At 43.2% G+C, this 57,671-nt stretch carries 50 protein-coding genes, 1 other RNA gene and 2 pseudogenes (2 of these 53 only partly in view); 17 read left to right on the forward strand and 36 right to left on the reverse strand.

The genetic code is table 11. From position 1 onward, the window contains the following. The 5 genes from ACYX4W_RS12055 to ACYX4W_RS12075 all read right to left on the reverse strand — a co-directional run. On the reverse strand, positions 1-270 hold the 5' end (the start) of the coding sequence (locus ACYX4W_RS12055; RefSeq protein ID WP_476073355.1) for a hypothetical protein. 783 nt of this gene lie to the left of the window's left edge; 270 of the gene's 1,053 nt are visible here — the first part of the coding sequence; it begins with the start codon at positions 268-270; its stop codon lies beyond the left edge, outside the window. Positions 271-458: 188 nt separating this feature from the next. Then, on the reverse strand, positions 459-2,654 hold the full coding sequence (locus tag ACYX4W_RS12060; protein ID WP_476073356.1) for a TonB-dependent siderophore receptor: 2,196 nt from the start codon (positions 2,652-2,654) through the stop codon (positions 459-461). Next, the gene (locus tag ACYX4W_RS12065; protein WP_476073357.1) at positions 2,651-3,967 is read right to left on the reverse strand and encodes a DUF3526 domain-containing protein; all 1,317 of its coding nucleotides are present in this window, start codon (positions 3,965-3,967) and stop codon (positions 2,651-2,653) included. The genes ACYX4W_RS12060 and ACYX4W_RS12065 overlap by 4 nt, the downstream gene beginning before the upstream one ends. Next, positions 3,964-5,406, reverse strand: coding sequence for an ABC transporter permease (locus tag ACYX4W_RS12070; RefSeq protein ID WP_476073358.1), 1,443 nt, complete (start codon positions 5,404-5,406; stop codon positions 3,964-3,966). Before ACYX4W_RS12070 ends, ACYX4W_RS12065 begins: the two co-directional genes overlap by 4 nt. Next, positions 5,403-6,125, reverse strand: coding sequence for an ABC transporter ATP-binding protein (locus ACYX4W_RS12075; RefSeq protein WP_269916491.1), 723 nt, complete (start codon positions 6,123-6,125; stop codon positions 5,403-5,405). Before ACYX4W_RS12075 ends, ACYX4W_RS12070 begins: the two co-directional genes overlap by 4 nt. A gap of 315 nt (positions 6,126-6,440) precedes the next feature. On the opposite strand from ACYX4W_RS12075, the gene ACYX4W_RS12080 reads away from it, so the two are divergent. Beyond that, positions 6,441-7,043 (forward strand): thiamine biosynthesis protein ThiC, encoded by a 603-nt coding sequence (locus ACYX4W_RS12080; protein WP_476073359.1) that lies wholly within the window; start codon positions 6,441-6,443, stop codon positions 7,041-7,043. Positions 7,044-7,178: 135 nt separating this feature from the next. On the opposite strand, the gene ACYX4W_RS12085 is transcribed toward ACYX4W_RS12080, so the two are convergent. Together ACYX4W_RS12085 and ACYX4W_RS12090 are read right to left on the reverse strand one after the other, a co-directional pair. Then, positions 7,179-7,937, reverse strand: a complete 759-nt coding sequence (locus ACYX4W_RS12085) for a DUF2034 domain-containing protein (protein WP_476073360.1) — start codon at positions 7,935-7,937, stop codon at positions 7,179-7,181. 389 nt (positions 7,938-8,326) lie between these two features. Continuing rightward, positions 8,327-9,019, reverse strand: a complete 693-nt coding sequence (locus ACYX4W_RS12090) for a YbjQ family protein (protein WP_476073361.1) — start codon at positions 9,017-9,019, stop codon at positions 8,327-8,329. Between the two features lie 1,304 nt (positions 9,020-10,323). Between ACYX4W_RS12090 and ACYX4W_RS12095 the strand changes: the two genes are divergently transcribed. After that, positions 10,324-10,887 carry a hypothetical protein gene (locus ACYX4W_RS12095; RefSeq protein WP_476073362.1) on the forward strand — a complete coding sequence of 188 codons (564 nt, stop codon included), beginning with the start codon at positions 10,324-10,326 and terminating at the stop codon, positions 10,885-10,887. 537 nt (positions 10,888-11,424) lie between these two features. On the opposite strand, the gene ACYX4W_RS12100 is transcribed toward ACYX4W_RS12095, so the two are convergent. The 6 genes and pseudogenes from ACYX4W_RS12100 to ssrA form a co-directional block, all read right to left on the reverse strand. Further along, complete coding sequence (locus ACYX4W_RS12100; protein WP_476073363.1) at positions 11,425-11,733, reverse strand: recombinase family protein; 309 nt, start codon at positions 11,731-11,733, stop codon at positions 11,425-11,427. 157 nt (positions 11,734-11,890) lie between these two features. Beyond that, complete coding sequence (locus tag ACYX4W_RS12105; protein WP_476073364.1) at positions 11,891-13,231, reverse strand: hypothetical protein; 1,341 nt, start codon at positions 13,229-13,231, stop codon at positions 11,891-11,893. 1,037 nt (positions 13,232-14,268) lie between these two features. Beyond that, on the reverse strand, positions 14,269-14,964 hold the full coding sequence (locus tag ACYX4W_RS12110; RefSeq protein ID WP_476073365.1) for a tyrosine-type recombinase/integrase: 696 nt from the start codon (positions 14,962-14,964) through the stop codon (positions 14,269-14,271). Beyond that, positions 14,965-15,158, reverse strand: a pseudogene (locus ACYX4W_RS12115) (phage integrase central domain-containing protein); the annotation flags it as partial. It lies immediately after the preceding gene. Between the two features lie 6 nt (positions 15,159-15,164). Then, positions 15,165-15,548: an integrase arm-type DNA-binding domain-containing protein gene (locus tag ACYX4W_RS12120; protein ID WP_476073366.1), complete on the reverse strand. Its 384-nt coding sequence runs from the start codon at positions 15,546-15,548 to the stop codon at positions 15,165-15,167. A gap of 123 nt (positions 15,549-15,671) precedes the next feature. Continuing rightward, positions 15,672-16,031: a transfer-messenger RNA gene (gene ssrA / locus ACYX4W_RS12125) on the reverse strand. Between the two features lie 394 nt (positions 16,032-16,425). On the opposite strand from ssrA, the gene ACYX4W_RS12130 reads away from it, so the two are divergent. After that, positions 16,426-17,649 (forward strand): NADH:flavin oxidoreductase/NADH oxidase family protein, encoded by a 1,224-nt coding sequence (locus ACYX4W_RS12130; protein WP_476073367.1) that lies wholly within the window; start codon positions 16,426-16,428, stop codon positions 17,647-17,649. Positions 17,650-17,747: 98 nt separating this feature from the next. Here the strand turns inward: ACYX4W_RS12130 and smpB are convergent, their stop codons facing one another. Continuing rightward, entirely contained in the window at positions 17,748-18,227 is a 480-nt protein-coding gene (gene smpB / locus ACYX4W_RS12135) for an SsrA-binding protein SmpB (RefSeq protein WP_179983283.1), read from the reverse strand. Positions 18,228-18,372: 145 nt separating this feature from the next. On the opposite strand from smpB, the gene ACYX4W_RS12140 reads away from it, so the two are divergent. Together ACYX4W_RS12140 and ACYX4W_RS12145 are read left to right on the forward strand one after the other, a co-directional pair. After that, complete coding sequence (locus tag ACYX4W_RS12140; RefSeq protein WP_476073369.1) at positions 18,373-18,804, forward strand: type II toxin-antitoxin system RatA family toxin; 432 nt, start codon at positions 18,373-18,375, stop codon at positions 18,802-18,804. Continuing rightward, on the forward strand, positions 18,801-19,148 hold the full coding sequence (locus tag ACYX4W_RS12145) for an RnfH family protein (RefSeq protein WP_179983285.1): 348 nt from the start codon (positions 18,801-18,803) through the stop codon (positions 19,146-19,148). Before ACYX4W_RS12140 ends, ACYX4W_RS12145 begins: the two co-directional genes overlap by 4 nt. Before the next feature lie 85 nt (positions 19,149-19,233). Here the strand turns inward: ACYX4W_RS12145 and ACYX4W_RS12150 are convergent, their stop codons facing one another. Next, complete coding sequence (locus ACYX4W_RS12150; protein ID WP_012518305.1) at positions 19,234-19,710, reverse strand: MarR family winged helix-turn-helix transcriptional regulator; 477 nt, start codon at positions 19,708-19,710, stop codon at positions 19,234-19,236. Between the two features lie 30 nt (positions 19,711-19,740). Then, entirely contained in the window at positions 19,741-21,711 is a 1,971-nt protein-coding gene (locus ACYX4W_RS12155) for a BCCT family transporter (RefSeq protein WP_476073370.1), read from the reverse strand. 322 nt (positions 21,712-22,033) lie between these two features. Between ACYX4W_RS12155 and ACYX4W_RS12160 the strand changes: the two genes are divergently transcribed. Then, a complete protein-coding gene (locus ACYX4W_RS12160; RefSeq protein ID WP_476073371.1) occupies positions 22,034-24,736 on the forward strand; it encodes a TonB-dependent receptor in 2,703 nt (900 codons plus the stop codon). A 176-nt stretch (positions 24,737-24,912) separates the two neighbouring features. Continuing rightward, positions 24,913-26,901, forward strand: a complete 1,989-nt coding sequence (locus ACYX4W_RS12165) for a tetratricopeptide repeat-containing sulfotransferase family protein (RefSeq protein ID WP_476073372.1) — start codon at positions 24,913-24,915, stop codon at positions 26,899-26,901. 80 nt (positions 26,902-26,981) lie between these two features. Here the strand turns inward: ACYX4W_RS12165 and ACYX4W_RS12170 are convergent, their stop codons facing one another. Next, positions 26,982-27,446, reverse strand: a complete 465-nt coding sequence (locus ACYX4W_RS12170) for a hypothetical protein (RefSeq protein WP_474807083.1) — start codon at positions 27,444-27,446, stop codon at positions 26,982-26,984. Between the two features lie 439 nt (positions 27,447-27,885). Between ACYX4W_RS12170 and ACYX4W_RS12175 the strand changes: the two genes are divergently transcribed. After that, positions 27,886-28,074, forward strand: coding sequence for a hypothetical protein (locus tag ACYX4W_RS12175; protein WP_474807081.1), 189 nt, complete (start codon positions 27,886-27,888; stop codon positions 28,072-28,074). A 216-nt stretch (positions 28,075-28,290) separates the two neighbouring features. On the opposite strand, the gene ppsR is transcribed toward ACYX4W_RS12175, so the two are convergent. Then, positions 28,291-29,103, reverse strand: coding sequence for a posphoenolpyruvate synthetase regulatory kinase/phosphorylase PpsR (gene ppsR, locus ACYX4W_RS12180; protein WP_049586695.1), 813 nt, complete (start codon positions 29,101-29,103; stop codon positions 28,291-28,293). A 271-nt stretch (positions 29,104-29,374) separates the two neighbouring features. On the opposite strand from ppsR, the gene ppsA reads away from it, so the two are divergent. Continuing rightward, complete coding sequence (gene ppsA, locus ACYX4W_RS12185) at positions 29,375-31,747, forward strand: phosphoenolpyruvate synthase (RefSeq protein WP_476073373.1); 2,373 nt, start codon at positions 29,375-29,377, stop codon at positions 31,745-31,747. A gap of 293 nt (positions 31,748-32,040) precedes the next feature. After that, positions 32,041-32,190, forward strand: a complete 150-nt coding sequence (locus ACYX4W_RS12190) for a hypothetical protein (protein WP_474856211.1) — start codon at positions 32,041-32,043, stop codon at positions 32,188-32,190. Positions 32,191-32,393: 203 nt separating this feature from the next. Here the strand turns inward: ACYX4W_RS12190 and ACYX4W_RS12195 are convergent, their stop codons facing one another. From ACYX4W_RS12195 to ACYX4W_RS12205, 3 genes are all read right to left on the reverse strand, one after another. Further along, positions 32,394-34,655: a molybdopterin cofactor-binding domain-containing protein gene (locus ACYX4W_RS12195; RefSeq protein ID WP_476073374.1), complete on the reverse strand. Its 2,262-nt coding sequence runs from the start codon at positions 34,653-34,655 to the stop codon at positions 32,394-32,396. Beyond that, a complete protein-coding gene (locus tag ACYX4W_RS12200) occupies positions 34,652-35,158 on the reverse strand; it encodes a (2Fe-2S)-binding protein (RefSeq protein WP_474807073.1) in 507 nt (168 codons plus the stop codon). Before ACYX4W_RS12200 ends, ACYX4W_RS12195 begins: the two co-directional genes overlap by 4 nt. 355 nt (positions 35,159-35,513) lie before the next feature. Continuing rightward, entirely contained in the window at positions 35,514-35,729 is a 216-nt protein-coding gene (locus ACYX4W_RS12205; protein WP_179983293.1) for a PGPGW domain-containing protein, read from the reverse strand. A gap of 415 nt (positions 35,730-36,144) precedes the next feature. Between ACYX4W_RS12205 and ACYX4W_RS12210 the strand changes: the two genes are divergently transcribed. Then, positions 36,145-36,561 (forward strand): DUF4826 family protein, encoded by a 417-nt coding sequence (locus tag ACYX4W_RS12210; RefSeq protein WP_476073375.1) that lies wholly within the window; start codon positions 36,145-36,147, stop codon positions 36,559-36,561. Between the two features lie 57 nt (positions 36,562-36,618). Here ACYX4W_RS12210 and ACYX4W_RS12215 read toward each other — a convergent pair whose 3' ends face one another. The 7 genes from ACYX4W_RS12215 to ACYX4W_RS12245 form a co-directional block, all read right to left on the reverse strand. Beyond that, positions 36,619-37,077 carry a GNAT family N-acetyltransferase gene (locus ACYX4W_RS12215; protein WP_474831835.1) on the reverse strand — a complete coding sequence of 153 codons (459 nt, stop codon included), beginning with the start codon at positions 37,075-37,077 and terminating at the stop codon, positions 36,619-36,621. A gap of 9 nt (positions 37,078-37,086) precedes the next feature. Further along, positions 37,087-38,253 carry a cupin domain-containing protein gene (locus ACYX4W_RS12220; protein WP_476073376.1) on the reverse strand — a complete coding sequence of 389 codons (1,167 nt, stop codon included), beginning with the start codon at positions 38,251-38,253 and terminating at the stop codon, positions 37,087-37,089. A 336-nt stretch (positions 38,254-38,589) separates the two neighbouring features. Next, positions 38,590-39,432 carry an adenylate/guanylate cyclase domain-containing protein gene (locus ACYX4W_RS12225; RefSeq protein WP_476073377.1) on the reverse strand — a complete coding sequence of 281 codons (843 nt, stop codon included), beginning with the start codon at positions 39,430-39,432 and terminating at the stop codon, positions 38,590-38,592. A gap of 104 nt (positions 39,433-39,536) precedes the next feature. After that, entirely contained in the window at positions 39,537-40,904 is a 1,368-nt protein-coding gene (purB, locus tag ACYX4W_RS12230) for an adenylosuccinate lyase (protein ID WP_476073378.1), read from the reverse strand. 13 nt (positions 40,905-40,917) lie between these two features. Beyond that, positions 40,918-41,544, reverse strand: coding sequence for a high frequency lysogenization protein HflD (gene hflD / locus ACYX4W_RS12235; RefSeq protein WP_334058349.1), 627 nt, complete (start codon positions 41,542-41,544; stop codon positions 40,918-40,920). Continuing rightward, positions 41,544-42,671: a tRNA 2-thiouridine(34) synthase MnmA gene (mnmA, locus tag ACYX4W_RS12240; RefSeq protein WP_474807061.1), complete on the reverse strand. Its 1,128-nt coding sequence runs from the start codon at positions 42,669-42,671 to the stop codon at positions 41,544-41,546. Before mnmA ends, hflD begins: the two co-directional genes overlap by 1 nt. Positions 42,672-43,095: 424 nt before the next feature. Further along, complete coding sequence (locus tag ACYX4W_RS12245) at positions 43,096-43,638, reverse strand: rRNA large subunit pseudouridine synthase E (RefSeq protein ID WP_474831826.1); 543 nt, start codon at positions 43,636-43,638, stop codon at positions 43,096-43,098. 514 nt (positions 43,639-44,152) lie between these two features. Between ACYX4W_RS12245 and ACYX4W_RS12250 the strand changes: the two are divergent. Continuing rightward, positions 44,153-46,373: pseudogene (locus ACYX4W_RS12250) on the forward strand (NADP-dependent isocitrate dehydrogenase). 397 nt (positions 46,374-46,770) lie between these two features. On the opposite strand, the gene cspD reads toward ACYX4W_RS12250, so the two are convergent. Then, positions 46,771-46,989, reverse strand: a complete 219-nt coding sequence (gene cspD, locus ACYX4W_RS12255; protein WP_014949330.1) for a cold shock domain-containing protein CspD — start codon at positions 46,987-46,989, stop codon at positions 46,771-46,773. A 245-nt stretch (positions 46,990-47,234) separates the two neighbouring features. On the opposite strand from cspD, the gene clpS reads away from it, so the two are divergent. Further along, positions 47,235-47,555: an ATP-dependent Clp protease adapter ClpS gene (clpS, locus tag ACYX4W_RS12260; RefSeq protein ID WP_118495106.1), complete on the forward strand. Its 321-nt coding sequence runs from the start codon at positions 47,235-47,237 to the stop codon at positions 47,553-47,555. A gap of 24 nt (positions 47,556-47,579) precedes the next feature. Continuing rightward, positions 47,580-49,856: an ATP-dependent Clp protease ATP-binding subunit ClpA gene (gene clpA / locus ACYX4W_RS12265; RefSeq protein ID WP_474807054.1), complete on the forward strand. Its 2,277-nt coding sequence runs from the start codon at positions 47,580-47,582 to the stop codon at positions 49,854-49,856. 163 nt (positions 49,857-50,019) lie between these two features. Here clpA and infA read toward each other — a convergent pair whose 3' ends face one another. The 4 genes from infA to trxB form a co-directional block, all read right to left on the reverse strand. Continuing rightward, positions 50,020-50,238, reverse strand: a complete 219-nt coding sequence (gene infA / locus ACYX4W_RS12270; protein WP_008844395.1) for a translation initiation factor IF-1 — start codon at positions 50,236-50,238, stop codon at positions 50,020-50,022. Between the two features lie 75 nt (positions 50,239-50,313). Then, on the reverse strand, positions 50,314-51,036 hold the full coding sequence (locus tag ACYX4W_RS12275) for an arginyltransferase (protein ID WP_476054218.1): 723 nt from the start codon (positions 51,034-51,036) through the stop codon (positions 50,314-50,316). Continuing rightward, the gene (gene aat / locus ACYX4W_RS12280; protein WP_476054217.1) at positions 51,033-51,779 is read right to left on the reverse strand and encodes a leucyl/phenylalanyl-tRNA--protein transferase; all 747 of its coding nucleotides are present in this window, start codon (positions 51,777-51,779) and stop codon (positions 51,033-51,035) included. The genes ACYX4W_RS12275 and aat overlap by 4 nt, the downstream gene beginning before the upstream one ends. 51 nt (positions 51,780-51,830) lie before the next feature. Further along, positions 51,831-52,796 (reverse strand): thioredoxin-disulfide reductase, encoded by a 966-nt coding sequence (gene trxB / locus ACYX4W_RS12285; RefSeq protein WP_118495102.1) that lies wholly within the window; start codon positions 52,794-52,796, stop codon positions 51,831-51,833. A 580-nt stretch (positions 52,797-53,376) separates the two neighbouring features. Here trxB and yfbV point away from each other — a divergent pair. Continuing rightward, on the forward strand, positions 53,377-53,826 hold the full coding sequence (gene yfbV, locus ACYX4W_RS12290; RefSeq protein WP_269916513.1) for a terminus macrodomain insulation protein YfbV: 450 nt from the start codon (positions 53,377-53,379) through the stop codon (positions 53,824-53,826). A gap of 141 nt (positions 53,827-53,967) precedes the next feature. Here yfbV and ACYX4W_RS12295 read toward each other — a convergent pair whose 3' ends face one another. The 3 genes from ACYX4W_RS12295 to ACYX4W_RS12305 form a co-directional block, all read right to left on the reverse strand. Next, positions 53,968-54,459, reverse strand: a complete 492-nt coding sequence (locus ACYX4W_RS12295) for a SprT family zinc-dependent metalloprotease (protein ID WP_476075471.1) — start codon at positions 54,457-54,459, stop codon at positions 53,968-53,970. Between the two features lie 50 nt (positions 54,460-54,509). Further along, positions 54,510-56,375 (reverse strand): signal peptide peptidase SppA, encoded by a 1,866-nt coding sequence (gene sppA / locus ACYX4W_RS12300; protein ID WP_474856223.1) that lies wholly within the window; start codon positions 56,373-56,375, stop codon positions 54,510-54,512. Between the two features lie 195 nt (positions 56,376-56,570). After that, positions 56,571-56,756, reverse strand: coding sequence for a hypothetical protein (locus ACYX4W_RS12305; RefSeq protein WP_474807046.1), 186 nt, complete (start codon positions 56,754-56,756; stop codon positions 56,571-56,573). 44 nt (positions 56,757-56,800) lie between these two features. On the opposite strand from ACYX4W_RS12305, the gene ACYX4W_RS12310 reads away from it, so the two are divergent. Further along, positions 56,801-57,412: an HvfX family Cu-binding RiPP maturation protein gene (locus tag ACYX4W_RS12310; RefSeq protein ID WP_476054213.1), complete on the forward strand. Its 612-nt coding sequence runs from the start codon at positions 56,801-56,803 to the stop codon at positions 57,410-57,412. 197 nt (positions 57,413-57,609) lie between these two features. Next, positions 57,610-57,671, forward strand: the start of a protein-coding gene (locus ACYX4W_RS12315; RefSeq protein ID WP_476054212.1) for an NAD(P)H nitroreductase. Its footprint extends 490 nt past the window's final position; only the first 62 of its 552 coding nucleotides appear in the window; it begins with the start codon at positions 57,610-57,612; the stop codon falls past the right edge of the window.

Here is a 57,671-nt window from a genome sequence, read left to right on the forward strand (position 1 = left end):
TTCATCAGTTCGCGCTTCTTCACCGGGTACAAAAAGTACTTCGTCTCGAGATACATCACTGTCGTCAATCATGTATCCATCAAATTCGGCGGCTTTATATTGCAAAGACACCGACCATTTGCGGGGGGAGGTATCGATATCTGTTTCAGTTATATCTACATTAAGTAAATCTTGAAAGCTCATTTCTGCAAATTCTGAAGGTGTACTCTGCGCCATGGCGAAGCCAGAAAAGGCCAGGAAAATAGATGATGAAAGGATGGTATATTTCATTTGAAAGCCGCGAGAATAACTATATGTGAATTATAGTGTATTTCGAGAAAACTTTTAATGACAATAAGTTAGTCTTTTGTAGTGTATGTATAGAAAAAATATACTTTTAATTCATTGGTTTTAAAAAAAAGCACTGCGTAAAAGCAGTGCCTTAAATAGCTTCAATGATAGCTAAGCGCCGTAGGCGCTTAGAAACGATAGGCAGCCGTTAGTCTAAAACGCTGCGGTGCACCGGGCTCAACCCACACATCAGCGAAAGAGTTCGTGTAAAACTCTTTATCAAACAGGTTATCTACTGCCACTTTAACCGATAGGTTTTCAACTGGCTCTATTTCAGCAAACGCACGTACCGTAGTATAGCTAGGTAGGTAGAAGTCCGTGGCGGTTTGCCCCAAGCGTTCATCAACGTATAACAGCCCAGAACCTATGCGCACTGGCATATCAGCCAAAGAAAAACCTTTACTCAGTTGAATACTAAGCTGGTTTTCTGGAACGTTAATGAGCGGGTCGCCAGACTCAATGGCTGCAACAAAGTTAGCATCTGCTGCATCATTTGTACTTTCTGCATCAACAAATGTGTAGGAAACCCATAGCGAAATATCATTTTCAAATTCAGCGTTAATATCTAGCTCGATCCCACGGCTTCGCGCTTCGCCTGCTGGAGTTAAGAAAAAGCCGTCTGATGCTTCTTCGCTGTCATCAAACACTAGGATATTGCTTTGTTCAATATTAAATAGTGAAAGCGTGATGTCGCCGCGCACACTGTCGAACATAGACGTTAAATCGGTTTTAAGGCCAATTTCAGCAGATTCTGATTCGTTCGGCTCGAAAGGATTACCCGCAAAGTCTGAACCTGTTAACTGACGGAAGCCTTCGCCGTAGGTGGCATACACGCTGGTACTGTCGTTAAACACATAAACGGCACCCACTTGCGGCGAGAAACGGGTATCATCTTGCGAGGTTGTGCTTACCGGACTTGCTAAGCGATTATCAATTTCCTGCTCGAACTTATCAAAACGGCCACCTAAACGAATTTGAAGTTTGTCGGTTAGGTTTATCTGATCTTGAAAATAAACGCCCCAGGCTTTTTGAACTTCAAAGCGGTCTAGATTGTCAGACAGCTCAACATCGGGAAGGGGTGTGTAATCAGGGTTAAATATATCGACCACAAGGTACTGATCTAAATCTAAATCGTTGATGTCAGTATCACTTGAGAAAAACGGCGGGCGATAGCGCAGAATTACCTGATCGTTTTCAAATTTGTCGTAGTCAGCACCAATAATTACGCGATGGGTAAGTGAGCCAGTTTCAAATTCACCCGCAATTTCGCCACGTAAAACAAGATAATCTGTCTCGAAATTACGATAGCGTTTAAAGCGCGATAACAAGGCTTGATCTGGGTCGATAAATAGCGTTTGACGGCCGCCAAAGTTATTCTCAAGCGCATTACCTTCAAACGTAGTATCGCGCAGCCCAGCACCTAACAGTAAGTTCCAGTCATCAGCAAGCTTGTGCGAAATCTCAATTTGATGGCCAACAACTTCGGTATCAATAGTGTCGCCATTCGGATCGCCAGTAAAGGTTTCAATGGGCTGATGGCCCAACTCGCCGTCAATAGCGACTACACCGCGATCAAACGGAATCTTTTGTTCGGTGTACTCTAACTCATAGGTTACTGTAGTATCTGCCGACGCTTCCCAGGTTACCGAAGGGTAAAACCCAAAACGTTCGGTTTCTACTGTATCGCGAAAACTTTCCGCGTCTTCATAAAAACCAACGAGTCGTACGCCAACATTTTCCGACGCGCCTGTAACGGTTTGTACGTCAGCTTCAACACGCATTTGCTCCCAGCTTCCGTAAGTGGCTTTAACTTCACCACCTTCACGAAACTGAGGACGTTTAGTTACCAGGTTAATTGCGCCACCCGGTTCACCACGGCCAAACAGGGCCGCTTTCGGGCCTTTCAGTACTTCTACGTGATCGATGCCTGATAGGTCACGAGGGCCGCCGAAACCGCGACCTGCATTAAAACCGTTTACCAAAAAACCACTAGGTAAGTTTTCGTCACCTGAAAAGCCACGAATGGCAAAGCTATTCCACAGGCCTCCAAAATTATTTTGGCGTGCTACAGATGCCGACAGGTCTAGTGCGTCATTCAAATTAATAGCACCGGCATCACTAAGTAAGCCTAAGTCTATATCTTGTGCTGCAGCAGGTACTTCTTTATATTCAAAAGCCCCTTGATACGCGCGATGCATACCGTGTACGGTAATTTTCTCAACATCAGCTTCATTTTGGCTGTCATCGCTTTGTGCTAAAGCCGATGTGCTGAGCAGCGCCGATATAGTGGCTGCAAGTGATGTTTTCACCCAACAAGTTTTCATTCTTCTTTTCCTGTGCGGTTTTTGTGTGAGGTTTTAGTGTTTGGTGTGAATTGTGGTAGAGCTTCAAAGCTTTCCTGAGAAAATTCAGGGTCTTTAAAAAGGTGGTAATAATAGAATTCTCGCAGCGCATTATGAAAAGCACGTACGTCGTTTTCGTAGCCCACCATAGCTTCAACGTTAGTATCAGCAGCGCTTGATAATAAACGTTGGGTAAGCAAAGACGGCGAAAGCAAGGCTACGTAACTGGCGATATTGTCTTTTTGAAGTGTGGCTGCTTGATAGTCTTCCGACAATTCGCTGGCCGTTTGGTCGCCCACTTGTTGAAATGCGTAGTACCATTTCCAATTAAATGAGCTGTCTCTTTCAGGGTCAAATGTTGTGTAGTCGGTCCACTGCGGGTGAGTAGCAATGAATGGAGTCCAAGTGTCTTCAATAGGCTTATCCCATGCGCTATTTACCGCTTCGCGTTGGGTAAGCACAATATCGCCGCCTTCAGGTGTTTCAACCATCGCATTAATTACCGTGTGTGCGGTCACGGGCACAATAACGGTGGTTACAAGCCAAACGCCTAGCATAATAGAGGCAAGATGCGTTGCACTGAAATTTGCAAAACGTTTTGCGGCGCCAATCGCAAGAACAATGGCACTCCATAACGCAATATTACCTATTACTATTGCGCAAACGGTTAATATAGAAGCCAAAGATGCACCATTAATTAACCCGAACACAACAAACGGAACAAGAGTAACAAGCGCTAAAGGAACCAATGTGACGATTACTCGTGCCGTCCATATAGCATGTGAATTACGCGCAGTTACGTTGAGTAAATCAAAACGACGAGCTTCACGTTCTTTCGCTTTTAAATCGTAAAGTAGCAATATGATAAATAGCGGCAGCAAAACACTGGTCACAAAGGCAAAATCGAAACGCCCTAAAAACGCAAGCTCTGGGTTATCTGTATCGCTCTCATAAATTTGCCCTTCTAATGCCAGCATGCGTATGCGATGCTTCCAAGGAAATACGTCTCTTTCGCCTACGGCTGCAAAAGCCAGCGGGGAAGGGGGGGCATAAGTCAGGTGAAAAGCGTAATAAGCAACCATGCCATAGTTAGACTGGTGAGTGATAACGGCTTCACGCTCTACTTGGTCTTTTTCTAATAAACGTTCAATAGTGGCTTGTTGCTCCTGCATCTCTGCATAACCCGACCACAAAGACACCGTGCTTAAAAGAAAAACGACTAATAACGTAAGCTTTAATTGGCGGTGACCAAACACAAAATTAGCTTCACGTTTAAGATCGGTAAAACGCATCATGGGTTTAACCTCCTAACAGCCGCTTTTAAAAGCAAGGCGGTAATGCTTACCCAAACAAACAGTTGTAAAAAGTAAATAAGCGCGTATGAAATGCGTGTACTTGCTGCTTCTGGCTTAAAATTAAACTCCGAAAGCAACGCCCAATTGTCTGCGCCGACAACCGCTTTATCAGCCGCTTCTTCGCTTGCGTTGCGGTTCATGTCGAGTTTGTAATCCAGCTTTTCAACATGCACTTTATTAAGCCCTTGAACGAAATCAAGACGCAGAGCCTCAGCTTCACGTAAAAAACGATGATGGGTTTCAAGGCTGGTGCCTGCTAACAGTGTTGAGATAGAGCGAACGGCGACGGTAGGGGATAGCCAGCCAAACTGACGTGCAATATGTGCTTGCTCTAACTCTTCTGCCATTCTGCTTTCGGCAAATTCATTAAGCACTTTTGCCTGTCTGCCTTCTGAGTACTGAGCAACAACACCGCGGAAGTTAACGGGAAGGTCGTCAACAGAATCGACATTGTATTTCGCTAACAAATCTTCTTTTAGCTTTTTGAATGCAGGGTCGTTAACGTCATGACCATCGCCTAAACTACGAAGCTTTTCTTCTACTTTGAAGTCCGCTTCAAGCTTGCCCATCGAGGGGGCGGCGTTTGTCGCTACGCTGCTTCCAAGACGAGGAAGTAACACACATGCGGCCATCCAAATAACAATAAGCATGGTGAAGCTAACGCTACTTTTATCAAATAACGCTGAACACGCAGTTACAACGGTAGCCCATAGCAAGAAGTAAACGGCGTAACTTAAACAAAATAACAGTACTACAAGCGCGCTTTCGCTTGAAAAAGCCACGTACAAGCAGGCCAGAAGCATAGGGAGTAAAAACAAACCGCTAGCTGCAATTAACGCTAATAGCTTACCTAACATTAGCTGCCAGCGAGTCGTTCCTTGTGACAACAACAAGGTAAGTGTTCCCGTTTCGCGCTCTCGCGAAACGCTACCGTAACCAATAAGGATAATAAACAGTGGAGCAAGCACTAGCGCCAGAAAGCTTGGGGTTAAGCTGCTAAAACGGGTAAGTCCGGCTGATTGTCGTTGCTCTGCAAACATGGCGCTATTTTGGCGATGCCCTTCTAAGAAAATAGCGTTACCCGTGTAGGTGTCTACCCCAGGTTCGATTACGCTTAATGGAGTAGGGGCACGAAAGACATAGTGACCATAATGCACCATGCGGTGAGGGTGCTTATCAGGCTGTGCTTTAAAACGCTCTTCCGCTTCAGTTTGAAGGTGCTCTCTAGCGTGCGCGGCCTCTTCAATGTGAAATGCATTCACAACCAATGCCGCAAGGGTCAGTATGGCCCCTAGCAAGAGTACCGTAGCAGCGACTTTCGTGCGCAGCCAATATCGCCACTGATCTGCACAAATGGTTTTAACTACATTAAATATCATGCTTTGCGCCCTGCAAATGCTGCGTGTACCGCTTCAGTATCAATAGGCGTATCGCCAACACGCTCGAAAGAGCCGGTTAGCTTACCGTTACTTAAAAGCACAATACGGTGAGCTACCTGGCAAGCACCATACACGTCGTGAGTTACCATAAAAATGGTAGCGCCGTTGGCCGCTAACTCAGAAACCAACGCATTAAATTCGTCAATAGCGGCAGGGTCTAAGCCTGACGTGGGCTCATCTAAAAACAGCACTGGTGCATTGCGCAGTAAAGCAAGGGCAATTGCGGTTTTCTGGCGCATACCTTTTGAGTAGTTTGATAACGCCTTATTCCATGAATCTTCTTGAAGAGCCACTTTGCGAAGTGCCGCAAAAATGTCTTCGTCTGATTTTTCTACACCAGCTACAGAAAGAAAGTAACGGATATTTTCTAAGCCAGAAAGGTGACCATAAAGCGTTACAGATTCAGGTAAGTAAGCGACTGACTTTTGAACATCGTTAGGATGAGTAGTGGCGTTGTGACCTAACACAGTAGCGCTACCACTGCTTGCCTTCATCAAACCTAAAAAGGTTTTAAGCGTAGTAGATTTACCGGCACCGTTTCCGCCTAAAAGCGCGAAAACTTCGCCCTTACCAACGTTGAAGTTTAGATTATCTAAAAGCGTGCGGTTTTCAACGCGCACGGTAAGCGCATCTGCGCATATTACTGAATTTGTTTGCATTGTATAACGTGCTGTTACAGAAATTTGCGAGCAATGTTATATTATAACTAATTGGATGGGAATACGTTTTACTCTTAAGTGAGAGTGGAATGACCAATCTAAAGGAAAAAGCAGTGCTTAACTAGAAAAGTGTTGAAGATTTAAATGAAAAAGACATGCCGATTGGTAGTGAGCTATCTCTATAGATTAAGTTTCCTCTCTTTATAGATGATTTTCAATTTTTACCAAATTTAGTGAAATTATTAATTAGCTATACCTGTCTTATAGCAACATCAGTAAATGCTACTTACATATCTAAAAGAAAAGAGAGACATAATGGAATTTACTCATAAGCGCACTATTCAAATAACCGCATCACTATTACTGCTATTAGCAATAACACAGGCTGTTTTTACAGCGCTTTACAGCAGTGGAATTAGCTTTTCACGGCAGTATGCCTGGGGATTTGAAGCCGTAATCTTTACCGTGCTAGCTGCTTTTGCTAGTACCGCTATGGTGCAAGCAAAAAACGCGCAGCTAGGCTGGTCGGCAATTACTTTAAGCGCCGTTCTGAATATAGTACAGGTAAGTATTGGCCTAACGTTATTTTCAACCTTCGGCCAAGTTGCTGGTGCAGTAGAAGGCGCTAAACCTTTAATTGGCGGCGTAGTGTCTTTGTCTTTCATGATTTACTACGCGGCTAAATTATTATTAGGACTAGCAGCCGTCGTTTTCGGGCTATCTTTTGTGGCAAAAGGCGGTAAAGCGATCGGTGGCCTTACTGCTATAGCAGGCGGAGTCGCTATGTTTGCCAATACCATACTAATCATATTTGGTCGTGATGGCTTTCTACCATCAGGTGTAGCTGGCGCTTCAGGTATGATTGCAACGTTATTATTGGCTATCTGCTTAATCAGCCTAAACCGCAAAGCAGACTAGGGCTTAGTAACTTTCGAATAAGATACTTTATCCAGTAAAACGTCGGAGTATGTTAGTGGTCGGTGTGGTCGCGGGCAGCGATATACTGTTTAGCGCACCGAGCTTGCCGCTAACAACTTCGCCCGTATAGATAAATTATTCGGTGTAACGACATTTGGGGAAGCTAGAGCAACCTAAAAAGCGGTTGCCGGCGTTAGTCCCGCGTTTTGCCTGACGCTCTACAAGCTCGCTTCCGCATCTTGGGCAGACTGCTGGTTTAGCAGTCTCTAACGTAGTTTGAGATTGCACATTTTGAATGAGGGAAAGTAGCTCATCTGCGCCCAATAGAGTAATAGGTTTGCTTAACGCGAAATCGATTGCTTGTTGTGTGAATTTACCAGAACAAATAATGAAAACACGGCTAGCATTGCTTGCAGTGAGCACACCAAACATCTCACGTACCACACTCACACCAACTTTTTGCGCTTTCCATTGTTTGCATTGAACAAGTGTTATCTCATCACCTTTTCTTAATACCAAATCAATGCCACCGTCTGCACCGTAACCTCCCTCTGTAACTCTGTATCCTTGGCGACGATAGGCTTCAGCCACAAGCTCTTCAAAGTTACGCCAATGCAGATCGCGTATAGTATCTAGACTACGTTGCGTATCTAATTGTTTAACTTTGCGGTGTGAATTGAAGTATGCAAACGGTGCAACTAGTAAAATCATTGCGGCAATGAACGGCGCGGGGATTACAAACGCGTTAAACATCATGGCTATCATTGGGTTATCGGTTTGTACATTTGGTAATCCATACACCATGATTACGTAAGCGCTTGCTGAAAGTATTACCGACACCCACCAAGGTAATTCAACAAGTAAATCGATAAAATTAGTTTTGTTTCTTGGCATATATTACTTCCTTGTTCTACAACACTCATCATACACGGCCAATTAAAAACCTTCGGTATTATTGTCTAACGTTAAGTATGTAAGAGAGATAGCCAACTTTGCGTATTCAGCTTAGAAATCAAAGAAGCTAGGGGAGGCTATTGAACGTTAAAATACGCTAAGTTATTGATTTTACGTTGTTGTGGACATAAAAAAAGACGTCATAGGACGTCTTAATTTATTGAATTGGTGGAGCTGGCGGGAAGTGCCACCTAGTTCAGAGGTTAATAATTAACCTAGAATTTACAGTTACTTATAGTTAAGTGCAAATCTTTTTCGGTAGATATCGTGACACTTAATCGTGATACCTGTTTATTGGCGAGGGTTCGCGAATCAACCTTTTTAATCTATCATTTATCAATCTCTATTGCGGTTCCACTCGCCACGAGGAACATCATAGGACTACCTGCGCCAGCTACCTCGCTGTAGTCTAAATCTACAGCTACAACGGCGTCTGCGCCTAGATTATGCGCCTCACGTCTCAATTCGGTTAAGGCCATGGCCCGAGCCTCTTTGAGAGCGTTTTGCGTAGACGATTGTCTGGTCTCGCCGATACTGCTTATCTCGGCTACTAATGAAGATAAAATCGTAGAGCGGTAGACGTATTCGGCAGTTACGATTCCCAATCTTTTACGAACAGCAAATGGTGAAATCGACTCGGTGGTTAGAATTATGTGGTTATATCCATTTCTTCTAAATTCGGCCTCTTGCTCTCTTTTCTTTTCAGCTTCTTCTGCTTTGGCTCTCTCTGCCGTCCTAAGAGCCGAAATCGCTTTTGAATCTTCTAAGCTTTGGCTATCCATTTTCGCTTCTGCGATGGACATTGCATCTTTTTGGGCTCTGTAAAACGTTTCCTTTTCGTTATCTGATTCGAAAACAGCGATGTTTTTACCATCTACGGACACATTTAACGAACCTTGGGTCTCTGTAAAACTTAACCTTTCAACGGAGAACGCATGCTCTTTCGTACACAAGTCTTTTCCAATAAAGAAAAACTCTGTTCCATTCCTAGATGTGAAAATGACTGAAAAGTTTAAAGGCACTGACGTCTTGCACCTATTTAACTTATGAACTTCAAAAAGTCGGTTGGCCTCGTTTTTTGAAATTTCGAGAGTTGTTAAATATCTTCCTTCATGCCACAGAGTTAGCGCTTTATTTTCGTATGCAGCGAATAAGGAGTTGATGTCATAGTCAATTTTGTTAAATGAGTCGGTCACAGTGTATGGGTTGAAAGTCTTTATATACCACCTGCTTGGATGTACCTTTTTAGGATTGGTCTTTCCGAACATAAAATTCCCTTTTTAACATTATTAAATTTTTTATCACTCACCATTCTATAATGGCGTTATATGCTGATCTAGCCTCAAATGTGCAAAATGTTATCTGATTGGCAACGCTCAAATCGTGATATCAGTAGTCTTTAAAATTGCTTTTTCAAATATGAGTCAGGCGTTCGCCATTCAACTATTCGTGAATCCATCAGTCAAAAATGGACAATGCTAACTTCTACCTTCAAGCAAATACGACATCCATTGAAATTTGCTCTTTACGAAGTCTGGAATTAGGGAAGAAGTTCTCAATGTCAATGCTATAATACATAAAGTTCAATTAATACAATTGCTTACGCGTTGTAATTGTGTCACCTTCAAAGTTCTTATGATTGGAGGTGAAAATGAGCTTTTATGTTTATTGCTTTGAATACAATGATTATGGGTTAGTCAAAATAGGAGTTACCAAATTTCCTATACGACGACAGGAAGCGTTTTATTCGTTAGTGCGTAACCCATCTCCTCATTCACTTTTACTAAAGATAGACTCGAAGACCTTCGCATATTCGCTAGAAGCGGAACTTAAACGGAAGCTTTCTCCTAATATTTCACCAGAAGAGCTGTCAAATAGGACACTAGGGCGAATCACTCAACAATCGTGTGTGTCAGAGTGGTATGAAGAGAATACTCTGAGTGCAATTCACGCGCATTTCTATAAATCAGCTCTTGACGGAGTGGCTTCAATTGTTAGTTTCGGGGGGATTGTCTGCCAGGAACTGATCTCTATACGGAGAGAGCTTTACATTCTAAAACATTTGTCAGCAGATGTCGGAAGTATTCTAATGAGCTTTACGTTGAGGGAAGATTACACAAAGCAATGGAGTGAAGGTGACTTCACTCGCTTCCTAGAAAGAATAGAGAGAATGGTTAGTAAATATAAAAACATATAGACTGCTTGAAGATTGCAAGTTTGTAAGAGTTAACGAAGACGTTGCTTAACTTAGACTTTTTATTCGTTACATGCTTATAACATGTAGCCTAAGGTTACAAAACGTAAAGTTTAATTAGAGTGATTGAATATGGAAAATTTAATGGCTGTTTGGAGTTGGTTGACGTCAGTGCTAACGACGGAGTTTTTTGCGGCTCTTGCTGCAGCTTTAAGCTTTTTTGTCGCATGGAGACAGCACGTTTGGAACAAAAAGCATCACCTTGCATCCATCAAGCCTTTTATATGCGATTTTCTAGAAAGAGACCATGAGAAACTATCGCTTTCATTCTCCCTTATGAATAAAGGACTCGGGCCTGCGAAGTTAGTTAGTTACGAATTTAAGTGGGATGAAAAAAAGGTAAGTGCTGATGAGGTCGCTAAGTTCATGACCAAAAGCTTTACTGGCGACTTTAAACTATACCTAGCTGAAATGTCGAATGTAAGCGCATTTTCTGCTGGTGAGAGTAGGGTTGTAATGTCCGTGACCAAGAAAAATGGTGCTTCAATAGATGATTTAGATAAGGAAGCATTCTCAATTTTTAATAAAGAGATTATAAAACGACTACGGCTTGTAATTCTATATCAATCTATTCAAGGGAAAGAGGTTTTTGAATACCGGACTACTCCTTTGACAAGTTTATTAAATGAGACTTGATTCATCAGAGATACTCGACCGAATTAATAAGTAACCAACACGTTAATACCACAAAAACAATGACGAGATGATTGATGACATTATCAGTTGACATAAAAGCTGAGGGCATGGCTATTGACTCTCTAGGTTATTATAGAGCTTCATACTTTTGTTCATCCAAGGGCTCTGGTATCTCGGGGAGCGCTTCGTTAATGAACGCTATGTTTGCCATAGAGCTAGCTTTGAAGTCTATACATGTAAAGCACGAGTCGAAGGCGTGGGGGCATAAAATTAAACCACTCCTTGACAGTTTGCCTTCCGATCACAAAGTATCAATTGCGAATGAACTTCGAAGCCGTTGGGAGGATTTTGATATCCAATTGGAAAATTGCAATAACGCGTTCGTTGTATGGCGTTATAAGTATGAATCCAAGGGACCAATAACGATTAACCACTTTTTTGTCTTGGAATTGGCCGAGCTTTGCTGTCGAGCTGTAATTGAAGAATTTACGATATCATGCTCTCCTGACATACCAAGCGCTATTAGACGATGTGCGCCTAAGGTGAATATTTGAGGTGCGAGTTTTTCGTTTCAAGGCTTTGATAGCGCTTTACAATGTTCCTAACTGTCTGTGCAGAGTATTGGTTTTGTCTTTCGGTTTTTATTCCTATTTCGTTGAGCCTGCTGGCCATCTCTCTGTAACTTAGTTTGGCTTGAACCATCGGGCTCAGAATTGGTGCTAGGCTTAATGCACGCTTGTCAGCATCAATAATTTTTCTTTTGTTTCGAGCGTTAGTCTTATCCCGCAACCCTCCGAGTATTGCGCCTTGCTCTTTCTTCTCTCGGAGAGCAGCTTTTGTTCTCATACTAATAAAGTCTCTCTCTTGCTCGACTAAATCTGACAGTCATTTCTGTGCCAAAAGCTGCCATTCATGATCTATATGGTTAAGGACTGCTTCGGTAAGTGGAGCGGACGTCAAGGAATTGGATTTAGGTCCACTCCAATGTAAGGTTATAATATGTCTACTTAACTATTGGCGATTCAGTTAAATCGCAGTGCCAACCTCCAGGAAAAGACGCTCTACCACAATATTCTCTCATCTCATCAACAGTTATTACATTGGGTCGTTGTTCAACCAATATGAAAGCTCGCTTTCCAATCACATTGCAACTCTCAGGAGTAGGGGCATCTTTGCCAAATCTATTCTTCTCAAAATACTTTATTAAATCATTCTTTACTTTTTCATTATTAACCATGACTAAAGAGTATTGGAGAGCCATGCGCGAAAGATTAAAAGGATTAAATTCGTTATCCTTTATATACAATAAAGATTCAAAAGCTGTAATATTTGGTAAAGTATCAGATTCATCCACATTAAATACAATTAAGCTATTCCAAATGGCGTAGTCATTTATATCTGATACTAATTTTCCATCTAAAATTTTATTTGTTTTTTGAAAAACCAGAGCTGAATTGGTTATTGATACTGCCAAGGGTTCTTTATTTATTAGATCGAAACTATCAGGCTCGTATAGCCCATCTATTTTGATTTCCGTATGTTGTTCACAAAAATCATAATTGAGCTCTTGAAGAATTTTAGCTGCACCATAAACAGATGCTCCTTCGCGTCTAGTTAGAAGAAGCTTTGATATGTCTATAATGTCTTCTTCAATAATTTTCCCTTTGGAATACATTGATATTTGGTTTGGCGCAGCAGAATATTTCAATGATGTGAAACTTGGAGCAGTTGTCAAATTCTTAATTTCACCTTGAACTCCATCTTTGAAATAAAACAAATCACTAGTAAGATCAGCAAATTTATTATCTGAGTTTGTAGCCATCATCTGATAAATTTTTTCTGGAAGATCCAAATTTTTTACAAAATTCTCCCGTTCCATTATTTCATTTTGCTTTACTAGCAAGAGAGTCCCCAGCAGGCCAATAATTGATGCGAATATTGAGTATGTAAGGTTTGTAAATAGCTTGATTATTAATGCTGACGATATATAGTTTGTGGCGATTTTCATAGTGATTCTTAAATCACTTATAGCTTGGGTGCTCTGGACTTTATCTGGTAGAAAACTTGTTAAAGCGCTTAATGCTTGATTACTAAAATCAGCTAAGGAGTATTTTTTTTCTCCGATAACAGCATTGAATAACTTTCCTCTGCTTAAATACAATAAGCCAGATAGAAGTAGAAAAAACACTAAACCAAAAGCTAATCCCTTAAATTCATTGATGAGAAAATCAACAGCATAGTCAGGTCCAAAATAAACTAGTCCTCCACCTAGCATAAGTCCTGCTGTCAAGCCAAATAGGATATAAAATAAAGCAGGTGGATTTTGAAGTAACTTAGTAATCATTAGGAATTTTCACCGAATTTTAGAAAGTTTGTATACAAAACTAGTAGGCGACTCCGTACGTATCTCGGTCGTTGGCTTATAAAGATTTTAATGACACCATTGAGCGACTATCGGCAATGCAAAGCGTATGATTTAAGTGGTTCTGATATTAGAAGCTTTATGCCCTCCAATCAATCGCATGAAAAGCATGTCTGGCTGTTCTTACCAGGGGGGCATTATTCGTTTGATACTAAAATTTCGTCGCAAAGAGTAATGATCTGTGCGATATTTTCAAACGGTAACGAGTGCACTGCTATACGTTCAAGTCTACCTTTCTTATCGCCATTAGCGATTATTTTTTTTGCTTCCAAGAAAAAATATGTTGAGTTTAACGCTGTGATGGGGAACAAATTCGTCCCCTCCTCGCGACTCTTAAAAACATCATTAGGTAGCCGCAACTGAACCTCAACATTGCAATCTTTCCCCGCATTAATATCTTTTACCTGATTCTCGGCAATTGCGGCTGAGATAGAATATATGCAAAAGGTGAGAAGCCCAAGCGGCAATATATGTATGACTTACTTGTCCGGTTCAGCCTCGGAGGGTATTGCTTTTTCTAATCCTAATGTCATTAAATAAAAAATCACAAAAACACTAAACAAATAACAAACGATCCTATTATTACAATTCTAGTATTAAAATATTTATACCATTTAAAAAGGTTAATCGAGCCTATAATAAGATCGTCTATATCTGCGTAATCTAAGAAACTCAAACCAAATCCTTTGAGCACATAATATTGATTGGCGAAGCCGCTTACAGATAAGTCAATAGTAACTAGGGCTGTCCATGCTAATATAGTATTTAGTGAAAAATCACCAAATTTTTTCCGAGCCATTTAATCCTCCTGATTTCGTGTCCATGGTATACCTTAGTGCAATATACTTGATGTTGCTATGGCAAGCTTCAATGTCTGCAAATGGCACAAAATCAAAGATCATAGTCAGCAGTCTGAGTGTCTGCTCTTTGTCTAAAGGGGCCTAACACAGCCAATTAGCTTATATAACTTTCAGGTGCACGGCACTAGATACTGAAAAACTCCCAATTGCCGCTTCTTGGATGTGCCCACTCCACCAAGTCATCATCGGTCTTCGGCGCTCAAGATAATCAGTTCTGTTATAAGCACTCCGTACTTGGTTATCGTCTACGTGCGCAAGTGCTGCTTCAATTAAATCGCGGTCAAAACCTTGTTCATTTAGCGTAGTGCTCGCTAATGAACGCAGGCCATGGCTAACTAAACGACCAGCGAAGCCCATACGTTTAAGAGCCATGTTTGCTGTTTGGCTATTACATGGCTTTTTCGGGTCACGGTCAGAAGGGAATATAAACTCGCGATGGCCACTGATTGGTTTCATAACTTCAAGAAGTGCCATCATCTGGTCAGTAAGTGGAATACGCTGATCTCTGCGTTTTTTCATACATTCCGACGGAATTGTCCAAACCTTACTTTCCATATCAATCTCTTTCCACATAGCACCAGATGCTTCGCTCGGCCTTGTCATAGTGTGCAGTTGCCACTCAATAAGACAGCGTGTGGTTCGCTTGATACTAGCGTTAGCAATTGCACTCATAAGTTCGGGTAGTTCTGCTGGCTTAAGTGCAGCCATGTTTTCCTTTTTCGGCTTTTTAAACGCTGCTTTAATTCCTTCAAGTGGGTTAGCTTGAATAAATCCACAGTTTGTAGCGAAGTTCATTATTTCATTTAGGCGCTGTGATAAGCGTTTTACTGTTTCTAAACTTCCTTTAGCCTCAATTGGCTTAAGTAAATCGATAATTTGTGGGCAGTAATAGCACTTACCGGAACTTTCGATATTGAAGGGAATATGTGTAGCTCTAAAGAGCGCCAGATATCAACCGCGTAGTCAGGTGTAATATCGTCCTTTTTAATTTCAAATCATTCTTTAGCAACGTTGCTGAGAGTATGCTGGTGGACAGACTTATATTCCTGCTGCTGACGTTTTCGCTCTTCTTGCGGGTCGATGCCTTGGGCAAGTAACTCGGTTGCTTCAAGCGTCGCTTTACGAGCATTAGCTAGTGATAGGTCAGGGTACTTACCTAGACTGAGATTAGCTCTTTTACGGCTGGTAGGTCTGTAGTAGTTAAATATCCAATTTTTAGAACCATTTGGCTTAATACGAATTCGCAGGCCATCACCATCAAACAGGTTATATTCTTTTTCGCTTGGCTTTGCAGATTTGATTTCTTTATCAGATAGCCGTGTAGTAACTTTTGCCATAATGGGTACACCAATTTCATCTAGTTTGCGTAGTGTACCCAATGGTGTACCTAAAGATCAAAGAAGCTAGAGGAAGCTATTGAACGTTAAAATACATTAAGTTATTGATTTTACGTTGTTGCAGGCATAAAAAAAGACGTCATAGGACGTCTTAATTTATTGAATTGGTGGAGCTGGCGGGATTTGAACCCGCGTCCAGAAAATGTCTACCTTTGGTACTACATGCTTAGTTTGTCATTTATTTAACTGCTTGGAACTCCGACAAACAGGATTTCCTTGCAGCTGGCCTAATACTATTTCGCGGTTCACCCTTAGACAAGGTTCCCTCGCTATCCTACTTGGATGACCTTCCGAATCCCCGCTAGCAGGAAGAGACTAGGGTGGAAGGGCCTATACCGGTTATTAAGCGGCTAGTGCGTAAGTTTCGTCGTTTGCGACTATTTAAATGCGGCTTTTTTAAGAGGCCAACCGCTCCTCTGCATGCACCTCCGGCTTCCTAGATCCTGTCGAATCCTAATCAGCCCCGAGTGTGATTTTCAATAATAGCACAAATGTTACGTCATTAAATGCTTTCTTTTAGAAAACGCTTTAAATTTTAAGGGTTTGGCTATAAAACAACCAAAAATAACACTTATGTTTTCAAAAGCTTACTATGCGAGCTTAGAAAACAAAATTACCTTCGTAACAGCGAGTCTATTATCGACTTATCACTAATGTGTGGTTAGATACTCTGAATTTCAAGGGCCCGTGTGAACAAAAGGGTAAGAAAGCTTAAAGAGAGCTTTATGTTTTAATTAAAAGAACAATCTGCTTAATAATTTTTTAGCGAATTTTTAAGGAATAAGTACCCATGTAAGGATGCATTTAGCGGCAAGAACCATTAAAGTACGTCAGCATAATTAAAAGGCTTGTAGTGTAAATGTCTTCAGATTCCATATTGTATTCTCCTTATACCCTGCCGTGTGGCGTAACAGCGCGAAACCGTCTTGTTAAAGCTGCAATGGAAGAAAATATGTCGAGCATGGGAAACATTCCCGGTGAGTCTTTATATTCACTTTATCGATATTGGGCCCATGGTAATTTAGGCATGGTAATTACGGGTAATGTTATGGTTGATAAAGCAGCTATGACAGGGCCAGGTGGTGTTGCACTAGAAAAAGATACCGATATTGCACCGTTTCAAAAGTGGGCGAAGATCATTAAGTCGAATGGCGCATTAGCCATCATGCAAATTAATCACCCTGGTCGCCAAGTATTTAAAGCCATGCAGGGCAAAGCTATAGCGCCTTCTGCTGTGCCGCTGGATATGGGCAAACACTCTAAGCTATTTGCTCAGCCCCGAGAAATGACCTGCCAAGACATCCATGATGTATGCAAGCGCTTTGTCGAAACGGCTAAGCAAGCTGAAAAAGCTGGTTTTGATGGCGTTGAAATACACGCAGCTCACGGCTACTTGCTTACACAATTTTTATCTCCGCTTACTAATCAGCGTCAAGATGAGTGGGGCGGTTCTATTATTAACCGCGCGCGTCTGTTGATAAACATAGTCAGCCAAGTTAGAGCGGTTTGCGCTAAAAGCTTTATTGTTATGGTAAAGCTTAACTCTGCTGATTTTCAAAAGAATGGGTTTTCTTTTGACGATGCTTGTGAAGTGGTAAACCGCTTAGAAGCCTTGGGTGTAGATGTGGTCGAACTATCCGGCGGTAGTTATGAAGCGCCTGCCATGCAGGGCCAAACCCGGGACGATACCACCCTTGCCAGAGAGGCATACTTTCTAGAATTCGCACAGGCTTTAGTGAGTAAAACCCATATTCCACTTATGACCACGGGCGGTATTAAACGGGCCGAAGTGGCAGAAGAGGTGATAGAGCAGGGCTGCGCGATGGTAGGCTTAGCCAGTGCACTAGCCATTACGCCCGACCTAGCCAAAAAGTGGCAGCAAGAATGGACTTATTCCGGCATTATTCCACACTGCACTTGGAAAGATAAATCGCTAGCAAGTCTTGCGAACATGGCGATGGTGCGACGACAGCTTAGGCGATTGGGAAATAACCTAACCACGCTAAGAAACCCGTCACCGCTTTGGAGTCTTATTCTTGATATGCTGCATCGAAAGAAGATGACCAAACGAGATGTAGGCTAACGCCACTACCGTTTAGGTAAGGTTTTTTTAAAAGGCTGCTTTAGAAAAATCAGCCAAAATCACGTTTATTTTATAGCATCACATATGAAAACACAGCGTTAAACGCTGTGTTTCATCATTCTTTCTTTTTGGCGTTGCCAGTCTTTATCTTTCAAAGTGTCGCGCTTGTCGTGAGCGTGCTTACCTTTAGCTAAGTGAATTTCTAGTTTCACCCAACACTTTTTCCAATACATAGACGTTGCAACAATCGAGTAGCCCTGGCGGTCACGGGCGCCCATTAAGCGATCTATCTCACGCTTTTTAAGCAAGAGTTTGCGCGCGCGTTCAGGCGCAGCAATTACGTGGGTAGATGCCTGATTTAGCGGACTAATTCTACAGCCTACCAAATAGGCTTCGGCATTTTGGATAATGATGTACGCGTCGGTAATGTTTACTTTACCGGCACGAATACTTTTAATTTCCCACCCTTGAAGCTCAAGTCCGGCTTCGAACTTGTCTTCTAGGAAATAGTCATGACGCGCCTTTTTGTTCTGCGCGATATTTCCTGAGGTGTTTTTGTTGGCTTTATTCTTTTTCATGCTGGCTATTATACTGATTGTTCAAAGGAATGTCTTTAGTTGTCATTGTTATCTTATATTGGGGCATTTGGCTCAAAACCGAATACAAGCGATACAAAATTTCTGTGATACAATGCTGCCAAGAGTTTTAATTGTAGTGGGATCAATGCCAAGTATTCATAGAAGCGCGCTTGTAGCTCATAGCGCAGAAGCCATGTTTAACTTAGTCAACGATGTAGCTTCCTACCCTGAGTTTTTGCCAGGCTGTACCGATAGTAAAATCCTCGACACTTCAACGCAAAGCATGAAAGCATCTTTGCTTGTTGCAAAAGCCGGTATCAAACAGTGGTTTACAACACATAATGTTCTAGAGCCAGGCAGAAGTATTCAAATGCAGCTAGTAGACGGGCCGTTTCGTTCGTTAACTGGCGGCTGGACATTTTCAGCGCTTTCTGAAGAAGCGTGTAAAATAGAGCTTAACCTTGAATTTGAATTCAGTAATAAGCTGGCAGAGATGGCATTCGGAAAAGTGTTCAACAGTTTAGCTACTAGTATGGTTACAGCTTTCACAGACCGAGCGCGGAGTGTGTACGCATGAGTAATAAGCTCATCAATATTGAGGTTGCCTACGCACTGCCCACCAAGCAAACTATCATTGATGTTGCTATTCATGAAAATGCGACGGTAGAAGAGGCGATTAATGCATCTAACGTGCTCGAGCAGTTTCCCGAAATCGACTTAAAAGCCACAAAAGTGGGTATATGGAGCCGGGTTGTTAAACTGCGAGATACGCTTAATGACGGCGATCGAATTGAAATTTATCGCCCGCTGATAGCTGATCCTAAAGAGATTCGAAAACGTCGTGCTGAAAAGGCCAAAGAAGAAGGTAGGGCAGACAAAATTACCGGTGGAAAAGTAAACCCGCTGAAAGCGAAGTCCTAGTTTCGCACCATGCAATATACGTTTATTACAGATACAAAAATGGCCTTCATATTGAAGGCCATTTTTTTAGAAAAGATAGAAGCTATTAGCTTTTTTCTGAAATGCTGCCTAGCTCCAAGAAAGGTGAGGCATCAATATCTTCGGCATCCATCATACTAGCAATACGCTGAACGGTAGCTACCATTTGGCTTTGCTCCCATTCTTTTAACTGAGAAAAACGCTCGACAAAGTGTTCCTGAAGCGGGCGCGGGGCGTCTACCACCGCTTCTTTTCCGCGCTCGGTCAAAAACACGCCCACTTTACGCTTGTCCTGCGTACTTCTAATGCGCGTAGCTAAGTCTCTAGATTCTAGTCTGTCTAAAATATTGGTTATAGTTGCAGGGCTTAAATTAATATTCTCCGCAATTTCACGCACCATAATGCCAGGGCGCTCTTCAATATTTTGCATTACTAACAGTTGCGGGCCTGTCAAACCCACGTGTTTACTTAGCTGCTTGCTGCGTAGGTCTACAGCGCGAATAACGCGCCGTAGTGCCACTAATAGTTCTTCTTCTTTTCGCATATTACTTCCAACAAATGCGTAACCAGTTGGTTACTTAAGCAAATGAATAAAATGTTGGTGCTTATGGTAGTGATCGATTACGTCATTAATGACTGAGATTTTCGACCAACCCATAATGTCATAGTTCTGACCACCTTCACTCAGGTGAACCTCGGCGCGATAGTACGTTGCCTTTTTGTTTTCGTCCAGTGTTGCTGTATCGCTTGGACCAAATTCAGGCTGTTCTGTCGGCACTAGGTATACCGCATAGATAAATTCTGGGTCGTTACCCATATCAACGGTCAGAATAAGTGCTTCGGCAGTATCTTCAATTTTTATATCAAACTGCTGAGACTTAAACTCTTCACCAACTTCTGTTAGTGCAGGCATCACCACCTTATTTGCATATCGGCGAACCGCATTTTCATCAGGGAAAGTAACGATGTTTTCTAATCGGTCTTTCCAGTTTTTATCTGAATCGTTATGTAAAGGCGTACCAGCCATTACCTGTAGACTTTCTCGTTTGTAAGACTCAATCCTCAGTGCTTTTAGCAAACCGGAAATAGCGATGAGCAGCACAATAGCAAATGGCAGGGCAACTGCAATTGTCATTGTTTGGAGTGCGCCTAGTCCGCCAGCATAAAGAAGTATTGAACTGACTATACCTACTCCAAGCGCCCAGTACACGCGTTGCCACAACGGCGTATCGTTTTCACCGTGGGAGCAAAGCATATCAACTACCATTGCGCCAGAATCACACGAGGTTACAAAGAATATAATTACCATAAGCACGGCAATAAAACTAAGAACTGACGCAAATGGAAACTGCTCTAAGAATACAAATAACGCAACGGAGGTATCGTCGTTAACCATTTGTGCCAGTACGTCTTTTCCTTGCACTAATACTTGGTCGATAGCACCGTTACCGAATACGGTCATCCAAAATAGCGTGAACGCAGAAGGGATAAGTAGAACGCCCATAACGAATTCGCGAATAGTTCGGCCGAACGAGATACGCGCTATAAATAGACCTACGAAAGGCGCCCATGCTAACCACCAGCCCCAATAGAAGATAGTCCAGCCACCAATCCAGTCGGTTTTCTCATAGGTGTACAAGTTAAAGGTGTTTCGTACTATGTCAGACAAGTATGCGCCTGTGTTTTGCATGAAGGCCTGTAGCAAAAATACCGTTGGACCTAACGACAATACAATTAGCAGTAAAATGATAGCCAGAACCATGTTGGTTTCTGAAAGGCGACGAATACCTTTATCTAGACCAGTAGTTACCGAAATAACCGCCAGACCAACTACGCCAGCCATAATGGCAATTTGAACACCAGTATTAGAGGGCAAACCAAACAGATAGTTAAAGCCCGCGTTAACTTGCGAAGCGCCAAAGCCAAGCGACGTAGAAATACCAAATACCGTTGAGGTTACTGCAAATATATCTACCACATGACCAGGCCAGCCATAGATACGGTCGCCGATAAGTGGGTAAAGTGCAGAGCGAAGGGTTAAGGGTAAGTTTTGGCGGTAGGCAAAATAACCGAGTATGAGTGCTACCACCGCGTAAATAGCCCACGCGTGTATACCCCAATGGAAGAAGGTCGTTTTCATCGCTTCGCGCACGGCATCTATACTTTCTGCCTGTGCCGTGGGCGGAGACATAAAGTGCATTAATGGTTCAGCTACACCGAAAAACATTAACCCAATGCCCATACCTGCAGCAAACAGCATACTTAGCCAAGTACCAAAACTAAACTCTGGTGTGGCGTGGTCAGGCCCTAACTTAATTTCGCCATAGCGAGACATGCCCAAATACACCACTGCTAGAACAATGATAGTAACGGTTAGAACGTAAAACCAACTGCCATTTGAAACAATTACACTTTGTAATTTTTGGAAGACAGAGTCTGCAAGTTCGGGCGTGCCCGCAGCGAAGATTAGTAAGCAGATGATTAACGCAGAAGACGTTATAAACACCGGCTTATTGAGTGGAGATTTTTTTTCGTTCTCAATCACGCAGTAATTTCCTTTCACCTTTTATTTCAACCTAGGTTATTACGGCGAAATATACAGCATGGAGCACTTTTAATAAATATCAGATGAAATAATTCGATTTATATGTATTTTAAAATTTTACTCATTGCCTCGTACTCATTGGCTTCTAAATAACCTTCCAATATTAGACTTTCTGCTATTATTTACTACGTTATGGTTAAATATTAATCGTTAGTGTAGAAATTAATTATAGTTGTTGTATTGTAATATATGATCTTTTTGATATGTGTATGAAGTAAACACAGTCCGAAGAATAAAAACCAATTGAAGGAAACACACACAAATGCGAAAAACTCAGCTTAGCTGTGCCATCATCGCTGCATTGGCATCTACCTCTTTGGCTGCGCAAGAATCAGACGCGCCTGCTAAACTCGAAACCATTGAAGTTACCGCCACCAAAAGAAGTGAATCAATACAAGACGTTCCTGTTGCGGTGACTGCACTTAACGGCAAGGCACTGGAAAATCTTGGGATAGACAATTTCCAAGATTATGTTGAATTCTTACCTAACGTGGTATTTCAGGGCACAGGTCCGGGACAGAATGAAATCTACATTCGTGGTGCTGCAACAACCCAATCTAATATTATGCTGTCCTCGGTACAGGCGCTTCAGCCGTCCGTTGCCTTCTATCTTGATGAAATGCCAGTATCAATGGCTGGGCGTAATTTAGATGTTTACGCTACAGACGTTCAACGTGTAGAGGTACTTCCTGGGCCGCAAGGCACGCTGTTCGGCGCTAGTTCTCAGGCGGGTACTATTCGTTTAATCACCAATAAACCAGAGCATACGAGTTTCGCTGCAGGTTTCGATACCAACATCGGTTTTACTAAAGACGGTGAAATGAGCAACTCGGTACAAGCGTATTTCAATATGCCGCTTACCGACGACCTAGCTGTTCGTGTTGCCGCGTACAACGACAAACAAGGCGGTTGGATAGACAACGTCATGAATGTGCCGGGCGAGGGTGGCTACATTGGCAGTGCTGTGGTTATTGACCGCATCTCAGGTGGCCCATTAGCAGATCCGGTGGGCATGGACGCAAACAGAATTACCAACCCCAATATCAATTCTAATACCGAAGCGGCCGTTGTTTCTCCACAAAACGATGCCCTTGTCGAAGAAGACTTCAATGATGCGATGTACACAGGTGCACGTTTTGGATTGTCTTATCATTTTAATGACGACTGGGACTTGCTTGTACAGCACACCCAGCAGACATTAGACACAGAAGGTGTATTTGCCTACGACCCTACGCTTGAAGGTGAAAGCTCTGCGCTGCGTTTCCAGCAAGAAGAGAACAAAGACGAATTCGGTTTAACTACGTGGACGCTTGAAGGGCGTTTAGAAAAACTAAACGTGGTATATACCGGTGGTTATTTAGACCGCGAAATTGATACGCTAGCGGACTATACAGGCTATACAAACGGTGGCTTATTCTCTGCGTATTACGTGTGTAACCACTACGATACGCCTGATAACACCGCAGACGAACGCTGCTTAGACCCCACCAAATATTATAAAGAAGACACATCTTCTACCCGTATTACTCACGAGATTCGTTTCAATACCACCATGGATACGCCATGGCGCGTGACTGCTGGATTGTTCTATGACGAACAAGAAGTTGCAACTGTTGGGCAGTTCAAGATTGCCAACACAGAAATGACGACATTCGGGTTTGATAACCTTCAACGCACCCTAGTAGGAAATGAAGGCATTAATAGTGATGGTGGCCCTTTCCCTTCTGAAGTGAGCTTTATCAACGATATCACGCATACCATTGAACAAATCGCTGTATTTGGTCAGCTGGAGTATGATATTACCGATACGATTACAGCAAGTATTGGCGCACGTTGGTATGAAATCGATGATATCTACGTGGGCTCAACGTCAACCGTTGACGTAACGCGACGTATTCGTGCATTCGGTACACAAGACCCAGACGAGCTTGCGGCCGTTGGACTAGACCCTGATGCAGTAGCAGCGGCTATTCAAAGCGGGCAGTTAGAGGTAGACCTGTTAGACGACAACGGCGTGCTAACCGTTGACGACACTATTTTTAAGTTCTCGCTAGACTGGAAGGTTAACGAAGACGTATTACTATTCGCTAACTACTCAGAAGGCTTCCGACCTCCGGTTACTAACCGTGTTGGTGGTGGCCTGGCAACGAATCAGTCTGGTAAATTTGAAAACTTCCGTATTCCAGTATACTCAACAACGGATACGCTAGATAACTACGAATTGGGTCTTAAAGGTGACTTCTTTGATGGTCAATTCCGAGTAAACGCTACGGCCTATTATTCTGAAATTGAAGAACTGCAAACGTCGCGCTTCGACCCCACTAACATCTCGTTCTTGGTATTCACCGACAACGTGGGCGATGCAGAGATCAAAGGTATTGATGCTGACATGACGTGGCTTGCTACTGATGACCTTATTATTAATGCTGCTTTCAGCGTATTAGATACCGAATTAACTCGCGTAAACTCAGAACTTGAAGGTATAGCGGCTGGTGTTGGCTCAGAGCTTCCATACTCAGCGAAATTCTCTGGAAACATTAATGCGCGTTATTTCTTCGAGCTTGAGGGTGATAAGCGTGGGTATGTGAACGGCTCTGTAAGTTATACCGGCGATCGCTTAGCAGGTATGGTGATGGATGCCTATGTAATGGAAGATGCAACGTCGCTTATTTACGGCACAGGTTCAGGTCTTAAGATTGAACAAGAAGCTGACGTATTTGAAGGGGTCACTTATACCGATTCAAATGGTGAAACATTCCGTGGTGGCCGCTACGTACAGGAGTCGTATATCCTGACGAACCTTGCTGTTGGTGTAACAAACGACGTATGGAAAGCCGAACTTTACATTGATAACGTGTTTGATGAGCGTGCAATTTTGAATATTGATACGCAACAATTCACGCCTAAGGTAGTAACAAATAGGCCGCGTACTATTGGCCTTCGTTTCTCATACGATTACTATTAAGGTTAAGTTAGTAAGGCTAAATTGGCGATTTACGATTAGCACACAACGGTGCCGGGGCAACACGCCTTCATAAGTTTTAACTAAATGAAGGTGTGTTCGCCCCCAACTTTGAAACGGCTAGCTCTATGAGTTCGCCGTTTTTTGTTTTTACGCTAATTTAAAAACAGGCGTTTTTAATGACACAAGAAGAACAAAAAGAAATACAGCAGTTAAAGCAAGGGCTTATGCAATCACAGCATCAGGCCGTCATTTCTGGATGCAACGATATACTTCGACGGGCTAAAGACCCGTTGGGGGTAAGCCAAAACACCCTCAAAGAGGTGCTATATTTAAAAGCGGTAGCATACCGTCTATTGGCTGATGTAAGCAGCGCCATCGAAACGTTAAATGAACTCATTGCATACTTCCCAAATTACGCCCGGGCTTACCAAGAACAGGGCTACTGTTACTTGGCTTCTGATCGCAAAAAGGCTGCGCATAGTTTTTATCAGGCTACACGATTTAATCCGGCGTTATTAACGGCGTGGCTTCAGCTTGAAAAAGTGTATAAAGCAGATGATCAAACACAAGCACTAGCGCTTTGTCAGCAGCAAATTGCATTTCTGACATCTTTGCCCAAGCCGTTATTAGGTGCGACAGATCTAATGCACGAAGGGCAATTGCACAAAGCTGAACAAGTATGTCGACAATTTCTAGCTAGTCATGAGCATCACCCTGAAGCAATGATGTTACTTGCGGAAATTGGGATTCAATTGAAAGTATATAGCGACGCTGAATTTCTATTAGAAAGCTGCGTAACGCTATACCCAGAAAATGATAGAGCTGCCGCTGCCTACCAGAACTTATTGTCTAAACTGGGTAAATTTCCTGATGCCGCGGCTGTTGCGAACAAGCGACTCAGACAATCACCAGACAACTTCACTGTAAAAGTAGGCTTGGCACACGCGCTGGTTGGTGTTGGTGAGTTAGAAGATGCAATTTACCTTTATAAAGAGTTACTAAAAGATAGCGAGGATAGGCCTGCAGTTTGGGTAGCACTTGGGCATGCCCTGAAAGCTAAAGGTGATATTGACGACGCAATACAGGCGTATGAGAAAGCCATTGTATTTGAAAAGGACTTTGGCGATGCATACTGGAGCTTAGCGAACACAAAAACCTATCGGTTTAGTGATGACCTGCTTAGGCAAATGGTCGCGCTGGTAGATGCTGATGCGACAAAATTGGATGATGAAATTCATATTTGCTTTGCATTAGGAAAGGGATTTGAAGACAAAGCGAATGCCTCCCGCGCGTTTGAGTACTACGCGCGAGGCAATAGTCTTAAAAAGCGTACGCTACAGTTTGATATTGCTAAAACTGAGAAGGCATTACAGGCTCAGCAGCAGGCTTTTACGAGGGAGAGCTTTAACAAAGCGTTAGGCTGCCAAGCGTGCGATCCTATTTTTATTGTTGGCCTTCCACGCGCTGGTTCAACACTACTTGAGCAAATATTAGCGTCACACTCTCAAGTTGACGGTACCATGGAGTTACACGATATATTAGGGATAGCGTCGTCACTTAGTCATCAGACTACACCTTACCCATTAAATGTATCAGCATTAGATGAAGAAACACTGTCAAAACTAGGTGAGCAATATATTCAGCAGACGAAAGCGTACAGACAGAGCGCGGCATTCTTCATTGATAAAATGCCCAATAACTTCATTCACATAGGCTTAATTAAAAGAATACTGCCTAACGCCAAAATTATTGATGCACGCAGAAACCCAATGGACTGCTGTTTTAGTGGCTTCAAACAGTTATTCGGTGAGGGGCAGGAGTTTAGCTATTCGCTTGACGATATTGGCCGTTACTATAATGCTTATGAACAGCTTATGGATCATTGGCATAGTGTATTGCCTGGCGACATTCTTACTGTACAGCACGAAGATGTTCTGGATGATTTGGAAGGGCAGGTTAAACGCATTCTAGGTTTTTGTGGGTTAGACTTTGAAGAAGCATGCTTAGCATTTCACCAAACCAAACGTGTGATTAAGACGCCAAGCTCTGAACAGGTTCGCCAACCTATATACAAAACGGGGATGGGGCAGTGGAAGCCTTTCGAAAACTATTTAGCTGAGCTTAAACAAGCGCTAGGTAGAGACACGTCGAAAACAGATAATTAATGGATAGCCAAAAATAAAAAGTCATGGCTGCCTTTAAGCCATGACTTTTTATGAATTAGTTAAAGCGTATCAACCACCTTTTAAGGCTGATAAGGTAGAGAAGATTGATGAAGGATAATGCGAATTTTTCCGTCTTCACATTGTTTGAAAACAAAGCTCTTGTTTACGAAGATATGGCTGTCGTCTTCGCCGATAAAGTGTACGTTACACTGAACAATGGCAAGTTCACCATTCAAAATAAAGTCTTCTTTGCTGTACCAAACCTTCACCCATGGCTTCAATTTAAAGCCATTATCGTTTGGATAGTCGCTATTACCGCCTACGAAATAAGATAACGCGCCTTCTTTAGTTGGGCGAAATGTTTGCGAGCCGAAAGTAAGCGTAGGTTTAAAGAGTACTTTTCCATTATCGTAGTCGTAGTTATCTGACAGCACTTGTGAAGCGAATGCTTTTACATCGCCACCTTCAGCGTGCACTTTACCTACCGCTACTACATTGTCGCACCAAGTTTGTAGTGCGCTATGAACCATTTCTTCTGTGAACATGTTATTTCTCCTAAGACGATGTGTGATGTTATATTGTATCATTTGATATTGTTTACAATATCGATAAATTGATGAATTGTAACTGTTTATCCGTGATAGTCATTTTCTATCAGTAAGCGCTTAGACCTGCCGACTGCATAACTTTAACTTTTCCAATAAGACAAGCTGTTATCTGTTAGACATTAAAAAATGGTAATCATTCCTAATCTAATCTTCTGTCTTCACCGTTACAACGTTATCTGATGTCGAGTTTTTAAGCTCGTACATCTTAAATGCTTAGACTTATTGTGGAAGGTTTGGTCATGAATGACGTTACACAGCTAATATTGATGTATTTCATTATATTGCTGCTACCGCAGGGCCGAGGGAGTCTTTAATTCAACAGCCGTTGCTACCGTTTTAAAGTTTTTATCTATATGTAGAGGAGTTGATAAGAGGCATGAAAGCAAAAGAAAAAAGTTCACGAGAAAAAACGACGTTGTCTTCAGATGAAGAAAACCAATCTGATAGTAAAGCGGACGTTTCACATCAGGATGCAGAAGCTGCGAGCCCTTATGCATCATCTGTTGCAGGTGAAGAAGACCCAGGTGTAGCTCTTGAAGAATGGGTAGAAAGCAACAAAAAATGACGCTTCAATAGTAAATGATAAAAGGCCACGCAATACCTCAAAGACAGGGGGCGCTTTTGCCTGGTTAGCCTCCACTAGACCAGAATCTAGGTCATGTGGTGCCCTGTTGCTTTACAAAAGTTAAAGGCACCGCCGCGACATAAAAGAGCGCTCTATAAAACACAGCGGGTAAATACCGCAGCTTCGTACAAAGTTACTGATAATTTAAAAGCCCGCTTAGTATTTACGACGTTTGAGCCCCGTCTCTGCCAGTATTTTTGCTGAGATCTCTTCAATTGAATACTTAGTGCTATTCAAAAACGGGATCTTTTCCTTTCTATATAAGTTCTCTACTTCACGAAGCTCCATTCGACATTGTGGCAGCGATGCATATTTGCTGTTTGCACGGCGCTCTGAACGTATTTGATGGAGTCTATCCGCTGCAATCGTTAACCCGAAAAGCTTATGTTTAAATCTACGTAAAGCAGGAGGGAGCTTTAGCATGTCGCCCATATCTTCCTCTGTGAAAGGGTAGTTGGCTGCTTTTATTCCGTATTGAAGCGCTAAATAAAGGCTTGTGGGGGTTTTACCCGAACGGGATACCCCGGTAAGTATGATATCGGCTTCGTCGTAGTCTTTTAGGTTAGAACCATCGTCATTAGCCAACGCGTAGTTCACGGCTTCAATTCTAATGTCGTAGGTGGTTTCGTGGATACTATGTGTACGATGTTTTTCTGGTTTTGAAGGAACACCCAATACTTTTTCTAGTGGCGCGACAAATTGATCGAGAAAATTATAGTTAATGCCTACGGATTTAGAGATTATCTTGCGAATATCTACATTCACAATTGTATAAAAAACGAGCGGCCTTTCTCCGGTGTCTTGAAAACTTTCAGAAATTTGCTGCAAAACTTTGTGAGCTTGTTCCTCAGTTTCAACGAAAGGAATAGTGTTGTGATTGAAAGAAACGGGAAACAGAGAAAGCAGGGCGTGGCCAAAGACCTCTGCGGTGATGGCTGTACCATCTGAAATATAAAAAGCTGTGCGCACAACATATCCTTAACATTGGTGTAATTTTATTACAAAAGTAATAAAGGGTTTACTTTCTGAATTTCCCCATTCTAAGATGATTTCGTCGAAAAGCTACACGGTTCTTGTGAATGACGGCAAATTTCAAAGGTTTGCTGTCAAACGTAATGGACAGCGTTAACAGTGGTTTTCGCCACGTATCGACAACAATTTGATGAGTTTCAGGTGATAAAAAGCACAAACCTGAAATTAACCTCATACCCTACACATAAAAAAGCTGGAGGCTTGGGCTGTGCAAGAATACGTACTTTGGTATCAAGAACTGGGCATGCATGATGTGGGTCGCGTAGGCGGCAAAAATGCATCATTAGGCGAGATGATCTCAAACCTGGCGAACGCCGGTGTGCAGGTGCCGGGTGGTTTTGCTACCACCGCCGAAGCATTTAATGAGTTTCTAGAGCAAAGCGGCCTAGAAGCGCGTATCCACGAAGTCTTAGACTCGCTAGACGTAGACGATGTGAATGCACTTACCGAAGCGGGTAAAAACATTCGTCAGTGGATCATCGACACGCCATTTCAAGGCAAATTAGAAGAAGAAATCAAAACTGCCTTTGTCACGCTTCAAGGTGATGCAGGTGAAGAAGCATCATTTGCAGTGCGTTCTTCGGCTACCGCAGAAGATATGCCTGACGCGTCATTCGCAGGGCAGCAAGAAACTTTCCTAAACGTTAAAGGTTATGAAGCCGTGCTGGTGGCTATCAAGCACGTATTCGCATCACTGTTTAACGACCGCGCTATTTCTTATCGTGTTCACCAGGGCTACGACCATAAAGGTGTAGCGCTATCTGCTGGTATTCAGCGCATGGTGCGCAGTGACATCGCTTCATCGGGCGTTATGTTTACTATCGATACAGAGTCTGGTTTTGAGGACGTTGTATTCATCACCAGTTCATTCGGTTTAGGCGAAATGGTGGTACAGGGTGCGGTTAACCCTGATGAATTCTATGTTCACAAACCAACGCTAGACAAAAGCTTACCTGCAATCGTTCGTCGTAACCTAGGCAGCAAGCTTACTAAGATGGTGTATTCAGATGATGAAGCTCACGGTAAACAGGTATCTATTGTTGATATTGATGCTGCCGACAGCAAAACTTTCTCATTAACCGACGATGAAGTCATGGAGCTTGCTAAGCAGGCACAAATTATTGAACAGCACTACAAGCGCCCAATGGACATTGAGTGGGCCAAAGACGGCGCAGACGGCAAACTTTACATTGTTCAGGCTCGCCCAGAAACAGTGCGCAGCCGTGAAGACTCACAAAGTATTGAGCGCTTCCAACTAAAAGGCCAAAGCAACATCGTTGTTGAAGGCCGTGCAATTGGTCACAAAATCGGTGCTGGTGTAGCGAAAGTGCTTGATTCAATTGAAGAGATGGACAAAATCCAGGCGGGTGATGTTCTGGTAACTGATATGACAGACCCTGACTGGGAACCTATCATGAAGAAGGCGTCTGCGATTGTTACTAATCGTGGTGGCCGTACCTGTCACGCGGCAATCATTGCCCGTGAGTTAGGTATTCCAGCGGTAGTAGGTTGTGGTAACGCGACTGAAAGCATCAAAAATGGCGACAAGATTACTGTGTCTTGCGCTGAAGGTGACACCGGCTTCATTTATGGCGACGAACTAGAGTTCGACGTTGTGACCTCACGCATTGACGCTATGCCAGAGTTACCGCTTAAAGTGATGATGAACGTGGGTAACCCAGACCGTGCATTCGACTTTGCTCGCTTGCCAAACGCGGGTGTTGGTCTTGCTCGCCTTGAGTTCATTATTAACCGTATGATTGGTGTGCACCCTAAAGCGCTGCTTAATTTCGACAGCCAGCCAGAAGAGTTGAAAGAAGAAATTAGCGACATGATCGCAGGTTACGAATCACCAACCGAATACTATATCGAGAAATTGGTAGAAGGTATTTCAACCATTGGTGCAGCTTTCTCACCAGAGAAAGTTATCGTTCGTATGTCAGATTTCAAATCGAACGAATACTTCAACTTGGTAGGCGGTTATCAATACGAGCCAGACGAAGAAAACCCAATGTTGGGCTTCCGTGGTGCAAGCCGCTATATTTCTGAAGACTTCCGCGATTGTTTTGCTCTCGAATGTGAAGCGATTAAACGCGTTCGAAACAAGATGGGCTTAACCAACGTAGAAATCATGATCCCGTTTGTTCGTACCCTAGAAGAAGGCCGTCAGGTCATCGAGCTTCTTGAAGAGCAGGGTCTTAAGAAAGGTGAAAATGGCCTTCGCGTTATTATGATGTGTGAACTACCATCAAACGCATTGCTTGCTGATAAGTTCCTGGATATCTTCGACGGTTTCTCAATTGGCTCTAATGACTTAACGCAGCTAACGCTGGGACTAGATCGCGACAGCGGCCTTATTGCACACTTATTTGACGAGCGTGACGAAGCGGTGAAAGCACTGCTTTCAATGGCAATCCAAGCTGCGAAGAAACGCGGTAAATACGTGGGCATTTGTGGTCAAGGCCCATCTGACCACGAAGATTTCGCCGCCTGGTTAGTAGAAGAGGGTATCGATTCGGTATCGCTTAACCCTGATACTGTGGTCGAGACATGGCTATACCTTGCTGAAAAGCATGGCTAAAATACAAGCGCAGAGTTCTATATTTGCAAGGTGACTTGCCAGTGTAGCGCTCAGTAGATAAGAGTTAAAAAGAGACCTTCGGGTCTCTTTTTTTGTTTGGGCAACTGTAACAGTTCGTGTCGGTTTAAGTAAGATTTATGCCAGCTTCACATTCCTCAAAAAAACTATGGTTATTTCCTAAAAGTATGCGCTTTTGAACATTGTTTACATGACTTTATGTAATTTAAAATGTAATATTACAAAGTGACTTTCACTTTGAATCTTTCATTAATAAATAACTTGGTTGAATTCTCATGGCACATAATGACAGCGCGGTTTCAGTAAATAATTCCGAAGAAAATGTTATGCAGGCTGGCTCAGTAGTGGAGCAGTTGGCGCAAGCTCAAAAAGAAATTAACGAACTTAAGATGCAGCTGATGTGGATGGAACGCAACTACGAATAAGTATTGCCTTTCAAATTAGAAGTGGAACTAGCGTTGATTGATTACAAGAATAGCTCTATCATTTGTAATCTTTCAGGATGACTTTCAGTAAAACTTTCAGTTCTGCTTTCAAAAAAAGGGTAATCACATAATTTGGTGATTACCCTTTTTTCTATCAATCTTCACCTTTACCGCAAAAAGCCTTTTGCGGTAAAGGTAAGTTTCTAAGCTTTTAGCTGGTTACCGATAGGCAACTGACGAATACGCTTACCACACGCAGCGAAAATAGCATTACACAAAGCTGGCGCATATACCGGCGTTGCAGGTTCACCCACACCAGCTGGCGGTGCATCACTTTCGATTACTTCTACGTCTACTTCTAGCGGTGAATCGCTCATACGCGGTACACGGTAGTTGTGGAAGTTACTTTGTTGTACGCGACCTTTATCAAAGGTAATACCGTCACTGATAGCGGTCGTAATACCGTAAACCGAGCCACCTTGAGTTTGGTTCTTAACCGTATCGGTGTTAACTACAGTACCTGCGTCAATCGCTACCCATGACTTGATCACGTTGAGATCGCCAGCGTCAGACACTTCAACTTCAACCACTGTAGCTACATAAGTTAAGAAGCTGCGGTGCGCTGCTATGCCAAGGCCGCGGCCTTTAGGCATCTCTCGACCCCAACCAGCCATGTCTGCCACTTTCTCAATAACATTACGTAGCCGGCCTGTATCCAGTGGATAAACAGATTTATCACCCCAATAGTTATTGTATTCGGCTTTTTGCTCGGTAACATCAATAACTCTTTCAGGACCGATAACCTCTAAAAGGTAATCCTTAGCGTCTTTCCCTGCCTTGTGTGCCGCTTCATTGATAAACGACTGAACGGCAAACGCGTGGAAAATATTTGATACAGAACGCATCCATCCAATACGTGCTTTTGCGGGTGCTTCACCGCGCTCTAACTTCATATTTGGCGTTAGAATAGGGTTGTCAGTAAAGCCCAAATCTAGCTCAAAGCTAAACGGTGCGTTTGCACCTTCTTGGAAGGTTGAAGCAATAGGAGAAAACGCAGTTCTGTGAAGGTATGCGTCAATCTTACCATTTTCATCTAACGCCGCTTCGACATGCTGAGCCGACACTGCATGATAGAAACCGTGTTGAATGTCGTCTTCACGTGTCCACTGAACGCGAATTGGTTTGCCCGTTTTCATTGAAAGGTATGCTGCTTCAGCAGAAAAATCAGGCTTAGACTTACGACCAAATGCGCCGCCTAGCATGGTTACGTGAACATTGATTTTTTCTTTGTCCATACCCACCATAGCGCCCACAGTTTCCATATCAGCCTGCGGATTTTGTGTTGCAGCCCATACGTCAACGCGACCTTTATAGTACATGGCTGTCGCGCATGGCGGCTCCATGGGGGCTTGTGCTAAATGGGGAACGTAGTAGTCAGCAATAAGCTTGTCGCTGGCCTTTTCTAAAACGCTTACCGCATCGCCTTTTTCTCTAACAAGAGCTTGTGGAGCATTTACCGTGTTAAGCAACTGTTCTTTAAAGCTTTGTGAATTATAGTCGCCGTTTGCACCATCGTTCCAAGTTACCTCTAGTGCCTTGCGGCCTTGCCACGCCGCCCATGTGTTGTTTGCAATAATTGCAATACCACCTTTAGGCTGGAACTGAGGTGCACCTTTAGGGGCAGGCATTTCTATAACGTCGACGACACCTTTAACCGCTTTCGCTTTATCTGCGTTGAAGCTTTTTACTTTTCCACCCACTACAGGCGGGCGCTCAATAATGGCAACAAGTGCTTTAGGCTCACGAACATCGGCGGCAAAAGTGGCTTTGCCGGTAACGATATCTTGGAGATCAATGTGCGCCATACCGGTATTAATGTAACGCCATTCTTTTCTATCTTTAAGGGTAAGCTTATCTGCTTCTGGCGGCGTAATAGTCAGTGCATCATCAATTAAGTCTTTATAGGCAAGGGTTTTACCTGAAGTGTGGGTTACCACATGTTGCTCGGCAACACAGCTAGTAGGTTCAACACCCCAACGCTTGGCTGCAGCATGTTGCATCATATAGCGTACGCTGGCGCCCATTTCACGCAGGCGCTGCATATTAAAGCGGATACTGCGCGAGCCATCGGTGTTTTGGTCACCGTATTTAGGATCGCCTTTGCCCTGAATAACAATAACCTTATCCCAAGCCGCTTCCATTTCGTCTGCCACAATTTGAGCAATTGCGGTACGAATTTGCTGACCCATTTCACTACGGTGGCAGGTAACTTCAACCATGCCGTCTGGGCGAAGTGCAATAAACAAGTTTGCGCGCTTTGCGTTTTCTGCTGGTTTAGCTAAAACGCCTGCCATAGCGCGAGGAGCACCGCCCATAAAGTAAGTACCAAGAACTAGAGCGCCTGCCGCAGCTGTCGATTTTAAAAAGCTGCGACGATTCATATCGAAATAGGTGTTCTCACTCATGCTTCTTCTCCCGCTTTGCTTGGGTCAAAGTAGCTAACGCCAGCATTACCACTTATTGACTTCGACGCTGACTTAATAGCTTTATGTATGCGAGGGTAGGTGCCGCAACGGCAGATGTTGCCAGACATATTCTGGACAATTTCTTCGTCACTTGGTGTTGGGTTGGTGGATAACAGGCTTGCTGCCTGCATAATTTGTCCGCATTGGCAGAATCCGCACTGCGGAACTTTATGTTCTACCCATGCTTTTTGAACGGGGTGGTCGCCGTTTTCACTTAACCCTTCGATAGTCGTAATCTTTTTGCCTTGAACTGCGGACACAGGCAGCACGCAAGAGCGTTGTGCCATACCGTCAATGTGAACAGTACAAGCGCCACATTGCGCCATACCGCAGCCAAACTTAGGTCCTGTAAGGTTTAATTCGTCACGAAGGTACCACAACACTGGTGTTGATGGATCACCAGAAAATTCGTGTTTGTTACCATTAACGGTAAACGTGATCATGGTCTTGTCTCCATTGGTAAGCGATAAACATGAACTACCCAAGCAGTACTGCGTTATTTGAACACACTACAGAATTCATACTTATACGGTTACATTGCCTGATGATACGAACTATCTAAGATGCTGAGCATGCAGAGATATATGCCACTACTATTATTATTAAAGGCTTCGCAATTGTTATTTTAAATTACGTTAACACGCATTTCATCGTTACGCATTTACATAAGATTAAATGTTAGGTGTCTGCGATAAAATAACGCAGTAATTGCGACAGACATTCTTTTGAAGTAAGAGAAATGTGAGTTGAATGAGCGAAGCGAGTATGCGATTGGGGTAGAAAAAACTTCGGTAAGCGCTATCGAAGCTTTCGCATAAGAAGAAAACGGTCTATTTTGCGTGCGCTCATTGTCATTGTTCGCTGACTATACTTAAGCCAGCCACGTGCTCTCGGCCAGTCGTAACTCAACAGTACTAAACCTGCTACGACAAAAAGGATAGAGCCAGGAAGTAGTGTTAAAACAATTCCGCCGACAAATAAAATTGCTCCCAGAGTAAGTCTTAGTATACGCATTTGCCTGAACTCGCCTTAAAATATTTGATGTCTCTAAGTGTCGCCCAACTTGAACGGTTTGCCAATAATAAAAATGTAAATGTTTGTGCCTGTCTAGTATGGGGGAAAGCCTATTTCAACATTAGAAAATAATATTGAAGGGCTGTTATTAAAAGGCAAACACAAAGTAAGCCTCGTACTATTGTCGAATAAATAATCGTTTAAAAGCCCAAGTCTTGTGATCAAGCCGAATGCGGTGGAAAGCGTGCTGGAAATGCAGTACAAAGGGGCACAGACAGAGTAATAGTTAGCGCTATACCACAGGGTTCTTTAAAAAAGAACAGTGTAAAACCGTAAACTATAGCGCGTCTATTGCTTGGGAATTCATGCAACGAAGTTTTGCGTAACAAAAACAAATATAAGAAAGAGACCAATTATGGCTGAACAACAAGAAAGACAACCTATCAGTGAAGAAGAACACGGGAATTGGGTAAGAGAGCAGTTTCAAAAAGCAAATAAGTTTCTAGCAGAAAACGGTGTATTGTTTGACACTGTTATCACTGAGGATAGCCGTTACTTAATGCCATATTTGGCGGTTTGGAAGATTAAAGCAATGGACGGTAAGCTTTACTGGGTAATTAGTGGCGACTTACCGTCTGATTACACTTCAGTGGACAACGCTAAAAATGCGAAAGAAGTACTGCGTCATTTTTCTATGCATTGGCAACTTAAAGCAGAAAATTTGATTAACGCTAAGAACGCTGATGAAAGCCAAAAAGAATTTGGTGCACTCTTAATCAATAGAGCAGAGAATTTGTTTGCCATGCAAAACACCCCAGAGCTTTGGGCGTAACAAGCAAGGCTTACAACCAGGTTATGTCGCGCTGGGTTGCGCTTGGTAACAAGCGAGCTAGTGAAGCTGGGTAACGTCTGGCAGAGGAAATCGCTCTGCCGGACATTGAAGCCTTTGTCTGGGAACGCCCGCGTCCATAAACACGTTTCCGTCCGGTTTAAACCCAATAGATTGGTGATACGACACGCTTTCCAAATTACAGATAACTTTGATTATGGGAAGGTTATTTTGTTTAGCTGCTGCAACTAAAGCGCCAAACAAAGCGCGGTAAACAGGAAGTGTTCTGTGACAGCGCTTAACGGCAATACGGCCAAGTTCACCTTTTTTCGTCAAGCGCCCCGTGGCAATGGGTTCGTTTTGGTCGTTGACTATCAGCACATGGCACGCCGAGCTATCGTGTTCGTCGAACTCGATAGCTTCCGGTACTTGCCATTCTAAAACAAATACATGTTCCCTAAGTGCTTTAAGTCGATGTTTATCCTTTTCCCAATCGACGTTTTGTATAGTAAACGCCATATTTTCCTGTTAATCCTCGGCCCATTCCCAATAACCATTATTAACAAGTGTAGTTAAGGTTTCTAAAAATGTAAAAGAAGGTGCATCTTGGCAGCATGTTGCGTTCAAAACGGCACCCGATGCTAGCACTTCAAACCATTCTTTGTCACTTTTCGCAAAAGTGAACTGACTTCCGTTTACATAAAGCGCGCGCGGTAAGCCACGTTTGCCATCACAAATTAACGCGCGAATGCCGGGCGCAGGAGCAAAGCTAATGCCTGCTGCGAATTCATTTGAAATTTGCTCTAAGGTGACTTCATCGTCGAGAGGGAATTCCGGAACCCCTTGTTCGCTCATTGCTTCTAGAAGGGAGTACGTGAAATCTTCACTATTAATAGCGTCTATCAGTTGCTGTTTTAGTGCTGCAACATCGCTGGCGTTAACTAACGCGCTGCTTGATTGTATTGCTCTTCCAGCATCGGTAAAGCGGTAATTTCCAGCACCTTTATCCAGCATCATTGCCAAGCTTTCTGCCAATTGCAGGTTGTCCGGCGCGCGATAGCCCACTGAGTAGGTCAGGCTGTCTTCAATCGTAGCGCCATCATGAGGCCAGCCCGGCGGCACATATACCACATCGCCAGCTTCACAAATAACGTCAATAACAGGTTCAAAACCTTCAATTTGTCTTAGTTTCGGGTGTGGGCAAACTTCTTTGTAGTCGGCAGGATTACCTACACGCCAGCGCCTTTTTCCTTTACCTTGTACAAGGAACACATCGTATTGGTCTATGTGAGCCCCAACTCCAGCTCCATTGGTAGCGAAGCTTACCATCAGGTCGTCTAGTCGCCAGTTAGGAACAAAAGAAAAAGGTGCGAGAATTGGCGCAACGTCCGGTACATACTTATCAACGCCTTGAACAAGTAGCGTCCATTTGCCCTTGCATGCTTTTTCGAAGTCAGTAATTGGGCCTTGTTCAACGTGCCAGTTTCCTTGGTCATTACTTATGATTCGAGCGTCGACATCTGATTCTTGTGCGAGCCCTGCCAAGTCGTTTTCATCTATAGGATCTGCAAAGTTTGGAAAAAAATTCTTTATTACCACAGGCTTTTGCTGCCAGTAATGCTTTAAGAAAGTCTCCGCATTAAAACCTGCACCTGTTTGTGCATCAATAAAGTAAGTATTGTCGTTGGTGCTCATCGCATCTCTTTTTTCTAGGCCAATTTAGTGGTGTCCCCCCGCAAAGCTTAGTGAAAGTCATTACACAAAGCGCGGTTTACATATGAATAAAGCACAAGTTAGCGCAAAGCATAGACGAAAGCGTAAAAATAGAACTAAGGCGAGGTGATAGTGTAAAAGCGGCATTATCAATTATTGAAAAAGGGATTGCCACCTTATTGTCTGAAAGCTTAGGGAGAATATTGGTTAGCATTGATGATAAACATAGGCTAGCGCTCAAAGTATGAAAAAGAAAAAAATATATAGAGTAGAGATAAATGCTTGTTGCTCAAATTGTATTTTTACCCTCGTGCCTATCTAGCAGATGTAGGCACTCAATACTGCCGTTTTCACTTTAATCTTCGTGTTGTAAAGCGCTAGTGGGCCCACTTGATTTGTTAAAATCCGAATTGAGCTTTGATTACCGTTATTAGACCCACAGTTATTAGATTCATAATGTTTAACTGAACCTTCGGTTGCTGGAAGGTCACTTTTTACACTACCTGTGTTTAGCGCGTGGTAAGTTTTTTCACATATCGCAATAGTGTTAGGAGCGGTGAACTGTTCTAACATTGCTGCTTTGTTCACGGTTGCTCCCCAGATATCAAAGCCTGACGATACGCGAGAAGAGTAACCTGTCAGTAGAGCACCGGCGGCAATACCTGAACGTAGCTGACAAGACGAAGACATCAATAAAGTGTGGCTACTAACAAGATTGCGAGCCTTTATGGCAAAATCCATCGCACAGTGTGCTACGTCTTGAAGTACCCGAAAAGGTTCATGTTGATAAGCGTTGTGAAGGTAAGGTTTAGCAAAACTAGGTTCACTGCAGAACCCCACGGCAATATATTGATCGCCGTTCGTTTTTAGGGGCACGAGCGCTAAATCGTATGCTGTTTCATCAAACTGGCTAAATAGCGTTTCCACAATACCCGTGCACATAGTGTCACCGTATTGCTTTGCTAAACCTTGATAATTCGACAGGTCACAAAAAATGACAACGGCGCATTGCACTTCGTGTTTTATGCTTACAGCCTTATTATCACCGCTTTGTACATGGTCAGCATTTCGTAAGGGGTTCGGGAAAGGGGGCTTTGAAGTCAGACTGCCTTGCTCACTAGGCGTGACATGCCCGTTATCGTCATTATTGCGTAAGTCCATCTACATGCTCCCAATTAATATCCGTTTAACGGTTAAATAAAAAGTAGGTATAAAAAAACGCGGTACTCTGACCGCGTTTTTAGTGTAGTGGAAAGCGTAGGGGCTTATAACTGATCTACCAGCCTGATCGCGTCACCAATGTAAGTTGCCGGCGATAAGGCTTTCAGCTCAGCCTTAGCCGCATCCGGCATGTCTAAATTGTCGATAAACTCGGCGATAACTTCAGCATTAACTTTCTTGCCACGCGTTAACTCTTTAAGTTTCTCATAAGGCTTTTCAATACCGTAACGACGCATTACCGTTTGGATAGGCTCTGCTAATAGTTCCCAGTTATTGTCTAGCTCGTTAAGCAAGCTTTGCTCGTTAACCTCTAACTTATTAATACCTTTTAGTGTGGCTTGATAAGCGATAACTGCATATCCCACACCTACACCAAGGTTGCGAAGAACCGTTGAGTCAGTTAGGTCGCGTTGCCAGCGAGAGATTGGCAGTTTAGCAGCAAGATGGTCAAATATTGCGTTAGCCAGACCTAAGTTACCTTCTGAGTTTTCAAAATCGATAGGGTTAACTTTATGCGGCATGGTTGAAGAACCGATTTCGCCAGCAACAGTCTTTTGTTTAAAGTGACCAAGTGCAATATAACCCCAAACGTCACGATCGAAATCGATAAGTATGGTGTTAAAACGGGCAATAGCATCAAACATTTCAGCGATATAATCGTGAGGCTCGATTTGCGTAGTGAACGGGTTCCAGGTAAGGCCAAGTGAGGTAACGAACTTTTCTGAAACGCCGTGCCAGTCTACATCTTTATAAGCAGACAAGTGTGCATTGTAGTTGCCCACAGCACCGTTAATTTTTCCAAGCAGTTCAACGCCCGCAATTTGACTGCGCTGACGCTTCAAGCGAATAGCCACGTTTGCCATCTCTTTACCCATAGTAGTAGGAGAGGCTGGCTGACCGTGGGTACGGGCCATCATAGGTACATTCTGATAACGCTTAGCAAGTTCTACTAGCGCTTCGATTAATTTGTCACAGTAAGGAAGAATAACCGTTTCACGGGCTTCACGAAGCATTAGACCGTGTGAAAGGTTGTTAATGTCTTCAGACGTACACGCAAAGTGAATAAACTCGTTAACCGCACAAAGCTCACTGTTGTCTGCTACTTTCTCTTTAAGGAAGTATTCAACAGCTTTTACGTCATGATTTGTAGTGCGCTCAATTTCTTTGATGCGCATCGCATCTTCAACGCTAAATTCCGCTACTATTTTGTCTAGTAGTGCATTTGACGTGTCTGAAAAGGCAGGAACTTCTTCAATTTGTGGGTTAGTAGAAAGCATTTGTAACCAACGTACTTCTACTTCTACACGGTATTTTAACAAGCCGTACTCACTGAAAATACTGCGTAATTCTACGCTTTTGCCAGCATATCGACCATCGACAGGGGAAATTGCAGTTAACTGACTCAGTTCCACCTTAAGCTCCTCACTAGTTTATTAATCGTAGTGCTTTAACAGCACTGTTAAGAATGTGTTTGCGTTTAAATAATATATTTCTTCGTTTGCCGCCCATCTGACGCCACATCACCGCAGCCCTTACGCCCGCAAGTAAAAGGGCACGTACTTTGTGCTGATTAGCAGGTTGGCTCAAATAGTCTGGGTTGCCCGCCACCTGAATACGCGGCGCTAACGGGCTGATAATATCGCTGTAAATACTGGCTAATGAGGAAACAATTTGCGGATTTTGAAAGTCTACGTGGGCAAGCTGGCGCTGAACATGTGAAATGCGTTCACCGAGTTCCTGCATAGCTTTAGGCTTTCTGGCTAGCTTTCTTTCAAGACCTAAGATGCTTGCGATATAGCGGGTTAGCTCTGTGTCTTTTGTTGCTTGTTTGTCAGATAATTGCGCAGCAAGAGTAGTGTAACCGGTTTTTAGATTAGACAGTTGCCCAAACACCTGTTGAGGAGTTTCAGGGTCGGTAACCAGTATGCTTGATAAACTTGCTTCAATGGCTTCGTTTTCAGCAGAGCCTCGTCTGGCTAGCTGCTGCACTAGCGCAGCAGCCTGACATACCCCAGCTAGGGCCAAATTATTTTCTATATCGGTATCTAGCATCAGCGAATGTAACTCTCAATAATACCGCCACCAAGGCAGACCTCTTCACTGTAAAATACCGCCGACTGGCCAGGTGTTACCGCCTTTTGTGGTTCGTCAAACACTACTTCAATGGTGTCGTGTTCAGTTGGCGTAATAGTACAAGGGATATCCGCCTGGCGATAACGCGTCTTAACCACCGCGCGCATAGGCTCATTGAGTGTTTTTCTGTCTACCCAATGTAGCTGCTTGGCAACCAAACCTTTTGAATAAAGGCGAGGGTGATCGGCACCTTGACCAACAATAAGAACATTGCGGGCAACGTCTTTATCTACCACATACCAAGGGTCATCACCGTATTTAGCTAAACCGCCAATATGAAGGCCTTTACGCTGACCTAAAGTGTGATACATCAAACCTTCGTGTTGCCCAATTTCTTCACCTTCTGCGGTTTCGATAACGCCAGGCTGCGCTGGAAGGTAGCGGGCTAGGAAGTCTTTAAACTTACGTTCGCCGATAAAGCAGATCCCTGTTGAATCTTTCTTATCATGGGTAATAAGCCCTTGCTCTTCAGCTATTTTACGCACCAGTGGTTTTTCAATATCACCTACAGGGAAAAGGGTTTTAGCAACGTGTTCTTCACCTAGCGTATACAAGAAGTAACTTTGGTCTTTGTTGTTGTCGAGACCGCGCAACATCTGCCATTTACCGTCTACCTCACGGCGGCGAACATAGTGTCCTGTGGCTATATAGTCTGCACCAAGATCTTCTGCAGCGAACTCAAGAAACGCTTTAAACTTAATTTCTTTGTTGCACATAATATCTGGGTTAGGAGTTCGGCCTGCTTTGTATTCTTCTAAAAAATACTCAAATACGTTATCCCAGTATTCTGCAGCAAAGTTGATGGTGTGCAGCTCAATGCCTAGCTTGTCAGCAACCGCTTGCGCATCTTTTAAATCTTCCGCAGCGGCGCAGTACTCATCGTTATCATCTTCTTCCCAGTTTTTCATAAAAAGACCTTCAACCTGGTATCCCTGCTGTTGAAGCAGGTAGGCTGAAACAGACGAATCGACACCGCCGGACATGCCGACGATCACTTTTTTGCTGGCGTTAGATTCAATATCACTCACTACAGATTGCACACTCATTTGATTAATAAAAAAGAAACCTTATTTGTTAATGGGGTCATGCATTAACATATTTATGAATTTGCCAATACACTAACTCATTGGGTGGGCTATTCCACCAAGCTGCTATCCACCAAGCTACTAAGCAAGCTGCAACATGAGCTTCACCGTAAGCTTTACAGTAAGAAAGCACGAACAAACAGGCCCGTTTTCGAGGTCGCGGATTTTATCAGATTCCGATCGGTAATTCACATCTAATCCTTATCTGATTAAGTAATTAAATATGTACATGGACATGCTTGGTTCTTAACGCATAAATGTTTCCATGCGTAAATAAGCACCACTAGGTACAACTATGCCTATCGGTTGATATATTTCCAGACTCTTGGTGCCACATTAGTGTGGTCGTCAAAGGTGAATTCAAGTATCGGATTTGCTTTTATAATCAAAAGCTCACGTACTTACCATTTTCAATGCCATCTATGGTCCAGCTGCCTACTCGATATCTTATAAGGCGAAGGGTAGGGAAACCTACGTGTGCGGTCATACGCCTGACTTGTCGGTTTCTGCCTTCTGTGATGGTAATTGATACCCAGCTAGTTGGAATAGATTGTCTGAAACGCACAGGTGGGTTTCTTGGCCATACATCGGGCTGCTGCATTGCTTTTACTTTAGCTGGGCGGGTCATGCCGTCTTTTAATTCAACACCATCGCGTAGCGCCTGCATGGCTTTTTCGTCCATGACACCTTCAACCTGCACCCAATAGGTTTTACTGGTCTTAGCTTTAGGGTTTGCCAGTTTGTGTTGAAGCTTACCATCATTAGTCAGTACTAAAAGGCCTTCAGAATCTCGGTCTAGGCGGCCCGCAGCGTAAACATCGGGAATATCAATATAATCTTTTAGCGTCTCTCTACCGTCCGCGTCGGTAAATTGAGAAAGAACTTGAAAGGGCTTGTTAAACAGCACCACTTTGGCGTTTGAAGACATGTTACTTCCGCTTGTTGCTTGTCGAGATTTCGGAGGGGATTTTACTTCAAATCAAATTAACGCGCTTGAGAAAATTCAGCACAAATAGACGTTTCTGCACAGTAGTTTGTCGATAAATTCGGTGATCTTATGTGCTAAGACAATGGTATGACTTGTAACTCAAACTTTCGACCCTATACTAATGGTCGCTCCCATTTTTATAAGAGAGCGCATCTGCATAATTATTAGACAGTTTTAGCAGTGACAAGCGGGCTTGCTTGTACATCAGACCTCGCCGCTTTACGTAACTATTAAGTTATGCGCATGGCAACGAGGGGCTTATTGCTAACATAGGGAATTGAATAATATGCAGGGAAGAAAACAGCAAGTGACCTAATGCTTAATAAAAGCAAAAGGTGGAAAACATCAAATACGTATCGCAATGACTGTGGGCGTAACATGACACATGTTACGGGTTGTTGCGACCTAATGGACTAAAAACGACAGTACCCTGTCGAAAAAATTGAGGTATATAATGACCAAGTCTAAGATCATCTATACGAAGACTGATGAAGCGCCAATGCTGGCGACTTACTCACTTCTTCCAATCATCCAGAAGTTTGCCGCAGCTGCAGATATCGACGTTGAGCTAAGCGATATTTCATTGGCTGCGCGTGTTTTGGCAAATTTCCCTGAGTATCTTTCTGAAGAACAAAAAGTGCCAGACGCGTTAGCTGAACTGGGTGAGATGACCCAAGACCCGAATGCTAACATCATCAAGCTTCCAAACATCAGTGCCTCAATTCCTCAGCTTCGTGCAACGATCAAAGAATTAAATGATAAAGGCTTTAACGTACCAGCGTTCCCTGATTCACCTAAAAATGCTGAAGAAGAAGAGATTCGTGAGCGTTACGGTAAGGTACTAGGTAGTGCGGTTAACCCAGTACTGCGTGAAGGTAACTCTGACCGTCGTGCGCCTACTGCTGTTAAAAATTATGCGCGTAAGCACCCGCATTCAATGGGTGAGTGGTCTCAAGCGTCTCGTTCACACGTAGCGCACATGCGCGGCGGTGATTTCTACTCTGGTGAGAAGTCAGTGACAGTAGAAAAAGACGGTCACGTTAGCATTGAATTTACTGGCAAAGATGGCAGCAAGAAAACACTTAAGCCTCGCGTAGACTTGCTTGCTGGCGAAGTGATCGACGGCATGTTCATGAGCAAAAAAGCGCTTTGCGAGTTCTTCGAAGAGCAAATTGAAGATGCGAAGAACACAGGCGTTCTATTCTCACTACACGTAAAAGCGACCATGATGAAGGTGTCTCACCCAATCGTGTTTGGTCACTGTGTAAAAGTATTCTACAAAGATCTATTCAACAAATGGGGCGACCTGTTTGAAGAGCTTGGTGTTAACCCTAACAACGGTCTTGGTAGCGTTTACGACAAAATTGCGAGCCTACCTGAAAGCCAGCGCTCAGAAATTCAAAAAGACATCAATGCATGTTATGCAGACCGTCCGCCAATTGCGATGGTTAACTCTGACAAAGGTATTTCAAACCTACACGTACCAAGTGACGTAATTGTAGATGCGTCTATGCCTGCAATGATCCGTAACTCTGGTCAAATGTGGGGACCAGATGGAAAGGCGCACGATACTAAAGCGGTTATTCCTGAAAGTACTTACGCCACTATTTACCAAGAAGTTATTAACTTCTGTAAGACACATGGTGCATTCGATCCAACTACAATGGGTACCGTACCTAATGTTGGTCTAATGGCGCAAAAAGCAGAAGAATACGGTTCACACGATAAAACGTTTGAACTAGACGCCGACGGTACTGTGTCAATTGTTGACCAAGACGGTAACGTTCTTATCTCTCACGATGTTGAAGAAGGTGATATCTGGCGTATGTGTCAGGTGAAAGATGCACCTATTCAAGATTGGGTTAAACTAGCGGTAACCCGTTCACGTCAATCTGGTATGCCTGCAGTATTCTGGCTAGATGACGAGCGTGCTCACGATGCGCAACTTATCAAGAAAGTTGAAAAGTACCTTCAAGACCACGATACAAACGGTTTGGACATTCAAATTATGTCTCCTGTACGCGCTATCCGCTACAGCATGGAACGTGCGCTTCGCGGTTTAGACACTATTTCAGTAACTGGTAACGTACTTCGTGACTACCTAACTGACTTATTCCCAATTCTAGAGTTGGGTACAAGCGCTAAGATGCTATCAATTGTTCCATTAATGGCTGGCGGCGGTCTTTATGAGACAGGTGCGGGTGGTAGTGCACCTAAGCACGTACAACAGTTTGTTGAAGAAGGTCACCTGCGTTGGGACTCACTAGGTGAATTCCTTGCATTAGCAGTATCGCTAGAAGACGTCGCAATCAAGCACAGCAATACAAAAGCAAAAGTTATTGCTACAGCGCTTGATAAAGCAACTGAGAAGCTTGCTTAACAATGGTAAGTCGCCACTTCGTAAAGCAGGTCAGCTAGACAACCGCGGTAGCCATGTTTACCTAGGTCTATACTGGGCTGAGGAAGTAGCGAACCAAACTGAAGATGCTGACCTAGCAGCGCAGTTTAAGCCAGTGTATGAAGAGTTATCTGCAAAAATTGATGACATCTTGGCTGAGATTGATGCGACTCAAGGTAGCGCGCAAGAAATTGGTGGTTACTACTACCCAGACGAAGACAAGCTTTTCGCAACAATGTCTCCTAGCCAGACATTAAAAGCGATTCTTGGCGCATAATAGTAGTGTTTAGACGCGGCTGTATGATTGCATCCGCGTAAACGTATCTACAAATAATTAAAAAGCCCGCTTAAATATTTAAGCGGGCTTTTTTTATGCCGCTTACAAATTGGGGCTGGTATTAAAAGTACGCAACTAAAAAACAACAGTCTTAGCAGCCTGTAACTATTAGCTCGCGCAAGCTAAAGAGAAATATTGTTTGTCTTAAAAATTTATAACAAGACAGAAAAGAGAGGTGAAGGCCCTAGGGATAGGAAGTTTGAGAATACTGTATAAGAAGATTTAAAGACGACAAAGCACCTGACGCCAAACCGCGCCCATAACACTTATACATAGCAAAACTTAAAGCAAAAAAATCAAAAGCCCGACACGAGGGTCAGGCTTTTTAAATTCTTTTTTAACGCTCTGGTTCTTCTTTGAAGCCAATGTTCTCAGCGTGAAGACCTTTAGGGCCCTGCTGAACTTCGAACGTTACTTCCTGACCTGCTTTTAGCGAACGATAGCCTTCCATTTGAATCGTAGAGTAATGTGCGAAAATATCTTCACCACCATCCTCAGGCACGATAAATCCAAAACCCTTTGCGTTGTTAAACCATTTAACTTTGCCAACCGCCATACTTCGACTTCCTCTTAATCCTTGAACTCACGAGTATATGTCCCCATTATAGATCCGGAGACACGGTGGAAAGAGTATTCACTATAGCAACTATAAAGTGACTGCTTTAGAGTGACAAACGTGTAATACTCAAAACCACTATACAAAATGTAGATTTTTTAACCATATTATGTCAAGGGCAAATGTGAATAAATTTAGACAAAAGTTTGTACACATATGTGCCGGTATACCACTATTATTAAGTTATGAGTAAAGACAACGCTATTAGTATCGAAAAGGAAAAACAAAAAGACGCGCAGCGACAAAAGCCGCAGCCGCCTCCCATGTATAAAGTGTTGTTGAACAATGACGACTATACACCGATGGATTTTGTCATTGAGGTACTCAAAAAGTTTTTCAATATGGACGATGAGAAAGCCAACCAACTTATGCTGACCGTTCATTATCAAGGAAAAGCCGTGTGTGGCATTTTTACTGCTGAGATAGCAGAGACAAAAGTGATGCAGGTTAATCAGTACGCACGCAAACATCAGCATCCGTTGATGTGCACGATGGAGCAAGCATAAGGTTTTTTGTAGAGGGCGAGCAATATGTTAAATAAAGAATTAGAACAAACGTTAAACGATGCGTTTGTATTTGCCAGAGAGCACCGTCACGAGTTTATGACGGTAGAGCACTTGTTGTTGGCATTGCTTGATAACTCAGCTGCTCGCGATGCGCTCAAAGCGTGTGGTGCCGATATTGAGGCAATCAAAAGCGAACTGTTATCGTTCGTTAAAGACACCACGCCACTCATCTTAGATGACCAATTAAACGAACGAGAAACGCAGCCAACGCTGGGCTTCCAACGCGTATTACAGCGCGCGGTATTTCACGTGCAGTCGTCGGGCAAAGACGAAGTAACCGGCGCCAACGTTCTAGTGGCTATTTTTAGCGAACAAGAATCGCAAGCGGTATACATCCTCAAGAAAGCTGATGTAACTCGTCTAGATGTTGTGAACTTCATCAGTCACGGCGTTAGTAAAGCTGATGACGATGAGCCCGTTAATCCTGAAGCTTCTGAAGAAGGTGAGTCGGGTGAAGAGGGAGGTTCTGCATTAAGCAAATACGCCACTGATCTAAACCGCCACGCTAAAGACGGTAAAATTGACCCGCTCATTGGCCGCGATTCAGAAGTAGAACGCACAATTCAAATTCTGTGTCGTCGCCGTAAAAATAATCCACTGCTTGTAGGTGAAGCCGGTGTAGGTAAAACTGCGATTGCCGAAGGTCTAGCTTATAGGATTGTAAACGACGATGTGCCCGAAGTTATCGCAGAGAGCACAGTGTATTCACTTGATTTGGGCGGTCTTCTTGCCGGTACTAAATATCGCGGTGATTTTGAAAAGCGTTTAAAAGCTATTTTGAAAGAGCTTGGCAAAGATAAACACGCAATCCTATTCATTGATGAAATTCATACCATCATTGGTGCTGGAGCGGCGTCAGGCGGCGTAATGGATGCGTCTAACTTGCTTAAGCCTAAGTTATCTAGCGGTGAACTTCGCTGCATTGGTTCGACGACTTATCAAGAGTACCAAGGTATATTCGAAAAAGATCGCGCCCTTGCTCGTCGCTTCCAAAAAGTAGATGTGACTGAGCCAAGTGTGAGCGATACGACTAAGATACTACTTGGGCTTAAGAGTCGGTATGAAGAGCACCACAATGTGCGCTTTACACAAAAGGCGATTCAGGCGGCCGCTGAACTGTCAGCTAAGTACATCAATGAGCGTCATCTTCCAGATAAAGCTATTGATGTTATGGACGAAGCCGGCGCGAGCCAGCGTCTATTGCCACCGTCAAAACGCAAGAAGACAATTAATGTAGGCGATATTGAGCAAATTATTGCAAAAATGGCGCGTATTCCTGAGAAATCTGTATCGGCTTCTGATAAAGAAGTGCTTAAGAACCTAGGTCGCAACCTTAAGATGGTTGTGTTCGGTCAGGATAAAGCCATAGAGACGCTAAATGACGCTATTTTGTTATCGCGCTCAGGTTTAGGCAATGAAGCAAAACCTATTGGTAGTTTCTTGTTCGCTGGCCCTACCGGGGTAGGTAAGACAGAGGTAACACAACAACTGGCGAAAACCATGGGCGTTGAGCTAGTGCGTTTTGATATGTCTGAGTACATGGAGCGCCACGCAGTTAGCCGTCTTATTGGTGCTCCTCCAGGCTACGTAGGTTTTGATCAAGGTGGTTTGTTAACAGACGCGGTAATAAAGAATCCGTACTCTGTCGTGCTGTTAGATGAGATTGAGAAAGCACATAGCGATATATACAACATCCTTCTGCAAGTCATGGATCACGGTACGTTGACTGATAACAACGGCCGTAAAGTAGACTTCAGAAATGTGGTATTGGTAATGACTACCAACGCAGGTGTGCAGGAAACGGTGCGTAAGTCTATTGGTTTTAAACAGCAAGACCACAGCCACGATGCAATGTCTGAAATCAACAAGGTGTTTACCCCTGAGTTTAGAAACCGTCTCGATGGCATTATTTGGTTTAATCACCTTGATCCAGAGATTATTCTACAAGTGGTTGATAAATTCATTATCGAGCTTCAGGCACAGCTTGACGTTAAAGGTGTGTCGCTAGAGGTAACCAGTGCTGCACGTGCTTACATGGCCGAGAAGGGCTATGACAAAGCGATGGGCGCACGTCCTATGGCTCGGGTTATTAAAGACGACCTTAAGAAAGAGCTGGCGAATGAATTATTGTTCGGCGAGCTATCTAAAGGCGGAAATGTGAAAGTAGATTGTGTTGATGACAAGCTTACCTTCGAATACTCAGGCGTTGATGCTAAGTCTGAGGAAGCAGAACCAAGCTAGAACAGCACGTTAATGCTGAACAGTGACCGAACGTAGCGTTAGGCAATACAACTGGGGTTGTTTATCTTAGCGCTACAGTTTCTTTTTGACGCTGTAACCACCAGATACGAAAAAGCCCGATATTCATCGGGCTTTTTTTATGCGTTACCGCTTAAATGGCTCATTATCTTGCGCGATAAATGATACGACCTTTGGTCAAATCATAAGGAGTCATCTCAACAGTGACCTTATCGCCAGTAAGAATACGGATATAGTTCTTACGCATTTTACCAGAGATGTGTGCAGTCACTACGTGACCGTTTTCTAGTTCAACGCGGAACATAGTGTTAGGTAGTGTGTCCAACACAGTACCTTCCATTTCAATACAATCTTCTTTTGCCATGTAAAGCAGTTACCTCAGTAATTCAAAATTTTTGCCGCGCAGACCTTACCCAATCTTGGGTTCGGTGTAAAGCAATTAAGTGTCTATTTTACTATTTTTGCTAAATAGATGCCATTCATTGTCACTAAACTGCTCAAATGGCAAAAATTTATGTTTGTAAGACATTTTTTTACAGCCATCTACGTAGTACCCCAGATAGACGTATCGATGGCCTAAAACCTTAGCTTGCTCAATCTGCATCAATATCATCCAGGTACCCAAAGAGGCTGAACTATAGTCGGGGTCAAAAAACGTGTAAAGCGCAGATAGCGCCCCCATGTGTTCGTTGGCATCGACGATATCAGTAACGGCTACAGCAATAAGCTTGTCACCATCATAGGCCTCTAAATAATGTGTTGTCATCCACTTACACAATACGAAATTATCAAACTGTGTTTTAGATGGCGGATACATACTGCCATCTGCATGGCGCTCTGTAATATAGCGTTCATATAGGGGGTAGTAAGTTGATTTGGTTTTATCGACGAGCTTAACACTAAACCCTTTATTATTTTTAAGTAGTCGCTTCTGACTACGAGAAGGTGTGAAATCGTGAACCGGTATTCGCACAGATTTACACGCTTGGCAGGCAGGACAGTGGGGGCGGTAAATTTGCTCGCCGCTTCGACGAAAGCCCGCTTGTATCAGTTGTGAATATCGCCACGCCTGAAAATCATTATCTTCGGCGTACACTAACAACTGCTCTTGTTCATCAGGCAAATAGCTACATGAAAATGACTGCGTTATACCAAACTTCACGGAGTAATCACTCTTGGCTTCCAACGATTAAGGTAGTCTTCAGACAGCCTACCGTCTTCGGTTAAAGTGTGGTTGTTTTTTTCCAGTTTTTCAATAAAGTTGTCGCGATGCAACACGGTAGCGCCCAGTGATGACAAATGATCAGTGGGAAGCTGGCAATCGATAAACGCCATGTTTTGCGATTTCATATGTTCGACCAACGCCAGCATGGCAAGCTTAGATGTGTTGCTTTCAATGTGGAACATAGACTCGCCGCAATAAACTTTCCCAATTCCCACGCCATACAGCCCGCCAACTAGCGAATCTCCACTCCATACTTCTACCGAGTGCGCTAAACCCAAACCATTCAGCTGCCGATAGGCGCCAATCATGTCGTCGGTAATCCAGGTTTCGCTGTTCAATTCACCCGTGTTAGGGTTCTTACGAGGTGTTGATGAACACGCTTCTATCACACGGTCGAACGCATGATTCAAGGTAACTCGATACTTCTTCTTACGAGCGAGTTTCTTAAGGCTTTTCGATGCAACAAAATTGTCGAGTTCGATAATGGCTCTTGGGTCAGGTGACCACCACAACAAAGGTTCGTCGTCGCTAAACCAGGGGAAAATTCCCTGCGAATAAGCTGAAAATAAACGGGCTGGGCTGAGGTCGCCACCAAACGCTAACAGGCCGTTAGGATCTTCCAATGCGGTATCGACAGAAGGGAAGGGAGCGCCTTCTTCTATGTAGTGTAACGCTATCATAATTCAGCCAGAAAAAAGCCCTACAGGAATGTAGGGCTTAGGTATAGAGTATTAACCTTGCTCAGGCATGGTACCGTCTAGGTACTTTTCGGCGTCTAGCGCAGCCATACAGCCAGTTCCGGCTGATGTAATAGCTTGACGGTAAATGTGATCGCTCACGTCACCCGCGGCAAATACACCTTCAACGCTAGTTTGAGTTGCGTTTCCGTTAGTGCCACTATTCACTACGATATAGCCGTCTTTCATTTCAAGCTGGCCATCAAAGATATCAGTGTTTGGCTTGTGGCCGATAGCTACGAAAAGACCCATAACATCAATCTCTTCTGTCGCCTCACTGTTAGTATCTTTGATACGAACTTTGGTTACGCCCATCTCATCACCAAGCACTTCATCAAGGGTGCGATTTAGGTGAAGGACCACGTTGCCGTTTTCAGCTTTTTCGCGAAGACGCTTCTCTAGAATTTTTTCACTTCTAAAGCTGTCTCTTCTGTGAATAACGTGTACTTCTGAAGCAATGTTCGAAAGGTATAGTGCTTCTTCAACAGCCGTGTTACCACCACCGATAACCGCTACTTTTTGGTTGCGGTAGAAGAAGCCGTCACAGGTTGCACAGGCAGATACACCTTTACCCATAAAGGCTTGTTCTGACTCTAGGCCTAGGTATTTAGCAGAGGCACCTGTTGCAATAATTAATGCGTCACAGGTATACGTACCGCTGTCACCGTAAAGAGTGAAAGGGCGCTTTGAAAAGTCAGTTTTGTTGATATGATCGAAAATAATTTCGGTATCAAACTTTTCTGCATGCTTTTGCATACGAACCATTAGGTCAGGACCTGTAAGTCCTTCTGGATCGCCCGGCCAGTTTTCTACTTCAGTGGTGGTAGTAAGCTGTCCGCCTTGTTGAATACCAGTTAACAATACAGGTTCAAGGTTTGCACGTGCAGCGTAAACCGCCGCTGAATAACCCGCAGGGCCTGAACCTAAGATAAGTAGACGGACGTGTCTGCTTTCTGCCATTTTCCTCTCCAAATAATTCACCCGTTATGGGTTACTTATAAAATTCTCTTAGAAAGCTAGGTAGGGGCGAAAATTCGTAAATCAAGCTCAATACCCAGTTACTTTTATTATAGTAATCTGCCAGCGCATTATCTGCAGGTCGTCAGTTAGTTGTGTTAACAAAAGTAACAACTAAGCCATACAAGACTATGTTCAGGCTAAAGCGCTATATGATGCCTTCAAGTGCTAAAAATGTCACTTAAAGATAAGTTCAATTTATACCTTTTAATTATTACGATGCTTTTAACTTTGTAGTACCTTTAAAGCATAACCACTGAAATCAATGTGCTGAACGCATCTAAAAAGTAAGCCAGAGCGTAAATAGTCACAGTGGGTTCGCTGAAGCGCTTTACAGGCCTTAGACAAAACTTAATTACCCAAATCGTTATCTTATTTGATAAAATGTCTTGTGTCGCAGATACCTTGTAGAAGGTGCTGCGTTTAGCGCAAAAAAACGAGTAAAAATCACGCAACTAAATTGTAATAGATAAAAAGCAGTTTACAATTTAACTATACCTATCTGAGAACGAAGAGGTGAACCATGTCTCAATCAGTAATGACAATGTTGAAAAACGGTCAGCAGTACATGAAGACATGGCCTGTGAGAAAAGAACTTTATGCTTTTTTCCCAGAATGCAGAGTAGTAGCAGCCACCAAGTTTGCTATTAAAACAATGCCGCCGGTTGCTATGGTGTCGTGTGCGCTTTTGTACCAGAACTTAGGCACAGACTATCTTCCTCAAACTATTACAATAGGTGCTTTTTTTCTAAGCTTACCTATGCAGGGCTTACTATGGTTGGGGCATCGCTCAGATCAGTATCTTCCACCACAGCTAAAAAGCTGGTATCAGGAAATTCATTCTAAAATGCGCACGCAGGGAGTGAATATCAGTAATGCTAAGTCTAAGCCTAAATATAAGGAGCTGGCTCAGCTACTTAAAACGGCCTTTAACGATCTCGATAACGCATTTACCAAACACTGGTTTAATTAAAAGCCATCTGTTGCTTCCAAACTCTTGTAGACTACTAATAGTAGTCTAGCTACTAGGCAAACTCTCACCCGAGAAATGAAGTGTTTAGGCGGCTCGTAGCTGTCTAGGCCGCTCGTAGCTGCTTATACGGCTCGCAGCTTTTTATACGGCTCGTAGCACGGCCTGACACTTCCGACATTTGTACTGTCCGCCTTTCAAAATACTATTGTGCCTGCGCGTGGATAGTGCATAGGTGTCGCAGTCGCAAACGTACTGGAAGGTTTTCGTCACTCGTTTTACATCGAATTGATGTGTAGCGGCTGGTGTACGATTAAAAACACCATGCATAACCGATTGCCATTCTCTGCCGTGGGGCTGAACCTTTCCAAACAACGTCCATACCAGTAAATGACTAACTTCATGAGGTATCACGTCATTTATAAAGGCGTCGACATTTTCTTTGAAGAGAATAGGGTGAAAGTTCAGACGGTTTTGCTGTAAAAACGCCGTTCCCGCATTCCTACCTGAACGTCTAAACGTAACCGTAGGGCGTTCAAACTTTCGGTTAAAGTAACGCTCTGCTTGCTCAAAACAATAAAAAACAGCGTCGGTAATAACGCGACGCTGTTCGTGGTTTAGATCATTTGAAGCGATGTTTCTGCCTCACTCTATATCTTTTCGTATTCAACTGTATTCAACGTTAACTACTCGACATCACAAGGTAAACAAAGCACATAGGTTCCTTTAGGGTCGTTTAGCTTATTAACTAAACTAAACTCTTTAAGTACGCGCTTAAACTCGTTAACGAGTGATGAGTCGGCGTGGGCAAACTGCCACTTTCCTACAAACGTCATGGCTTGACCGAAAAACTCTTTCCAGAAAATCTCCTGTGCGGTTAACGTGCGCTGTACATAGAAGGTGTCATAGTTCTCAAGTTCTGCAATCTCTGCGGCGGCAGCGACAGCGTCATCAAGTGTTCCTAACTGGTCAACTAATCCTAGCTCAATTGCATCTTCACCAATCCAAACGCGACCTTGTGCAACGCTATCCACTTCCTCAACTGACATACCACGAGCGTTAGACACTAGCGATAAGAAGTTACCATAAGTATTTTCAACGTTACGCTGAAGAATTTGACCAAACTCTGGTGCAAGAGGGCGCACAGTAGAAAAACCAGCAAGTTCTGTTGAGCCTACACCGTCACTGTGAATGCCCAAATAATCTAGAGAGTTTTCGTATGTCATGAACATACCGAACACCCCGATAGAGCCTGTGATAGTGCTTGGGCTCGCGATAATTTTGTCGGTACTTGCCGCTATCCAATAGCCACCAGATGCTGCGTAAGTGCTCATCGACGCAATAACAGGCTTACCTGCTTGTTGAAGCTGTAATACTTCTTGGCGAATGATTTCAGAGGCAAACGCACTGCCACCGGGTGAGTCTATTTGAAGGACAACGGCTTTAACGTTGTCATCTAAACGCGCTTTTCTCAACAGGCGAGCGGTACTGTCTCCGCCTATAGAGCCAGCTTTTTGATCACCATCTAAAATAGTGCCTTTAGCAACGACGATAGCCACTTTATCCATGTCTGACTCAATGACAGGCATAGGTGGGTTAACGACTTTGAGATAAGAGTTAAATGTAGTGAGGTTTACTCCGTGTTTGTTATCACCTTCTCCCACTAATTCGGTTAACTCTACTCTCACTTCTTCGCGAGTTTTTAACGCATCAACCCAGTCGTTTTCAAGCGCGTACTGGGCGAAGTCACCACCGGCCGCTTCAAATTTTGCTAATAGGCCTTGAAGTGTTTCATCGAAATTTGCTTCATCAATACCGCGAGCAGCCGCAACGTCAGCTTTATATTGTGCCCAATAGCCGTCTAACCATTGCTTCTCTGCTTCTTTAGCTTCCTCAGACATATCATTTCGCATGATAGGCTCGACGGCAGATTTATACGTACCCACACGGAAGATGTGGGTTGTTACTTTTAGCTTCTCAAGCATGTCTTTAAAGTACATGCCGTAGCGCCCGTAACCTTCAAACATTAATCCGCCCATTGGGTTTAGGTAGATGTTGTCTGCGTGTGCTGCCAAGTAGTATTGGTCTTGCGAAAAGTAATCGCCAATGGCGTAAACGGGTTTTCCTGATTCTTTAAATGCATCGATAGCGTTCGCGACAGTGCGCAATTTATCTAAACCGCCACCAGTTAACCCATGAAGGTCAAGCACTAGGGCTTTTATGCGTCGGTCTTTCTTGGCATTCTCTAAAACCTTCATAACATCGCGAACGAGTACTTCAGGGTTTTCGGGCTCGCTACCAAGCGATTCCTGCAAAAACTGTTCAAATGGGTCGATACTTTCCTTTTCAATAACGAGCTTACCGTTCAAGGTAAGAAACAACGCGCTATCTTTATTTACTGATAACGGCTCATCGCCCTGACCGGCAATGGCGATGATCAACCCAACAAAAATAACAATGAATATCACATTAAAGAAAAGTTTGCGGGTGAAGTTAAGCACCGTCCACAAGCCAATAAACAAGGATTTAGTCCAATTTCCTTTGGCTGCCATTTTTATCACTACCTTTTTTGAATTAACTAATCAGAGCAAGATGAAACAGGTGTATCAAGCCCAATGTACTGCATCCTATTATGTTACCTAAATCGGGTAAGATCGCGAACTTAATTGTAATTTTTTGTAAGCATTCTCGGTTTGTGTGCCGGTAACGAAGAAATTTAAATTAAAAACAGCGTTGGTTAGTGTAGGTCACAGGTTTGTTTCATCCTGCGCTAGCCATTTACTAATTAACTTAGCTATGCGCGCATGATCTTCTTCGCTCATCAGCATGAGAAGCTTGCCATTACGTGCTTTGTAGTTTGTTTTTTCTTGGCCTTTTCGCATTATTCGAGAGAAAGGAGATGGCTTATTTTTGTGAGGTGAAATTTTTTTCATAAAGCGCCGTTCTTATTTTCTAAGCACACCGAATAGGTAAAACAATGACACATCTCTATCAACAATTTGTTACACGGCTACAGCTAGCCGATGGCATTCCATTGCTTTTATTACGCTTATATTTAGCGCCTGTGATGATACAGGCTGGGTGGAATAAAGCATCTAGTTTCGACAGTATAGTCGATTGGTTCGGAAACGACGATTATGGTCTTGGTTTACCTATACCTTTAGTGATGGCATTTCTCGCCACTGCCGCTGAACTAATAGGTGGCATTTTGTTGTTGTTTGGCGCGTTAACACGGTTGGTCAGTATACCCCTTATGATAACTATGGTCGTCGCCATGGTAAGCGTGCATGCTGAAAATGGATGGCTAGCTATAGCGGACGCTTCGTCTTGGTTAGCCGACGGTACTATTTTATTAAATGAGAGCATTATGGCTGCACCGGAAAAGTTGTCGGCTGCTAAGTCGCTGTTACAAGATCACGGTCACTATGACTGGCTAACCTCAAGCGGCAACTTTGTTGTACTTAATAACGGTATCGAGTTCGCGGCGACCTATTTTGTTATGTTGTTAGTCTTGTTCATTTATGGAGGCGGTCGTTTTTTCAGTGTGGATTACTATTTAGGAAAAATATTTAGTCGCAAAATGGATTAACTTAACGGCTATTTACCCTCAAAACATTCACATTAAAAGGCCGGAATTTTCTGGTCTTTTTTGTTTATCAGCCGTAGGATCTAGCACATACTACAGGTATGCTTTTTAACCCAGCCATACCATTTTAAATACGCGCTAGCATGTGGGCCAACAACCATATGAGCCAACAACCATATGAGTGAAAAGTAGGGACGTAAATGGACGCATTAACATTATTATTAAACAGAAGTTCTCAGCCTCGATTGGAAGCACCGGCGCC

This window comes from Alteromonas sp. ABH4_454 (genome assembly GCF_056311775.1).

Bases quoted from the DNA above. Each gene is read 5' to 3' on its own strand.
- ACYX4W_RS12060 (WP_476073356.1), bottom strand. From the start codon at position 2,654: ATGAAAACTTGTTGGGTGAAAACATCACTTGCAGCCACTATATCGGCG.
- ACYX4W_RS12065 (WP_476073357.1), bottom strand. From the start codon at position 3,967: ATGATGCGTTTTACCGATCTTAAACGTGAAGCTAATTTTGTGTTTGGT.
- ACYX4W_RS12070 (WP_476073358.1), bottom strand. From the start codon at position 5,406: ATGATATTTAATGTAGTTAAAACCATTTGTGCAGATCAGTGGCGATAT.
- ACYX4W_RS12075 (WP_269916491.1), bottom strand. From the start codon at position 6,125: ATGCAAACAAATTCAGTAATATGCGCAGATGCGCTTACCGTGCGCGTT.
- ACYX4W_RS12080 (WP_476073359.1), top strand. From the start codon at position 6,441: ATGGAATTTACTCATAAGCGCACTATTCAAATAACCGCATCACTATTA.
- ACYX4W_RS12085 (WP_476073360.1), bottom strand. From the start codon at position 7,937: ATGCCAAGAAACAAAACTAATTTTATCGATTTACTTGTTGAATTACCT.
- ACYX4W_RS12095 (WP_476073362.1), top strand. From the start codon at position 10,324: ATGGAAAATTTAATGGCTGTTTGGAGTTGGTTGACGTCAGTGCTAACG.
- ACYX4W_RS12100 (WP_476073363.1), bottom strand. From the start codon at position 11,733: ATGAGAACAAAAGCTGCTCTCCGAGAGAAGAAAGAGCAAGGCGCAATA.
- ACYX4W_RS12105 (WP_476073364.1), bottom strand. From the start codon at position 13,231: ATGATTACTAAGTTACTTCAAAATCCACCTGCTTTATTTTATATCCTA.
- ACYX4W_RS12110 (WP_476073365.1), bottom strand. From the start codon at position 14,964: ATGAACTTCGCTACAAACTGTGGATTTATTCAAGCTAACCCACTTGAA.
- ACYX4W_RS12130 (WP_476073367.1), top strand. From the start codon at position 16,426: ATGTCTTCAGATTCCATATTGTATTCTCCTTATACCCTGCCGTGTGGC.
- smpB (WP_179983283.1), bottom strand. From the start codon at position 18,227: ATGAAAAAGAATAAAGCCAACAAAAACACCTCAGGAAATATCGCGCAG.
- ACYX4W_RS12140 (WP_476073369.1), top strand. From the start codon at position 18,373: ATGCCAAGTATTCATAGAAGCGCGCTTGTAGCTCATAGCGCAGAAGCC.
- ACYX4W_RS12145 (WP_179983285.1), top strand. From the start codon at position 18,801: ATGAGTAATAAGCTCATCAATATTGAGGTTGCCTACGCACTGCCCACC.
- ACYX4W_RS12150 (WP_012518305.1), bottom strand. From the start codon at position 19,710: ATGCGAAAAGAAGAAGAACTATTAGTGGCACTACGGCGCGTTATTCGC.
- ACYX4W_RS12160 (WP_476073371.1), top strand. From the start codon at position 22,034: ATGCGAAAAACTCAGCTTAGCTGTGCCATCATCGCTGCATTGGCATCT.
- ACYX4W_RS12165 (WP_476073372.1), top strand. From the start codon at position 24,913: ATGACACAAGAAGAACAAAAAGAAATACAGCAGTTAAAGCAAGGGCTT.
- ACYX4W_RS12170 (WP_474807083.1), bottom strand. From the start codon at position 27,446: ATGTTCACAGAAGAAATGGTTCATAGCGCACTACAAACTTGGTGCGAC.
- ACYX4W_RS12175 (WP_474807081.1), top strand. From the start codon at position 27,886: ATGAAAGCAAAAGAAAAAAGTTCACGAGAAAAAACGACGTTGTCTTCA.
- ACYX4W_RS12190 (WP_474856211.1), top strand. From the start codon at position 32,041: ATGGCACATAATGACAGCGCGGTTTCAGTAAATAATTCCGAAGAAAAT.
- ACYX4W_RS12195 (WP_476073374.1), bottom strand. From the start codon at position 34,655: ATGAGTGAGAACACCTATTTCGATATGAATCGTCGCAGCTTTTTAAAA.
- ACYX4W_RS12200 (WP_474807073.1), bottom strand. From the start codon at position 35,158: ATGATCACGTTTACCGTTAATGGTAACAAACACGAATTTTCTGGTGAT.
- ACYX4W_RS12205 (WP_179983293.1), bottom strand. From the start codon at position 35,729: ATGCGTATACTAAGACTTACTCTGGGAGCAATTTTATTTGTCGGCGGA.
- ACYX4W_RS12210 (WP_476073375.1), top strand. From the start codon at position 36,145: ATGGCTGAACAACAAGAAAGACAACCTATCAGTGAAGAAGAACACGGG.
- ACYX4W_RS12215 (WP_474831835.1), bottom strand. From the start codon at position 37,077: ATGGCGTTTACTATACAAAACGTCGATTGGGAAAAGGATAAACATCGA.
- ACYX4W_RS12220 (WP_476073376.1), bottom strand. From the start codon at position 38,253: ATGAGCACCAACGACAATACTTACTTTATTGATGCACAAACAGGTGCA.
- ACYX4W_RS12225 (WP_476073377.1), bottom strand. From the start codon at position 39,432: ATGGACTTACGCAATAATGACGATAACGGGCATGTCACGCCTAGTGAG.
- hflD (WP_334058349.1), bottom strand. From the start codon at position 41,544: ATGCTAGATACCGATATAGAAAATAATTTGGCCCTAGCTGGGGTATGT.
- mnmA (WP_474807061.1), bottom strand. From the start codon at position 42,671: ATGAGTGTGCAATCTGTAGTGAGTGATATTGAATCTAACGCCAGCAAA.
- ACYX4W_RS12245 (WP_474831826.1), bottom strand. From the start codon at position 43,638: ATGTCTTCAAACGCCAAAGTGGTGCTGTTTAACAAGCCCTTTCAAGTT.
- cspD (WP_014949330.1), bottom strand. From the start codon at position 46,989: ATGGCGGTTGGCAAAGTTAAATGGTTTAACAACGCAAAGGGTTTTGGA.
- clpS (WP_118495106.1), top strand. From the start codon at position 47,235: ATGAGTAAAGACAACGCTATTAGTATCGAAAAGGAAAAACAAAAAGAC.
- clpA (WP_474807054.1), top strand. From the start codon at position 47,580: ATGTTAAATAAAGAATTAGAACAAACGTTAAACGATGCGTTTGTATTT.
- infA (WP_008844395.1), bottom strand. From the start codon at position 50,238: ATGGCAAAAGAAGATTGTATTGAAATGGAAGGTACTGTGTTGGACACA.
- aat (WP_476054217.1), bottom strand. From the start codon at position 51,779: ATGATAGCGTTACACTACATAGAAGAAGGCGCTCCCTTCCCTTCTGTC.
- trxB (WP_118495102.1), bottom strand. From the start codon at position 52,796: ATGGCAGAAAGCAGACACGTCCGTCTACTTATCTTAGGTTCAGGCCCT.
- yfbV (WP_269916513.1), top strand. From the start codon at position 53,377: ATGTCTCAATCAGTAATGACAATGTTGAAAAACGGTCAGCAGTACATG.
- sppA (WP_474856223.1), bottom strand. From the start codon at position 56,375: ATGGCAGCCAAAGGAAATTGGACTAAATCCTTGTTTATTGGCTTGTGG.
- ACYX4W_RS12305 (WP_474807046.1), bottom strand. From the start codon at position 56,756: ATGAAAAAAATTTCACCTCACAAAAATAAGCCATCTCCTTTCTCTCGA.
- ACYX4W_RS12310 (WP_476054213.1), top strand. From the start codon at position 56,801: ATGACACATCTCTATCAACAATTTGTTACACGGCTACAGCTAGCCGAT.